Source organism: Chryseobacterium foetidum (assembly GCF_025457425.1).
Taxonomy (GTDB): Bacteria; Bacteroidota; Bacteroidia; order Flavobacteriales; family Weeksellaceae; genus Chryseobacterium; species Chryseobacterium foetidum.
In genome coordinates, this window is record NZ_JAMXIA010000001.1 from 3,225,936 (window position 1) to 3,283,606 (window position 57,671).

The window sequence follows — 57,671 nt, forward strand, 5'->3', positions numbered from 1 at the left end:
ATGAAGAAATCAATACTCAGTTTGAAGATCTTCAGGTTTTAGTAGAATTTGCCAAAGAAGATTCAGATTCTGAAAAAGAACTTGATGAGACTTTCCCTCTTTTAATTGAAAAAATTGAAGATTTAGAGTTTAAAAATATGCTTTCTAACGAAGGCGATGAGCTTTCGGCTGTTCTTCAAATCACAGCAGGAGCTGGTGGTACCGAAAGTTGCGACTGGGCTGCGATGTTAATGAGAATGTACACGATGTGGGCTGAGAAACAGGGTTACAAAATCCGCGAACTGAATTATCAGGAAGGTGATGTAGCAGGTGTAAAAACGGTCACGCTTGAGATTGAGGGTGAATTTGCCTTTGGTTATCTTCGTGGCGAAAACGGTGTTCACAGACTTGTAAGAATTTCGCCATTTGATTCTAATGCAAAACGTCATACAAGTTTCGTTTCGGTTTATGTTTATCCTTTGGTGGATGATACAATTGAAATCAACATTAACCCTGCCGATATTTCATTTGAGACAATGAGATCATCTGGTGCGGGTGGTCAGAATGTTAACAAAGTAGAAACTGCAGTCCGCCTTCGTCACGCTCCTACAGGAATTATTATCGAAAACTCAGAATCCCGTTCGCAGCTACAGAATAAAGAAAAAGCGATGCAGCTTTTAAAGTCCAGACTATATGAAATGGAACTTGAAGAAAGACTGAAAGCCCGAAATGAAATTGAAGCCAATAAAATGAAAATCGAGTGGGGAAGCCAAATAAGAAATTACGTGATGCATCCTTACAAACTGGTAAAAGACGTACGTTCGGGTCACGAAACTTCTGATGTAGATGCTGTGATGAATGGAAATCTTACGCCTTTCCTCAAGGCCTTTCTGATGGCAGACGGAACCGCAGTTTCAGACGACGATTTCGACCTATAAAATATCATGTTTACATTTACGTTAAAATATGCTAATATATTTTCAGCATAATTTTATTAAGCTTATTTTTGTTCATCATCATTATATATGGAATACAATAGCTGGAGAGATTTATTAAATCCCGAATTTTACATCAACATGGGTGGATTTTGGGTAATTCTATTCATAATTTTTGCCGAAACAGGCTTGTTTGTAGGGTTTTTCCTGCCTGGAGATTCATTACTTTTCGTTTCAGGAATTTACGCCGTAGACATTATTTCAAAAACATTCGGTTCTACAGGAAGTGACTTTTTAGATACTACTTTGCTGGCCTCCGCTGTTGCATTTGCTGCAATCGTCGGAAATCAGGTTGGATATTGGTTTGGGAGCAAAACAGGACCGGCTTTGTATAAAAAACAGGATACTTTTCTGTTTAAAAAGAAATATCTTTATCAGGCACATGATTTCTTCGAAAAAAACGGAGCTTTAGCTGTAATTATGGCGAGATTTTTACCGGTGGTGAGAACCTTTATGCCGATTGTTGCGGGTATTGTGAGCATGGATAAAAAAGCTTTTCTGAGAGATAACATTATTGGTGGTATTCTCTGGTCATTCAGTTTGATTTTTGCAGGACATTATTTGGATAAACTGTTCATGGATCAGTTCGGAATTAATCTGAAAGAAAAACTGGAATTCATCATCATCATTATCGTTTTGGTGACAACAGTTCCGGTAATTCTGAAATTTGTTTTCGGTGCACCAAAAGAAAATCCAATTGTGGAAGATAAAGTGCTTGACGAGTTGATTGATAAAGAACAAGATAAAGAAAAATAATATTGAACCTGCTCCGGCAGGTTTTTTTGTTTTGAGGATAAGGCTGAGGTTAAGGTTAAGGTTAAGGTTAAGGTTGCGAATTTCAGGTTTTTCTTGAAGAAGGCTCCAGAGATTTATTAATTTTCACCCCGTCATCCAGCGTCAATCATCCATCAATCATCATTCATCACCCATCATACATCAATCATCAATCATCAATCATCACATATCCTTAATCCACTCCAAAATATTCGGATAAATAATGCTGTCTCTTTTGGTTTTATTAAAAAATCTGGGAGCATGACCCGTGTTTTCCATAAAAACCAGTTTGTGCGGAATGTTCTTTTCCGTTAAAACTGAATCCAGTGCTAAACCCTGTTTTTGATTCACCAGAAAATCTGTATTCCCCTGAAATAAAAGAGTAGGAACCGACGAAACATTGGCAATCGGACTTGCTGTTTTAAATTCCTCAGAGAGATTTTTTCTTTTAAATTTGGTTCCAACCATTTTCTGAATACTTCCGGAAGTATATTTCGAATAAAATGATTTTAAATATTCATCAGAAAAAAAATCAGTCGGTCCGCTTAAAGAAATTATTTTTTTAATTCTCTCTGGGTTTTTATAACCGTAGAGTAGAGCCAGATGCCCACCCGCACTTTCGCCCAAAAGAATATAATTATCGGGCAGCAATTCTGATTTTTCTGCAAGGGAATTAAATTTTTCAATCGCCAAATCAATATCCTCAAGCTGTTCGCGATAAGTAATTCCTTTTTTTACCAAACGGTAATTCATATTAACACTCGGAATATTATTGGCAAAAAGCATTTTCTGGATTTGAATCATGTGCTCTTTTCTGCCGTATTTCCAGGCACCACCGTGAACAATCAAAACTACAGGAGTGTCTTGCGGATAATCGGCTGGTAAGAAAACATCCATTTTCTGGCGTTTGTCTTCGCCGTATTTCAGATTGTAAACCTTTTGAGAATTGTTCCCCACCCAAACCCGAAACTTCGAGTTGCATGAATTTAAAACAAAACCTGCCAATCCTAAAACAAAATAGTGGTAATTGAGAATCAGCTTTTTCATAGAGTAAAGGTAGGGAGAAAATTTTACTGACATATCTTATCTATAAACTATAAAATTGAAAAATATCGCCATATCCATTCTTACATTCTCTTAAAAACTCTTTTGGAATGCCATTTTTAAAGTTAATTTTTGAAGAAACTTTTGGGTTACAATCGTTATTTTTATTTTCAAATATTAATACCCCATTTTTAAATTTTTTTGGAAGATCGGCCATTATTGTTACATTATATTCTCCAATATATTGATTAAGGTCATTGAAAATTAAAATTCTGTTAGTTGCTCTTTTAGACAATCCCCAAAGCCAAGTAGAATTCATAATTTTATAAATTCCTTTTTTGGTGACAGCTTTACCTAGATAGGTTAAATGAGTTTCCATACCTCCTTTATCATTCCATTTTCCATACACGAAAGTTTTTCCAACTTTATTTCTATGTAAAGTGATCAAACGCATTTCGTCATCATTAACTTGTGAATATGATACATTTGAGAATGCTATTGCTATAAAAATCAAGAAAGTTTTTAACATTGTGCTATTATTGAGAGTGAAATTAGTATGAATTATTAATATTCAATATTGATAATTATTCAGATAATTGAGATTTAAAAATAAATAATATCCCAAATTAAAACATTATTTTTGCCTTGGTTTAATTTTAACAAACCTTAAAAATAAATTAAAATAAATATGGCTTCAGGCTTTTTTGCGCTTCTTGATGATGTTGCAGCTTTAATGGACGATGTGGCGGTAACCACTAAAATAGCAACAAAAAAAACAGCCGGAATTTTAGGCGATGATCTTGCCGTAAATGCCGAGAAAGCTACAGGATTTATGTCCTCAAGAGAAATTCCTGTTCTTTGGGCAATTACCAAAGGTTCTTTTTTAAATAAAATAATTATTCTTCCGATTGTATTTTTGCTGAATTGGCTTTATCAGCCTGCAATCAACTATATTTTAATTGTCGGAGCAATGTATCTGGCTTTTGAGGGTGTTGAGAAAATTATTGAGTTTCTTTTTCACAGGAAAAAGGAAGGGCATGAAGTCATAGAAGAGAGAGAAGCTGATACGCAATCTGCCGAAGAAATTGAAAAAGCAAAGGTGAAATCTGCGGTTACCACGGATTTTATTCTTTCACTGGAAATTGTAATCATCGCTTTGGGAACTGTGTTGGAAGAAAGCCATCCTTTCATCACTCAAATCCTGGTAACAAGCCTTGTGGCAATAGTTGCAACCGTTGGTGTCTACGGAATTGTAGCGTTAATTGTAAGAATGGATGACGCAGGCTTTAAATTAATCAAAAAAAGTAACGGAAAAGGTTTTGCGTCAAAATTAGGACAGTTTTTGGTAGATGCGTTGCCATGGGTAATCAAATCGTTAGGAGTAATCGGAACAATAGCTTTAATCATGGTTGCAGGAGAAATTTTTGCACACAGAATTGAGTATCTTCATCACATTTTACCTGACTGGAATGCGACTTTGAAACAGGTTGTTTTCGGCTTGGCTGGTGGATTGATTGGTGTAGCTTTATTCACTGTAGGGAAAAAAGTCTACAGTCTGGTTGCAAACAAATAAGACAAATAATTAAAAATAATATAAAGTTTACGGAAAAGTCTTTGGGCAGATTCGTAAACTTTTTTGTTAGTTCTATTATGAATAAAGACCGGAAAGAATACAGTTTTAAATACTCAAAAAACATTTTCACACTTGACTCTTTGAGTGTATTGATACCACTTTTACTTGCATCATATTTATATTTTGCGATGGAAAATAAAATCATTGCAATTATTTTATTGATTGTTGGAGTTGCTAATTCTGTTTATTTTATCTCAAGGTTTGCAAATAATAAGATTCAGCTGAGAATCAACAGCGCAGGAATACTGATTGAAGGAAAACTGGTAAAATGGCAGCAAATTGAAGAGATTGAAATTGAAAATGTCAGTACGGGAAGTTCCCCAAGTGAATTTTTAACAGTCTTAACCAAATCTATGAATGATTATTCTGTAGAGATCACAGAACTAAATATTGATGCGAAAAAACTCAAGACCATTATTAACCAATTTGGTTCTTTTATAAAATAATGATGAAGATAAAATTTATCATTCATTTAAATTAATAAAAATGAGAAGTTTAGCGATAGACCTGTTGAAAATTATACTTGCTCTGTTTGTGGTCGGGCTGCACATTTATTTTCTCAGAGATTCTTATCCAACGCTCAGCTATCTGCTTGTGAATGGACTCTTCCGATTGGGAGTTCCGGTTTTTCTGATTATTACAGGCTATTATTTTTCCTTTGTTAATGATTTTTCTAAACTGAAAAAATGGCTTTTCAGAATTTTCATTTTGTACGCAATCTGGACGGTCATCTACATTCCGCTTTGGAAGGAAGGTGACGCAGTCTCCAATATTGTTTTTGGTTATCACCATTTATGGTATCTCAACGGAACTTTGTTTGCCGGAATTTTTCTGTTTTTTCTCAGGCATAGAAGCCCAAAACTCCTGATCTCGTTGGTTTTTCTATTCTTCCTTTGTGGTTACACGATTCAATATTTAGGAAACTCTCATTTTTTTGAAGGCGAAACGAATCAGCTCTTCAACCGTTACCCGATGTACCGAAACTTTCTTTTCGACTGCTTCCCGTTTTTAACCATTGGTTTTCTGATTAAAAAATATGAATGGGATGTGAAAAGAAATCCGTCGCTCTGGCTGGTTTTAGTTTCAGTTTCAGCTGTCGTTGCGGAAGCGTTCGTCAATATTCAAATCTTAAAACTTCCGAAAAAAGAAAGTGTTGATCTCTTATTTTCTCTGTTGATAGCTTGTCCGTTGGTTTTTATTTACTTTAAAAACTTAAAATTTAAAACAGATTCAAAAATTCTGGCGAGCATCTCTACTGCGATCTATTTTATCCACCCTATGTTGATGTATTACGTTTACAAATCGGAAAATCTTTTGATCCTTCAGTACGACGATTTCATTTTCATAAGTTCGCTTATTTTATCGGGTTTAGTTTTGGTAATTTTAAATCAAAAACTGAAGTATCTTCTTTAGAGTAGTACTGTAAAATAGTACGTCTTTACCACAATGGACATTACGGATTTCACAAGGAACACTATCTTTAGTGCACTTTTTGTAAAAATCTTCGTGAACTTCGTGGTAAAATTGAGATGCATAAAATCAAAACTTAAATAATGCAAAACGAAAATCTGAAAAGTCAAAATCTTTAGATTTACACGTCTCAAATGAAAAACTTAGACGTCTGACTTTCTTAATTTAGACGTGTGAATTTTCTAAATCAGACGTCTCATTTTTGAGGCTCTCGTGAAAGCCCATCAGCAGTGCATTTGCAAGAAGTGAAATTTAGATTAAAATATTTCCAAAAAACCATTAATCCTGCCCGTTCATCGGAATGATTTTTCCGTTTTCATCGTATTTCAGTTCCCTCACTTTCAAGCTTCGTAAATAACTTTTTCCACCAGACAATTTACTGTCGTGATAGAAAAGATACCATTTTTTATCAATTTCAACAATACTGTGGTGCGTTGTCCAGCCCACAACCGGACTTAAAATTTCTCCCTGAAAAGTAAACGGTCCGTAAGGATTGTCGCCAGTTGCATACACCAGTTTATGCGTTTCTCCTGTGGAATAGGAGAGGTAATATTTGTTTTGATATTTATGAACCCAGACACCTTCAAAAAACCTTCGGTGCTGATCTCCGGCCTTCAGAAGTTTGCCGTTTTCATCCAGAATCATAATGTCTTTCGGTGCTTCAGCCAATCCTTTCATATTGTTTTTCAGCAAAGCCATTTTGGGAAGAAGCGCGTTTTCGTCTTTGCCAAGGTTCGGATACTTTTCAGAATGAACGTTGTCTCTGTACTGCTGAAGCTGTCCGCCTTTCAAACCTCCAAAATAGATATAATATTTTCCGTTGTCTTCCAAAACCTTCGGATCAATGCTGTAAGTTCCTTTTATAGGTTCTTTTTCTGCTTTAAAAGGTCCTGCAGGATTCTTTGAGGTAGCCAAACCGATTCTGAAAATTCCGTTTTTGTCTTTTGCAGGGAAATAGAAATAATAGTTTTTGCCTTTTTTGGCAATGTCCGGAGCCCAAAGCTGTTTTTCCGCCCACGGAACGTCTTCCAGTTTTAAAATTAAACCTTCATCTTTTGCTTTTTGAGAAGGGGATTCAAGACTTAAAACATGGTAATCTTTCATATTGAAATGACCACCATTTGCCGCGTCGGTCACTTCAGTCTGAATATCATGAGAAGGGTAGATATAAATTTTTTTATTGAAAACGTGCACAGAAGGATCGGCAAAATATAATTCTTCAAAAAGATACTGTGGTTTTTCCTGTGCAAACAGAAACTGACCGAATAATACCAAAGCCAAAGCTTTTCTCATCATAATTTCATTATTTCTGAAACGAATGTAAACAAAAAAATCAATGAATTTAAACTTTTCACAAATGAAATTGCCGTTAGAACTTCGATGAATATTGATTTTTAATGATAAGTCTAATTAAGTTTTATAAATTGATTTGGTTTTAAATTAAACTGAAAATAAAAGTTTAATGAGAAGTAGCGACAAAAAAAAGAGGCCTCAAAAAAGCCTCTTAAATATTTTAGTTGAATAAATCTTTCACTTTATCAAAGAAAGATTTTTCTTTTCCTGATGGTTCGGCTTCCATTTCGCCAGTGCTCATCATCTTTTCGAAGAAATCTCTCTGTTCTTTATTCAGTTTTTGTGGAGTCCATACGTTGATGTGTATAAACATATCGCCTTTTCCGTAGCTGTCGATGCTTGGTAAACCTTTTCCGGCTAATCTCAGGATTTTTCCGGACTGCGTTCCTGCATCGATTGTAATTTTTACTTTTCCGCCAACGGTCGGTACTTCTTTTTTCGTTCCCAAAGCCGCTTCAGCGTAAGAAACGTAAAGCTCCTGATGAAGATTATCACCTTCTCTTTTGATCGTCTGATCTACTTCTTCTTCCACAATCACCAAAAGATCTCCTGGAATTCCGCCAAACGGTGCATCATTACCTTTTCCTCTTACATTCAGCTGGATACCGTCTCTTGCTCCTGCCGGAATATTGATTGAGATTTCTTCCTCGTCTTTAATCAAACCCTGTGCATTGGCTCCTGCAGGAATTTTATCGGCAACTTTCCCGATTCCCTGACAGGTTCCACACGTAGTTTGCGTCTGCATCTGCCCGAACATTGTGTTCATCACTTTCATCTGAACTCCTTGTCCACCGCACGTAGGGCAGGTTTTTGAAGTAGCACCTTCCGCCATCTTCATTTTCTTAACTTTGATGGTTTTCTGGGTTCCGTTCACCATTTCTTCAAGATTCAGTTTGATTCTGATTCTTAAATTGGAACCTTTCACCTGCTGACGGCCACCGCCGCCACCGCCAAATCCTCCGAAACCGCCGCCACCAAAGATATCTCCAAACTGACTGAAGATATCTTCCATGTTCATTCCGCCACCAAAGCCGCCGCCGCCAAAACCGCCAGCACCGCCCATTCCGGCGTGTCCGTACTGGTCGTAACGTGCTTTTTTGTTGTCGTCGCTCAGAACTTCGTAAGCTTCTGCCGCTTCTTTAAATTTTTCCTCAGCCTCTTTGTCACCCGGATTTTTATCTGGGTGAAATTTGATAGCCATTTTACGGTATGCTTTCTTTATCTCGTCGGCCGATGCAGATTTGCTGATCTCAAGAACCTCGTAATAATCTCTTTTTGACATCTCTTTTTATAATTGATTATTGATAAATGATAAAAGATATTTATTAAAGATGAGTATGTTATCAATTATCACTCATCATTTATCATTCATTAAATTAGTTACCTGTTACTACTTTTGCGAATCTGATTACTTTTTCTCCCAAAGTATAACCTGTTTCGATTACGTCAACAATTTTACCTTTCAAATCATCAGACGGTGCCGGAATTTGAGTAATTGCCTCGTGATAATCTACGTTGAAAGCATCTCCGGCTCTTACTTCCATCGTTTTTAGGCCTTTTTCAGTAAGTTTATTTTTAAATTTATTATAAATCAACTCAACACCTTGTAAATCAGCTTCGTTTCCATTCTTTGCAATTTCTTTGATCGCTCTTTCAAAATCATCCAAAACACCAAGCATAGACACCATCATTTCCTGATTGGCGTACTGGAAATAATCCATTTTTTCCTTGGATGTTCTCTTTTTATAATTTTCAAACTCAGCATAGAGACGAATATAACGATCTTTTTCCTGTGCCAAAACTTCCTCTGCCGTTGGTTCTGCTGTCACATTTTCCTCAGTAACTGTTTCGTTCTGAACCTTCGCTTCTTCCTGTTGATTGATGTTTTCTTCGTTGATATCCTGATTTTCCATATTTCAATAACTTTTAAGGGTGTTTTCACAAAGATTCTGCCAAAGAAAAAAAACGGACAATTAGGCAGAGTGTGGAAAGAGCCAAGGCAAAAGTAAAAAGAGTCAAGGCAAAAGTAAAAAGAGCCAAAGTGGAAGAGTTAGAGTGGAAGAGCAGGTCAAAAGTAAAAAGAGACAAGTTTTAAAAAATACTGTTTAAATCATGATTGTTTTTCTTCGTATCGACCTTAGCTTTAGTCTCAAGCTCGTCTCCGAATCCCGTACCTCGTATCCCGAATCCGAACCCCTAATCCCGCACCTCGAATCTCAAATCTCAAACATCAAATCATTAGGAGCTATTTCCGGCTATCCGCTGTATCTTTTTTGTAGCGGTCTCCTCTTCGTTCCGTCCGCTACAAAAAAGGATGCCGCTTCTATCCGGGCTAGTTTTCGAAGAACTACGTAAAAAGTAAAAAGAACCAGGCGAAAAGAATTAAACAAAAAGTAAGATGATAATTTTATGAAAGTTTATATAAATCAATCATCAATCATCAATCATCATTTTTTATTAATTATCGATTGCTTATTACCCATTACCCATTACCTATTATCCCGTAAACGTCTGATACAACAGGTAAGAATTCAAAATAATGATGATCACCGCAATAATCCAGACACATGATTTAAGAAAGGGTTTGTTGGCAAATTCTCCCATTTTAGCCTTGTCATTGGTAAACATGACCAAAGGAACTACTGCAAAACTCAACTGCATCGACAGAATGACCTGACTTAGAACCAAAAGATCCGTCGTGCCCTGTTCGCCATAAATGATTGTGACAATCAACGCGGGAATTACGGCGATAAGTCTTGTTATCAATCTTCTCAGCCATGGTTTTAATCGAATATTCAGAAAGCCTTCCATTACAATCTGTCCGGCTAGTGTTCCTGTTAAAGTAGAATTTTGTCCCGATGCCAAAAGTGCTACTGCAAAAGCAATACTCGCCATAGAAGCTCCCAAAATTGGAGTCAGCATCTTGTATGCATCGTGAATATCGGCTACATCTTTATTTCCGCTTGTATGAAAAGTGGCAGCAGCCAAAATAAGAATCGCGGCATTGATGAAAAAGGCTAAAATCAATGATACTGAGGAATCTAACGTAGCAAATTTTATAGCTTCCTTTTTTCCTTCTTTGGTTCGGTCATAATCACGGGTCTGCACAATACTGCTGTGAAGATAAAGGTTGTGAGGCATCACCGTTGCACCGAGAATTCCGATGGCGATATACAACATCGCCGGATTGGAAATAATTTCCTTTTTTGGAATCAATCCTCCAAAAATTTCATTTAAAGCAGGTTTTGAAATCACCAGCTCGTATACAAAACACCCTAAAATAATAAAGATTAACCCGCCAACAATACTTTCAATCCATCGGAAACCCTTTGCCTGAAGTAAAAGTATGATCAATACATCAATCGTCGTAATCACAATTCCCCATGTGAGCGGAATACCGAAAAGTAAATTTATAGCAATCGCTGAACCTATGACTTCTGCGAGATCACAGGCGGCAATTGCAATTTCACATAAAATCCAAAGTATAAAGTTGGTTGTAGGACTGTAATGATCCCGGCAGGCCTGTGCAAGATCTCGTTCTGCGACAACGCCTAATTTTACAGATAAATGCTGCAAAACCATCGCAAATATGTTGGATATTAAAATTACTGAGAGTAGAGTATAGCCAAACTGTGCTCCCCCGGCAATATCGGTAGCCCAGTTTCCGGGATCCATGTAGCCAACAGCAACCATCAGACCGGGGCCGGCGAATGCAAGATATTTCCGCCAGAAACTCCCATTCCTGGGTATCTTAACGGAGGAATAGACTTCTGGCAGGGAATGCATGGTTTTTTCCTTTCGCCAGGCACCTTTCAATTTTAAATTCATATTTGTTAGAAATGACTAACAAATATACTTAAATCTGTATAAACTGGAGACATTTTAAATACAAAAAAATCCCGAAGATATGCTTCGGGATTAATTTTTATTGATTCTAAAGAATTTATTTAGCGAATCTTACAGACATTTTTCTGTCCACCGCTCTTTCGGCGTCTGAAGCTGCTGCGTCTACTTCTGCATACTTACTTCCATAACCTTCTGCACCTAAAACCTGCGAGCCAATGCCGTTTTTGCCAAGCCAGTCTTTTATGAAATTAGCTCTTGCCGTAGAAATTCTTACATTGGTAGCTTCGTCACCGGTTTTGTCGGTATAACCTCCGATTTTAATTTTAGCATCAGGATAAGCTTTTAAAATAACTACCAAATTTTGAAGCTGGCCTTCTGAACCAGCCTCTAAATCTGAAGAACTGCCCATTTTAAAGTTCACATGGTCAAAGTCATACCACTGATCTTTCAATGCAGCATCATCAGACGCATTTTTATAGCCGTCGGTTTTCAGGAAAGCAATCATCATGTCTTCCATTCCTCCTTTGTAACCTATTAACGATTTCCCGTTGAGGTCGATGCTTTCGTCCGTACGCGCTTCAGCCGGGGAGTTTGCAGTATCTGAAGTATAGGCATTAATTGTGTCAGATCTGTTGATTTTAGTAGAATCCTCTCCTGTCATTGTAACTGTTGTTTCTTTTTTCTCACACTGCTTCCAGACAAAATATCCGGCTGCTAATAAGAGTAAAAGGGGCAGAAGCCATTTCCAGATTGAGCCGCCTTCACTGTTATTTCTGTCCGGGAAAGTTCCTTCATCTGCTACACTTCTGGTCACTTCTATGTGAGGTTTTTCATCTGTTGCTTTTGTTGCAGGATTTTCGTTTCCTTCAAAACCATATCCTTTTGCCCAGTTTCCAAGATTTAAAGATGCCAAAGAAAGTCCGGCAGGAAGTAAACCTGAAATAAGACCTTTTTGATCATTCAATAAATTTGAAATTCCGGATCTGTCCAGATTTTGATCCTGAGCATATTTCGCGACTGAACCTGCCGTAGCTCCTGTGACAAGGTTTAAGAGAGAGCCAGCTGAATTTGAACTTATTCCGGCATACGTAGCTACAGAATTGATGAGTGTGGAAAGTTTATCACCAAAAATACTCTGCAGAAGCGTGGTAATCCAACTGTTTCCCTGAACATTTGCATTGAGATTAGAAACAGAATCTCCCGAACCAACTCCTGTAATGGCATCCAACACGCTTGGGTTATCAGAATTATTCGCAAGTCCCCCCATAACGGCGGGCAGAAGTCCGCTGATGGCTTTTGAAATTCCTGATTCGCTTTCTCCCAATTGCTGGGCAGTTTGTGATGTAAAAGCCGGTCCAAGCTGGCCTTTAATGAGATCAATAAGGTTTAATGACATAATATTTTAGTTTATGATTAATGTATTTTAAAATTAATAAAAAACTTTTCAACTATTTGTTTATTAATGAAAAATTTTTCATTTTAAATAAAAAATTAATAAAGATCAAGGGGTAATTTAAATTAGTTTCTATTTTGAATTCACAGTGTAATTCTTTAGAATAACGATGATTAAATGATAGATTGCAACTTTGCATTGAAAAGTTTAAGTAAAATTCAACTATTCAGATGAAATCTAATTAAATCAAAACTATTTTTTACCCGAAAATAATGCCCAGGCAATTAAAACCGGCTGCATAAAAAGTCTGGCCAAACGTCTGGAATCTGTATCTAAAACAAAAGCATCTTTTCTGTTAAGATATTGTGAAATGTTTCCCGGAAAAACTGCTGCGAAAAACGTTCCTGCAATTATTCCTGCGGGCTTTTGATATTTTTTCGGAGCTAAAATTAAACCTGTGCCCAACGCGATTTCTGCAATCCCCGAATACACAACGGTGTCGTCTTTTTTAAGTGGAACCCAATCCGGAACCTGTGCCTGAAATTCTTTTCTTGCGAATGTGAGGTGGCTAATTCCTGCGGCAATCAACATTCCGCCAAGAGCGATCTGTGCTATTTTTTGATTTTCCATAATATATTTTGTTGTGGTGCAAGAGAAAAATCAACTTCGATACCAAATCATTAAACTGCGTAAACAAAAAAAGACCGCAAATGCGATCTTTCATATGTTTTAAAGTAAAATTTAGTAAGCTTTAGCAAACATTACTCTCCTTACCGAAGGTTTTCCTGAAACTAATGAAACACCTTCCTCCACATCATCATCCATAGGAATACAACGGATGGTAGCCTTTGTTTCTTCCTTAATCTGCTCTTCTTCCTCAGCAGTTCCGTCCCAGTGCGCATAGATAAAACCTCCTTTTTCTTCTAAAACTTTTTTAAACTCCTGATATGAATCTACTTTTGTGATATTTTCTTTTCTAAAGTTTAAAGCCTTTTCATACATATCTTTTTGAATGGTCTTCAGAAGATTGTCGATGTGAGAATCCAAACCTTCGATAGAAACTGTTTCTTTCGTAAGATTATCTCTTCTCGCAATCTCAACAGAATTATTTTCAAGATCGCGTGGGCCCATTGCAATTCTGATTGGAACACCTTTCAGTTCGTATTCTGCAAATTTCCAGCCCGGTTTGTTTTGAGTATCATTATCAAACTTTACAGAAATTCCTTTTAATCTAAGTTTTGCCTGAATATCAAGGGCTACCTCGCTAATCTGAGCTAACTGTTCTTCACCTTTAAAAATAGGAACAATCACAACCTGAATCGGAGCGAGCGTTGGAGGTAAAACCAATCCGAAATCATCTGAATGCGTCATAATTAAGGCACCCATCAGTCTTGTGGAAGTTCCCCACGAAGTTGCCCAGGCATGTTCAATTTTTCCTTCTTTGTTGGTGAATTTTACATCAAAAGCTTTGGCAAAATTCTGACCCAAGAAGTGTGAAGTCCCTGCCTGAAGAGCCTTTCCATCCTGCATCAAAGCTTCAATACAGTAGGTTTCATCTGCGCCGGCAAACCTCTCCGAAGGTGTTTTTAAACCCTGTACTACAGGCATTGCCATAAAGTTTTCGGCAAAATCAGCATAAACTTTATTCATTTTTTCAGCTTCCTCTACCGCCTCATCTTTTGTTGCGTGAGCAGTGTGACCTTCCTGCCAAAGGAATTCTGAAGTTCGCAGGAATAATCTGGTTCTCATTTCCCAACGTACAACATTAGCCCATTGATTAATCAAGATAGGAAGATCCCGGTAAGACTGAACCCATCCTCTGTAGGTGTTCCAGATAATTGCTTCCGAAGTTGGACGAACAATAAGCTCTTCCTCTAATTTAGCGTCGGGATCTACCATGAGTTTACCGGGATTATCAGGATCATTTTTTAGGCGGTAGTGGGTTACTACCGCACATTCTTTAGCAAAACCTTCAGCATTTTTTTCTTCAGCTTCGAAAAGGCTTTTGGGTACAAAAAGGGGGAAGTATGCATTTACGTGACCTGTTTCTTTAAACTTTCTGTCCATTTCATCACGCATTTTTTCCCAGATTGCGTAGCCGTATGGTTTGATGACCATAGATCCTCTCACACCAGAGTTTTCTGCTAAATCTGCTTTTACTACCAGCTCGTTATACCATTTGCTATAATCTTCGCTTCTTGAAGTTAGTTTTGCCATTAATATTTTTTTAATATTTTAACTTTTTGAATATTATGTAATCTAAAAATAAAAATCTATTTTTGATTGATTTTTGTAACCAACAGGGTTGGTATATTTTTGGTACAAAATGCAAATATAATTTAAATAAAAAATTTTTACGTCATCATGAAAAGAAATATACATAAAAATTTGTTTGGGATTCTAAGGTCAAAAGGCATCTTGGCTATTTCCAGCGGATTACTTTTGGTTTCCTGCGGTGCTCAGATGGGTGGCTACAACGAGACAGACGGGGTTTACTATGACCCCAGCAAAGATACTTTACCTGAGGGCGTTATCGTAAATGATAACGGAAACAGAGTCGGAGAATATTACGACTACTATCAGGCGGATAATACTACAATCCAAAATGCTCAGGCAAACAACTACGAGCAGAACAATCTTTACAATACCTGGAATACCAATCAGATCGGAACCGATTCAGACTGGGGAATGTATGCCGGCAGTGAAACCAACTACTACGATAACTCGTGGGGCTGGGGAGGCTGGGGCGCTCCCTGGGGAATTTACGGTGGCTACGGCGGTTGGGGCTGGGGCGGCGGCTGGGGCATGGGTATGTCTTTCGGCTGGGGCTGGGGCAACAACTGGGGTTGGGGATACAGCCCATGGGGTTGGAACAACGGCTGGGGCTGGGGTTCTGGCTGGGGAATGGGAATGTATAATCCATACTGGGGCTGGGGTGGCTATCCTTACGGAGGCTGGGGCGCCGGTTACTGGGGTGGAAATTACTACCAACCTTATAACAGAAGAAGTGCAGCCAGCGGATACGGATTTACCAACAGAAATTCAGGTATAGTTGCGAGAAATACTGCGCCGGGATATGGTTTCAGAAATTCAAGCGCGAGCGGATTCAGAAATTCCAATAATTCAGGTTTTAGAAATTCCAATAATTCAGGATTTAGAAATCAGGGCAATTCAGGTTTCAGAAATCAGGGACAGGGTGGATTCAGAAATAATACAGGAGTAAGACCGCAATCTGGTTACAACAGACCTCAGGGACAAGGTGGTTTTAGAAACAATAGTGGAACAAGACCTAATTACAACCAATCTCAACCGCGATATAACAACCAAAACAATAACGGAGGATTCAGAAATGAGTCTGCGCCAAGATCTAACGGCGGATGGACTTCACCAAGCAATGGCGGAGGCTTCAGAGGCGGCGGTTCTACCGGTGGAGGTGGAGGCTTCCGAGGAGGCGGCGGCGGAGGCGGCGGTTTCCGTGGTGGCAGATAAAATAAATCTCAACATATTCTAAAATAATAATGTTAAAAAAATCTTTAGTAATAATGAGCATTTCTGCTGCTTTCTTTGCGCAGGCGCAGGATGTTTCATTGATCAGAAACACGCTGGATGTGTATTCGAATTCTCAAATTGGAGGTTCGGCAAAGTTTAATGCAATGGGAGGATCAAATGGTGCTTTGGGAGGTGATGCAAACGCTTTGCTGACCAACCCTGCAGGTTTGGGGGTTGCGATTTCAGGGGAAGTATCAGGAACACTTTCTATTATGTCCAACAAAAATACTTCAAATTCGGCAGGTTCATCGTTTGGCTATAAAGTGAACAATGCAGATCTGGGTAACGTTGGTGGTGTAATGACTTTCCAATTGATGACTGAAAGTGCATGGAAATTTGTAAACATCGGTGTAAATTTTTCGAACCAATCTCTTGATAACTATATCGAGACACCCGGAAACAGCAATGTAATCTACGATTTTGATGCTACGAACAGTTCATCTTTGGCAAGACATGCTTACGATAGATACGGAACTTTATCTAAAACAAGTTTTGGGGTTGGTGCAAACTACAATCACAGTCTTTACATTGGTATGGGCTTGAATTTTTCTAATGTTTCTCTTGATCAGTCTGATACAGCAGCTTTTCAGTCATTACAGAATGGAAGTCTAGATTATTTCAGCAAACAAAATACGCCATACTTTGAGAGATCATCTGGTTTCTCTGCTAGTTTAGGGGTTATCGGAAAGCTTGGACGTAATTTCAGATTGGGTGGTGCCATAGAAACACCTACGTTTTGGGATATCGACAGAAGTTATAATTTCTACAATGATCCACAGTTAGGTGACGATTACGCTGTAGAAAACAGGAGACTTACTTCGCCAATGAAAGCAACTGTGAGTGCAGCCTTCGTAGCCAACAAGAATTTCTCGATGAACCTTGATTATACAGTAGGTTTGACTAAACCGTCTTATAAAGAATATGGTGGAGCGGAAATGCAGCTTAATGATTTCTTTGATGAAAATGTAAAGACATTATCTGAAGTGAAATTGGGAGCTGAATACAGAGTTAAACAATTCAGATTAAGAGGTGGTTATGCATATACTTCAAGTCCTTTTGATGCACTTACGGTTAGCCGTTTTGCAAATAATGGTGATGTGGCAGATCAATCTTACAACAATATGATTTTGAGCGACAGAAATGCATTGTCATTTGGTTTAGGTTATGATTTCAAATCATTCTACATCGATGCAACTTATCAGAACATCAGTTCAAAATTCAATAACCCTTTTCTATACGGAGAAGCAGGAGGAGGTTTTGAGGATGGTTATTACTCACCATCACGCTTAATCAGCAGCTCATCGTTCGTAGTTTCTGACGTTAAAAATGTGATTAACAATTTTTATTTAACATTCGGCTGGAAGTTTTAAAACTAACTCAGTTTAGATATAAAAAAGCTCTGCAAACTGATTTTTGCAGAGCTTTTTGGTATATTAAATTTGATTTAAAGATTAATGATGATGCTCGTGGCTGTGAAATAAATGCATCACCAAAGCCAGTGAAACACCTATGATAACCAAACCAATTTTAGACCAGTCAATATTGTGATTTTTGTTGCTTTCAAAAATAATTACTGATGAAATGTGAAGGAAAATTCCACCAACTATTGCTAAAAAGTAAGGCTGCCAATTGGGATTAAAATAATTTCCTAAAAACATTCCAAAAGGTGATGCCAAAGCAAATAATGCGACGATCAGCATGGATGGATAAGACATTTTTGAACCTTTTCTGTTAAAAAGAAATGCTCCCAGAATAAAAGAAATCGGGAGGTTGTGAAAAACAATTCCCATTAGATAAGGAGAAAACGGATTGGTTTCATTAGCTAAAGGAATACCTTCGATAAAAGCGTGAATGAAAAGGCCTACCATTAAAGCCATCGGAAGAACTGTGCTGTCATTGTGATGATGGAAGTGACCATGCTCAAAACCTTTGGTTAAAGCCTCCAAAATCATTTGCAATAGAACTCCGCCGATGACAAAAATGCCAAGATTAATTCCGGATTCATTGTGATGATGATACACTTCGGGGAAAACTTCGTTGAGGCAGATTGTAATTAAAAATCCTGCGCTCAAAATCAAAAGGTTTTTGGAAAACTTTTCTGTCTGTCCAAAATATTTACCCAGAAAAACTCCGGCGAGAACACTTAATATGAGTAGAAATACGATCATTTTAAATTTGATTCTTAAATAATTTTTTACAAAGTTGTCGCTCCTCCGGAGCTTCTTTTTTTTTTACAGCCGGCTATCTGCTACAAAGGTTTGACCTCGATGAGGTCTTTAAAATTCAAATTTTAATTTTTACTTCTTACGAAATAAATTTATACATCTCGGTGAAACTTCATCATCAAAATCATTCAACTGATAATCGCCCCAGATTTTCACCCGCTCAAAACCATTGTCTTCAGCGTATTTCTGTATAGATTCCGGCGTGTGGAGTTTTACTTTTTCGAAAAAATTAAAATCCTGTCCGTCAGCTGAGAATTTAATTTCTTTTACAATATGTTGATCTTCAATTTTCTTGGAAATTTTAAAATCAATTCCGCCGCGTTGCATTTCAGCTTCGGAAACCATTTTATTTCGGACGTAATTTTCATTTAAATAATCTAAAACGAAATATCCATCAGTTTTCAAAACATCAGAAACGGATTTAAAAACTTTTCTGTCATCATCTTCAGAATCAAAATATCCGAAACTCGTAAACAGATTAAAAACAGCATCTACAGACGGATGATTTACCTTGTCACGCATATCATGAACAGCAAACTGAAGGTTTTCATTTTCAAACTGTCTGTTGTGCTCAATACTTTTTTTTGAAAGATCCAATCCTAAAACTTTGTAACCCAATTTATTTAAAAAAACGGAATGCCTTCCCTTGCCACAGGCAAGATCAATAATCTCTGAATTTTTTGGGAGTTGAAGCTCTGCAGTGAGCTGAGTGATAAAATTTTCTGCTTCGGTATAATCTCTGTTGCTGTAGAGAATATGATAATAAGGTGTGTCAAACCAAGATTCAAACCATTCCATCGTGCAAAAATACGGATTTTGTAGGATGCTGGATGCCGGATGTAGGATGATTTTTAACTATATCTTTTAACATCGTTCATCAATCACCCAACACCAAGCCAAAAATTCCCTATTTTTGCAAAATGAATACAGAAAATTTAAAAATACAGATAAAAACTTTTTTCGGACTCGAGCAGGTTCTTTTTGAGGAGATTAAAAAACTCGGTGGCTCAAATGTAGAGCTTAAAAACCGTGCCGTTAACTGCGAAGGAGATCTTGGATTTTTGTATAAGATAAATTATTCTGCACGTACAGCACTCAAAATTCTGGTGCCGATTTATGAGTTTAAAGCATTCAATCAGCATCAGTTCTATAATAAACTTTCGCAGTTTCCGTGGGAAGATTTTCTGGATGTAGACCAGACTTTCGCCATCGATTCTACTGTTAATTCTGAAACATTCAAGCATTCTCAGTTTGTAACTCTTAAAATGAAAGATGCGATTGTAGATTATTTTCAGGAGAAATTCAAGAAAAGACCCAATATCGAAACCAGAAGTCCGGAAATTAAATTTCATTTGCATATCGACAGAGAGTTGGTGACAATTTCTATGGATTCTTCCGGTGATGCTTTATTTAAAAGAGGTTACAGAAGAGAACAGGGCGAAGCGTCCATCAATGAAGTTTTGGCAAGCGGAATGCTGCAGTTGGCTGGCTGGGACGGAAAAGGGAATTTCCTTGATCCGATGTGCGGTTCAGGAACGATTCTGATTGAAGCAGCAATGATTGCACTTGATCTTCCGGCTCAGATTTTCAGAAAAAGATTTGCCTTCCAGAACTGGAATAATTATGATGCCGATTTGTTCGCAAAAATAAAAGAAGTCAGAATTAACCGTGTAAGAGAATTTACCGGAAAAATTGTTGGCTACGATGTTGACGGGAAAATGTTGAATGCCGCCAGAACTAACATAGAATCTGCCGAAATGGAAGACATTATCGACGTGAGAAGACAGGATTTCTTTGAGTCTAAAAAAGATTTATTTCCTCTATTAATGGTTTTCAATCCACCATATGACGAGAGAATTTCGATTAATGATGACGATTTCTATAAAAAAATTGGAGATACATTTAAAAGCAGTTACCCAAATACTCTGGCGTGGCTGATCTCTTCAGATCTGGATGCTCCGAAAAAAATAGGATTACGACCTTCAAGAAAAATCAAGCTGTTCAACGGGAAACTGGAGACGAGATTTTTGCAGTATGAAATGTATGAAGGGACGAAAAAGGTGCACAAATTAGAGGAAAACAAAAAATAAAATATGCCTTTTGATTTTCTTGACGGTTTAGGTTTTCTTGCAGATTTACTGAATATAGATTTGTCTTTTAAATCATCCCCAAATAGAGAAAAGGAGAGCAAGTATTCCAAAAAATCAAAATATACTACAGAATTGTGGAGTGGAGGCTTTCTTGTGATTGCCTCCATTTTGTATTTTATGTTTTTTTCAAATCCATTACCCGAAGAAGACTTTACTCAAACTTTACTGATGTGTGTTCTGATTGGTTTCGTTATTTCGTTTATTGTTTTTTACATACTTTTTCATCTCAGGCTTTTTTATTTTAAAAGCATTTTCAAACTATTGCTGTTCAGCATATCTCTGATTCTATTTGTCATCTCAATCGTTTTAATTGTTTATTTTAAATTCATAGTTTAAAGCTAAATTAAAATCATAAATTGTTTTAAAATACATTGAGATTTCTTTTCAAATCTTTAATTTTGAAAAATGTTCAGTCAAAAACCAACCCTTTCTATTATTGTCGCAATTTTCAACCGAAAAGATGAACTTTTCGAGCTTCTTAATTCTTTAAATGCCCAAACTGATAAAGATTTTGAGATCATTATTGTAGACGACGGTTCTTTGATGGATTTAAAACCGACAGTTCATCAGTTTGAAGATATTTTGAATATTAAATATTTCAAAAAAGAAAATTCCGGACCGGGTCTGTCGAGAAATTACGGTTCTAAAAGAGCTGCAAATGACTGGTTGATTTTTGTAGACAGTGACGTGATTGTGGAGAAAGATTATATTGAAAATATTAAAAAGGATATTCTCGAAATTCCTTGCGATGCCTTTGGTGGTGCAGATAAAGCACATAAAGGTTTTAATCTGATGCAGAAAGCGATTTCCTATTCTATGACTTCTGTTTTTACTACAGGAGGAATCAGAGGGAATAAAAAAGCGGTTTCAAAATTTCAACCCAGAAGTTTTAATATGGGTGTAAAAAAAGAGGTTTTTGAAAAGGTCGGAGGTTTTTCAGAGATGAGAATCGGCGAAGATCCTGATTTATCGATGACGCTTTGGGAAAACGGTTTTTCTACAGCATTTTTCGATAATATTGCTGTTTATCACAAACGCAGGGTTGATTTTGGTAAATTCTCAAAACAAGTATATCAGTTCGGTTGTGCAAGGCCCATCCTGAATCAAAGACATCCAAATTATGTGAAAATTTCTTTTGCATTTCCCAGTTTATTTCTGTTAGGATATATTTTAGGATTTATTGAATATTTCTTTTTAAAAGGTGGAATTATCCTCTCTTTTTACGGGCTATACACCTTTATGGTTTTAATTCATGCCTTAATTGTTACTAAAAATATAGCAATCGCTGGAATGGCCGTCATCTCTACCTATATTCAGATGTTTTCTTACGGATACGGGTTTTTAAAATCCTGGATTTTGCTTAATGTTTTGAAAAAGAAACCTGAGGAAGCTTTTCCGAAACATTTTCATAAAAGTTAAACTATAATTCCGTTTTTAGATGTAATTGGATCCGGCAGTTCTGTCTCGCCGGTCATTTGAAGAAGGTCTATTTCAATTGTTCTGCAAATAGACAGCATCGGTATATCAAACATTAAACCTTCAAAAGGGTTTTCTGAGTAGTCTCCAACGAGTTCCATAATGATGTAAATCCATCCAATCGTGATACAAAATGGGATGGAAGCCCAGATTCCCCAGTCACCAAGCTTTGAAAATTCACTTACTAGACCCAAAGGAAGAAGCATGATAAAAATAATGTTAAAAATAAATGCAGTACTTGCAAACTGTCTTGGCAACGGGAATTTTTTGATTCTTTCTGCCTGTCCCTGCAACGTATAAAACTCAGTGAGACAATCCTGCAGCTGCATCTGATTGAAGTCTGAGATGGCGTTCATATTTTTAAGGTCATTGATATCTTTTCCCTGCTGGGCAACAAGGTAAGTTGCAAAATTTTTGTAGTGAGACTGCAGTTCACATTCTTCTTCAGATAAATATTTGTTCAGAAAAATAGGTGTTCTGCCGTAATCAGAAAATCCGGCTCTTATCAGTCTGTTCCGTTTCAGATCTGTATTTTTGATTTTGTCTTCCTCATCTTTAATGTGTTCCCATTCTGCAGGGATCAGACTTTGCTCACGGAAGGCATAAAGCCACGCAATATGGCGGTGTACGATTTTTTTTCTGCGTTCTTCCAGATCAAACTTCCCAACGTTTTCATCATTGGTATCGAAAGCATACACCATCGCAGCAAATGAGCGGCTGGTATTTACGATTCCACCCCAGACTTTTCTCGCTTCCCAGAGTCTGTCATACGCCTGATTGTTTTTAAAACCTACCAGAAAAGCCTCTGCAGTACCTATTAATGCCACAGGAACCCACGGAATAATCATCCAGTCCCAGTGATAAACATGAAAAAGTACGGCAATTAATGTACACCAACACGAAATGATGATTAGATGAAATCCTGATAAGTTGAATACCTTTTTATAGTTGACGTATTTTGTGGTGATCATTTGTATATAATAGTTTGTACAGCCAAGTTAACAAAAACCGTACAAAAAAACCTCTAAAAATAATTCAGAGGTTTTAATTTTTAATATTTCAACATTTCGTCGATTTTCTTAGTGAGTTTTTCAGCATTCGGAAGCATTTCCTTTTCTAAAATTAAATTAATCGGAACTGCGGGAGTATCCAGCGATCCCATGGTTTCGACAGGAGCATCAAGATGTTTAAAACAGTTTTTAGAAATCCTGTGTGCGAAAGCTTCAGCGAAGGAATTATTCAGTTGTTCCTCTGTTAAAACAATACATTTTCCGTGTGCTTTTACTCTTTCAAAAACCAATTCTTCATCCAGAGGAATGATGGTTCTTAAATCAATGACTTCCACTTTACCACCGAAGTTTTTTACAGCTTCTTTTGCCCAGTAAACCCCCATTCCGTAAGTGATTACGACAACAGTGTTTCCTTTTTTAACTTCATTTTCATCAGCTTCAATGACGATTTTTCCTTTTCCGAAAGGTAAAATATAATCTTCTGCCGGCTCGATGGCTTTGGCATCTTCAGTTCCCGGAACTTTGCTCCAGTACAAACCTTTGTGCTCCAGCATCACAACCGGATTCGGGTCGTAATAAGCAGCTTTCAGTAAACCTTTAAAATCAGCTGCGTTGCTTGGATAAGCAATTTTAATTCCTTTAATATTGGCTAAAATACTTTCAACACTTCCACTGTGGTACGGTCCGCCACCGCCGTAAGCTCCAATCGGAACCCTGATGATATTGCTGACAGGAAATTTCCCGTTGCTTAAATAATTTGATTTTGAAATCTCGGTAATCAACTGATTGATTCCGGGATAAATATAATCCGCAAACTGAACTTCAACAATTGGTTTCAAACCAACCGCACTCATTCCCGTTGTAGAACCGATGATGTAAGCTTCCTGGATTGCCGTATTGAAAACCCTTTTGCTTCCGAATTTCTTTCCTAATGTTACCGTCTCACGGAAAACACCGCCAATTCTTTCCCCAACATCCTGTCCGTACAATAAAGCTTCAGGATGCTTCCACATAATCTCCTGAATGGCATGAATTGCTGCATCCACCATCACGATTTTCTCGCCTCCTTCAGGTTCGCGGGTTCCCACCTCTTCTGTAATCGTAGTCGGTGCGAAAATATGCTGCATCACAGTTTCGGGCTTTGGATCTTCGGCTTTTTGAGCTCTTTCGAAGGCTTCTTCAGCTTCCAGTCTTGCCTTTTTTGTGATTTGTTTTAATAATTCTTCGTCTGTACCAGATTCCAGCAAATGATTTCTAAGGATATTTCCCGGATCTTTTGCTCTGTGTTTGGTTAAATCTTCCTCGTCTCTGTAGAATTCTCTTCGAACGCCTGAAGTATGATGACCAATTAAAACTGTTTTTGCGCAAACAACCAAAGGTTTTCTCTCGCTTCTTACAAAATCAACAGCTTTTTTCATCACTTCAAAACTTTGAACGAAGTCGGTACCGTCTACTCGCATTCTTCCTAAACCTTCAAAGCCTGCCACAAAATCGTAGGCATCTACAGTTCTCGCTTCTTCTTTGGTTACGGAAATTCCCCAATCGTTATCCTGAACTAAGAAAATGATGGGCAATTGGTGCAATGCTGCAAACTGAAGTGCTTCACTCACTTCGCCTTCCGTTACGGAATTGTCTCCTAAACTACAAACGACTACGGGATTGTTTTCAAACTCTTGCAGTTCAAAATCCTCAATATATTTGATTCCCTGTGCAACTCCCGTTGTAGGAATGGTTTGCATTCCGGTCGCCGAACTTTGGTGAATCATTTTCGGCATGTTTTCGTTTCTGCTCGAAGGGTGAGAATAATACGATCTTCCTCCCGAAAAAGGATCATCAGCTTTCGCCAACAATTGAAGCATCAACTGATAAGGCTCATAACCAATTCCCAGCAAAATACTTTCATCTCTGTAATACGGAGACACCCAGTCTTCTTTTTTCAACTGATAAGCCGTCGCCAACTGAATGGCTTCGTGCCCTCTCGAAGTACTGTGTACGTATTTACAAACATTTCTGTTTTCCTCATAGATATCTGCCATTGCTTTGGCAAGCATCATGTGGTTGTAAGCTTTAAGTAAAATATCCTGTGAAACTTTTTCGTGAAGTGTATTTTCCATAGAAGACAAATATACATAAAAAACAAAACACTAACAACCGTTAGTGTTTTGCATCGTATTCCAAGAAAGTTTAATTATTCTTTGATGACTTTTTTTGTAATGACATCTTTTCCTGTTTTTACTTCAATAATGTAAACGCCATTGCTGTACGATGAAAGATCAACAGAAACTTCACTACCGTTGATTTTACCGCTTTGAAGTATTTTACCGGTAAAATCATAAAGATTAAAAGTTGACCTTGAAGGTGCTTTAAATATCTTAACGAAATCCTTCGTTAAAGTGGGAGAAATAATGATTTCATTAGCTGTTTTTTTGACATCCTGTACGCCCAGGACTTCAGTATATCCTGAAACCATTATTGAATAATTAGATGGTGCATTTCCGCCATTATCATCTACTAATATTCCTTTGTTTGTAATTTCAATTCTGTAACTTCTGCCGGCAACAGGAGCGTCAATCACAACCTGTTCCACGTTATCAACCAAGTTGTCTCCCTTAGTTGCAGGCGTCATTGGAGCATTGGAATTCAATTTCCAGGGATAATAGATTGTATTATCTGTAGTGTCAATCAGTCTTAAATCTATATCATTAATTAATTTTGAAGATCTGTTGTTGAAGACATCATTAACAACCTGATAATTTGGAACATATCTTGGATCGAGCCAGCTGATTGTCACCTTCAATGGTTCTGAACCTGATGCTTTAACAGTCTTTGTGTTTGCAGTTCCACTTATTAAAGTTTCATCATTGAAAATTACAGTTCCGTTAGATTTGCCAACCAATAGCTCGGCTCCCTTTTTAGCATTTATAAAACCCCATCCAAAATGAGGATCAGGACCGATATTTCCTGCTTCTGATGCTGAATGTACCATTAAAACTTTAGCTGATGCAGCGTTCAATAAAGCATTATTGAATAGTTGCTTGTTTATCTGTGTCCACAAACCGATAATTCCAGTAACAATGGGAGCTGAAAATGAAGTTCCGCTTCCGCCAGCCCACGTCACACTTCCTGCAGCAGATGTGGCAGCATAATAAACATTGGTGCCTACTGTGGAAATGTCAGGTTTTATACCACCGTCATCACGAGGTCCTGCACTACTATAACTTGAATGAACAACATCACTCGCTGTTGTATAACGATTGTTATTCGTTGTTATGATATCTGTGGCACCAACAACAATAATATTTTTAGCCAAAGAACCCTGGCCAATACAGTCAAATCCCAAAGCGCAATTGTTTTGAGGGATTACGTCCGTCGCGGTAAATGCAACCGGACCGCTTCCAGTATTATAATATTTTGGAGCTGTGGAATTTTTTCCGGTGGGTCCCAGATTGTAATAGTTGCCGGAAGATTTTACGATAATATAAGCAGGATTATTGTATGCAATATAATCATAGTTGTGATCATTCGTATTGTAAGTTCCCTGATAATCATAAAAACTATTCCCTGATTTAAATCCGTTATATGTAAAAGAAGCATAGGTATTATTTGCATAAGTTTCTGTCCAGCCTGAATTTACACCGTAAGAGTGGTTTGAAATTAGGGGTTCTGCAATCAATATCTTTTGGAAAACAGAACTTGGAGATGTGGTTCCGGGAAGAGTTGTCGTACTGAACATGTAACTGTCCATCGTAGAGCTGATGGCGACACCTTTCGCATTTCCCACCAAAACCTGATTAGGTGGAGTTCCAGTAGAGAGATTTACTGATTTTCCACCGACAAAACTTCCTACACCCGTTGCGTGATCAGAATATGCTTGTGTGGTTGCTTCTTTATTTGTGATTCTATTTGGAATATTATCAAATGCTGTATGAGCTTCGTATATTCTACCACCATCAAAAATAGTGTATTTGATATTTTCACCGTTGAAAGCACCGGTTAAACCTGTAACATTGCCCGCTGTATTGAGTAAATCAGAATTGGAATTCTGAAGCTGCCTAAGATCTCCTTGTTCAAGAAAATAAGGTCCGGAAAAGTCAAAACCGGCTAAAGTACTTCTTTGAATTTCGATCTCTTTTAAAACTTCAGGAGATCTGTCATTTCCGTAGCGCTTTAAAATATAAGCATCAAATTTTTTATTATTATCAATATTCTGTCTTTCAAACTCAGTATTCAAACGCTTATTCTTTTGTGCACTTAATAAAGATAATCCTAATATGCTGACCAAAAGTAGGTGTTTTTTCATAATATTTAAAATTCTATTATTTTTAATATACAAATATATTATAATTAAAAAATCTTCACAAAAAAGGAGCTCAATAATTCGGAAAAATCTTGTAAATGAATAAATAACAGGTATAGAAAGCATGTAATAAAATAAACTTGTTACATTTTTTGTCAACAATTTTTGAAAAAAAATACACTAACTTTACATTCTTTTTTAAATAAAAGTCAGACAAGATTTATGTATTTAGTTTTTGACACCGAAACCACAGGTTTACCGAAGAATTTCAACGCGCCGCTTTCAGATTCAGACAACTGGCCAAGAATGGTTCAGATTGCGTGGCAGCTGCATGATGATAATGGGCAGTTGATTGAAAATCAGGATTATATTATTAAACCGGAAGATTACGATATTCCCTTTAACGCCGCAAGAATTCACGGAATTACCACAAAGATTGCCAATGAAGAAGGTCGTGATCTTGAAGAAATTTTAAACGAATTTGCCAAAGTTTTAGAACGAGTAAGGGTTGTTTCCGGACACAATGTGGAGTTTGATTACAATATCGTCGGAGCTGAATTTTTCAGGAAAAATATAAAGGACAATCTTCAGGAAAAGCCGAAAGCCGATACAATGATTCTCGGAACAGATTACTGTCAGCTTGGAGGTGGAAGAGGAGGAAAATACAAGTCTCCGAAACTGGAAGAATTGTATGAGAAACTGTACGGTCATAAATTTGATGAAGCGCACAATGCAGCAGCCGACGTTAATGCAACGGCTCAGGTTTTCTTTGAAATGATGCGTATCGGGATTATTCCGGCTGAGGTTTTAAAAACTTCGGAAGATCAGTTAGCGTATTTTAAAACCTTGCATCCCAATCCGATCAAACCTTTTGGAATTATTATCAGAAGGCAGGTTGCAGATTTTAACAATAAGAAAAAACAATCCGATGTCGGAAGTATTGATGACATCGATTTAGGAAGATATTTCAATTTTGATAACAAAAGTGTTTTCTCAACGCTGACGGCGACTTCCAGCATTAATGATTTAATTAAAAAAGCAACAGACGAAAATTTTCCTGCAGTCGGCATGGTCGATTTGGGAAATATGATGGGAGCTTTTAAATTTGTTTCGGCAGTTGAAAGTGCAAATGGCGACCGTTCAAAAAAACATAAGGAATTTTTAGCCAAAAAACAGGAAGCAGAAGAAAACGGAACAGAATTTAATGAAACTGAACCCGTTTCAGAACCTTTGATTCCTGTTGTAGGCTGTGAATTTTATATTTCAGACCGCTACGAGCAAAAACAGTTTACCAAAGACGATCCGGACAGAAGAACGCAGGTTGTTTTGCTGGCAAAAGATTTTAACGGATATAAAAATTTAGCCAAACTTTCAAGTATTGGTTTTCTGAAAGGATTTTATTTCGGAGTTCCAAGAATCAGCCGTGAAGTGATCGCTGAATATAAAGAAGGATTAATCGCTTTAACTTCCGGTATCAACGGAGATATTCCTGATGCTATTTTAAACACAGGTGAACAGAAAGGTGAGGAGCTTTTCAGATGGTGGAAAGATACTTTTGAGGATGATTTTTATGTTCAGATTCAAAACCATAAACTGCCTGAAGAAGAGCATTTGAATGATGTTCTGTTGCATTTTGCAGATAAATATGATGTTAAAATTTTAGCTCAGAATCAGACTTATTATACCAATAAAGACGACTCGAATATTCAGGATATTGTAAGCTGTATTAAAGATGGTGAAAAACTGTCAACGCCCGTCGGTAAAGGCTTCGGAAAGAGAAGAGGTTTGGCTGCGGGAGAGTATTACATTAAAAATGCACATGAAATTAAAGAAGCTTTTCTAAATTATCCCGATGCTTTTGACGCTTACGAAGAATTTACGGCAAAATTCAGTCCTTATACTTTAAAAAGAGATGTTCTACTACCTAAATTTGATATTCCAGAACAGTTTATTCATGCTGAGGACGAAATTGATGGCGGAAAACGCGGTGAAATGGCATATCTCACGCATTTAACTTATGAAGGAGCCAAAAAAAGATATGTTGAAACCGGAATTACGCCTGAAATAAAGGAACGTCTGGATTTCGAACTTGAAGTCGTTGCCAACACCGGTTATCCCGGCTACTTTTTGATTGTGCAGGATTTCTGCAACGAAGCCCGTAAAATGGGCGTTTGGGTTGGTCCGGGACGTGGTTCTGCGGCAGGTTCGGCAGTTGCATACTGTACGGGAATTACCAATGTGGATCCCATTAAATATGATTTGCTTTTCGAGAGATTTCTGAATCCTGAAAGGATTTCCATGCCCGATATTGATATCGATTTTGACGATGAAGGTCGTGATAAAATCATCAAATGGGTTGTAGAAAAATATGGTAAAAATCAGGTGGCTCAAATTATTACTTATTCGGTTTTAGGTGGAAAATCCGCTATTAAAGATGCAGGGAGGGTTTTGGATTTACCAATTCCGGATACGAATAATATTGCGAAACTCATTCCGCCAAGTCCGGGGATGAATATTGCCAAAGCTCTATCTAAATATGATAAACTGAAGCCTGAAGATCAGCAGCTCGTCGACGAGATGAAGTATGTTCTGAACACACCGGATGATGCCCGCCACGACGTTTTGGCAAGTGCCAAAAAAATGGAAGGCTGCATCAGGAATACCGGAATTCATGCCTGCGGTGTAATTATTACGCCTGAAGATGTGAGTAATCTTGTTCCGGTGACGATTGCTGCGAAAGACGCAGATATTTTGGTGTCGCAATTTGATAACTCAGTGGCAGAAAGTGCCGGACTTTTGAAGATGGACTTTTTGGGTCTGAGAACTTTAACTATTATTAAAGATGCTTTAAAATTAGTCAAAGCCAGACACGGAATTGATATCGATCCGGATTTAATTCCACTCGAAGATGCTAAAACGTATCAGTTATTTAAAGAAGGAAGAACAGTCGGGATTTTTCAGTATGAAAGTCCGGGAATGCAGAAGTACATGCGCGAGCTGAAGCCTACGGTTTTTGCTGATTTAATTGCCATGAACGCCCTGTACAGACCGGGACCGATTAAATATATTCCAAATTTTATCAATAGAAAACATGGTATCGAAGAAATTGTTTACGATTTACCCGAAACCGAAGAGTATTTAAAGGAAACCTACGGAATCACCGTGTATCAGGAGCAGGTAATGCTTTTATCTCAAAAATTAGCCAATTTCACAAAAGGTGAAGCCGATACTTTGAGAAAAGCAATGGGTAAGAAGCAGATTGAAGTTCTGAACAAAATGTACCCAAAATTCATTGAAGGCGGAAGAAAAAATAACCTCGATGAAGGCCCTCTCGAAAAAATCTGGAACGACTGGAAAGCCTTTGCTGAATATGCTTTCAACAAATCTCACTCTACCTGTTATGCGTTTATTGCTTATCAGACAGCCTATTTAAAAGCCAATTATCCGGCAGAATATATGGCAAGTGTGATGAGCAACAATATCAACAATACCGAATCGATTACCATGTTTATGGAAGACTGTAAAAGTATGGGCGTCGACGTTTTGGGTCCTGATGTAAATGAATCTCATTACAAATTTTCGGTGAACGAAAAAGGTCAGATCCGTTTTGGATTGGGGGCAATCAAAGGAATAGGTGAAGGGCCAAGCGAGGGGATTACTAAAGAAAGAGCCAACGGAAGATTTAAAAATATTTATGATTTCTTCGAAAGAATTCTGCCTTCTCAAATGAACAAAAGAGTGGCGGAAAGTTTAGTGGTTGCGGGAGCGTTTGATGAGTTGGATTCCTTTCACAGAGGTCAGTATTTTGATATTGATATGGCGGGAAGAACCAATCTGGAAAGATTAATTAGATACGGACAAAGCTTTCAGGAAAGTAAAAATGAGATGGAAAATTCTCTTTTTGCAGATTTTGCAGAGGAAGTTCAGATTGAGCAGCCAAAACTCGCGCCTTGTCCGGAGTGGCCGAATATGCACAAACTGAATAAGGAAAAAGAGACCATTGGCTTCTATCTTTCTGCGCATCCGCTGGATGAATTTAAGTTTCAATATCAGTTTATGCAGGGAAGTTTGTCTAAAAAAGCAGTTTTGGAAAAAGACGAAGAAGCAAAAGTAGTTACCGATGAAGTTCCGATTCTTGAAAAAGATTCGGTAGACGAAGTGGCAGATTTAATTGAAATTGTTTCTGATGATATTGTTGCAGGTGAAGAAGAGGAAATCATTGAAGAAGTGACCAAAAAAGCTGAGCCCAAAGGTGTTTTCGGATTTTTAAATCTTGATGAAGTTGATGCTTATAAAGAGATTGCGTTCGCCAATAAGCAGGAGGAACTGTTTGAAGAAAAGAAAAAAGACTGGAAAACCATTCAGAAAGAAAGAGAAAACGGCGGTGGCGGCAAAGAATATACCGTTGCCGGTTTAATTACAGAATATGTTGTGAAAGACGGTTTCAGAAGCGGTGAGAAAGTGGCATTTCTAACTTTGGAAGATTATTCAGGATCCTATTCTTTCAGGTTAGGGGATAGGGATTATATGAAATTAAAAGAAAAGCTTGAAGTTCAGCGTTTTGTTATTTTAAAGATAAAATTTGCACAAGTAAAAGATGGGCGGGTTTTTGTGAATGTAAATGATGTGATTGAATTGCAGGAAGCTTTTGAAAAATTTGCCAAAAGTATTTCTCTGGTGATGGATGTGATGGATTTCCGCCCTGAAGATTTGAGTTTCTTTAAAAATTTATTAGAAAGAAATCCGGGAAATCAAAAGTTGAAATTTTATATAAAAGATGTGGATGATGATTTAAATGTTCAGCAAATTGAAGTTCAGTCGGCAAGACATCAGGTCAATTTAAACGGGGATTTAATAAAAAATATTCAGTTGATGAATAAATATGAGTTTTATCTCAATTAATTACATTATAATAATGGTATAAAAGTGGTTTTTTTTGACCACTTTTTTTATGAAAAAAAATTAAAAAAACAGACAATATATAAGATGATCATGAATATTTAAGTTTGTTTAATAATAAAAATACGTTTGGGAACTGATTGAAAATCCTCAGTATCACGATTAAAACCTTAATAATAATTAAATGTTTGTTTAAAAAATATTCAAAATTTTAATATTTTTAAGATTTTTTAATAAAAAATTTTGAAGTTATACAGAATGTGAAATAAATATTTATTAAATTCACCCCCTTAATTTAAATTTTGTAAAGTATGAAAAAACTTTTATTGATGTGTATGATGGCTCTCGGAGTAGGTACATCTGCACAGATTCTTCTTTCGGAAGGATTTGAGGGTACAACACTCCCTCCGGGATGGACATCCTCGGCAACCCCGGCAAGTGCCGCACAAGGGGTCACATTGAGTATGTGGACCGGCGGTACTGCCTGTTCCGGGACTAAGATGGCATATCGAAATCTGTACGGCTCTGTAACTTCACATAGTATTGTCTATTCTTCTGTGAATTCCAATGCTACCGATCTTGCCTATTCTTTTAAATATGCTGCTAAGGGCTTTAGTACAAGTGGTTCTATTAAGGGTACTGTAATTTGGGAATATTCTGTGGATGGTGGAACTACATGGGCTTCTTTGGGTACTCCAGTTGCCCTAGATAGTCCAAATGCATCGCCTGTACCATGTACTACGATCTCGGGCGTTATTCCCGGTGCATCGATTCCAGTAGGTGCAGACTTTAAATTCAGACTTACAGGTACTTATACTTCACCAGCAGACTTCTATCTCGGATTTGATGATGTGCAGCTTACTCAGGTTGTTACTGCTCCTCCGGGATGCACTACTCTTTCTGCTCCGGCAGCGGGAGCGACAGGTGTTTCTGTGACCCCTTCTTTAAGTTGGGTTTCTGCCGTAGGAGCTACACAATACCTTTTGAATATAGGTACGTCGCCTGGCGCTACAGATGTTATCAATGGTCAGAATGTGGGTAACGGAAATTCCTATACTTTGCCTGCTGCAAACACACTTAATTATTCTACAACCTATTATGTACGGATAATCCCGACCAATAATCTGGGGAGTAATGCAAACTGTCCGGAAGTCTCTTTCACAACGTTAGCAGTTCCGTGTCCGTCAGTAAGTGCTCCGTCAAACAATTCCATTAATGTGAGTGTAACACCTACAATTACGTGGACAGCAGTAGCGGGTGCAACCGGATATAGGCTTTCTGTGGGAACAACGTCGGGAGGAACTGATGTTGTTAATAATGCAGACTTAGGAAATGTTTCAACTTATCTGTTTACATCAAATCTGAATTACAGTACAGATTATTATTACACTGTAAATTCTTATCAAGGCACTGCGAGTAATTCTGCATCATGTACAGTAAGAAAATTTACAACAAAAGCAATTGATCCTGTAAATGACAATTGTGCAAATGCTACAACTGTAACTGTAAATCCTAATTTGTCCTGTACAGCAGTAGTTTCTGGAACTACGCTAGGTGGAACAGCTTCAGGTGTGGCTTTAGGAACATGTACAGGAAGTGCCGATGATGATGTCTGGTATAAGTTCGTAGCAACTTCCACAGCACACTCAATTCAATTGAAAAACGTTGTATCTGTAGGAAATACTTCATCTACTAGTTTGTATGCACAAGTTTTAAGTGGAAGCTGTGGCTCTTTAACAAGTGTCAGATGTATTACTTCAAACACGAATTACAGTTATCTTGGGAGCTTGACGGTTGGCCAAACTTACTATGTAAGAGTATATAATTCCGAAGCTAATACTTCCAGTTCAGTTTATGCTAATACTTTTGATCTGTGTATTGGGACACTCCCTGCAGCTCCTGCAAATGATGAGTGCTCGGCTGCAGCAAATTTGGTAGTGAATTCTACTTTAAACTGCTCTTCTCCGGTTGCAGGAACGACTTTACAGGCAACAAGTTCGGGTGTAGCGGTAGGAACATGTACAGGAAATCCTGACGATGATGTTTGGTACAGCTTCACTGCGGTTGGTACTGATCACACGGTGCTTTTGTCTAATGTGACGTCTGTAGGTTCATCATCGTCTACAAGTTTAAATACTCAAATATTTAGTGGTGTTTGCGGAACATTAACTAGTATTAAGTGTGGAACTACAAATACAACAGTAGTAAATGGTCTTACGCCAGGAGCTTTGTATTATGTAAGAGTTTATAATTCTAATGCAAATACAGCTACTGCTTTGTATGCAAATACATTTAATATCTGTATAGGAACGCCGCCGCCGCCGCCAGCTAACGATAATATTGCTGGAGCTTTCACTTTAACGGTTAACCCAGATTATGCCTGTGGTACTGTAACGCCGGCAACAACAGAATCTGCAACAGCATCTACACCTGCTCCATCATGTACAGCAGCAGGAGCTAATGATGATGTTTGGTTCAAGTTTATTGCTACTAATGCTGTTCATAGAGTTAGTTTAGCTAATACTTCAGGTTCGGCAGATATGAATATGGTTGTATATGGAGCAGATGGAACAACTGAGCTTACATCTGCTGTGGGAGGTGCATGTGCTAATGTAAGTACTAAGAATTTAACAGGTTTAACAGTAGGTAATACCTATTTTGTAAGAGTTTATACTAATAGTTCTTCATCAACAACTATTTCAAGTTTTACTGTTTGCGTAGGAACGCCACCTCCGGCACCTGTTAATGACAATATTGGTAGTGCAATAAACCTTGTACCAAGTGCTACAGGAATTTGTTCTTCATCGGTAACTGGAACGACGGTCTCTGCTACACAGAGTGCTGGAGAAACAGCTCCTACCTGTGCAGCAACTGCTATAGATGATGATGTGTGGTATAGTTTTGTGGCATCTTCCACGACGCATTTTGTGAATGTAGAATATGCAGACAATGCTACGGTAACGCAAGTGTATTCTGGCGCACCTGGGTCATTAACAGCAGTCGCCTGCTATTCGGGAAATTATGGTAATTCTAACCTTCTTCTTAATTCTTTAACCGTTGGAAGTATTTATTATGTAAGGATTTATTCTGCATCAACCACATCTTCTACAAATTCAAACTTTAATATTTGTGTTACAACTCCTGTGGTACCAGCAAACGATTTAATAGCAGGTGCATTACTGTTAAATTCTTGTACCGGAAATGTAATAAGTGGTAACAATGCTGTAGCAACTAATGATACCCTTCCTGCTTCTTCTTGTGGATCAACAACAAATTACAATTATAAGGGAGTATGGTTCAAAGTAACTCCTGCGTTATCTGGCGCAGTAACAATTGATGCTTGTGGTAGCAAATTTGATACTTATCTGAGAGTGTATTCTGATAATGCAGGAACATTAACTTGTGTAAATAATACTTCCGGTGTAGGATATGCTGATTCTGGTTGTGCAGTTACCGTAAATAACGCATCTAAACTTACTTTTAATGCGGTAGCAGGAACTACATATTATGCTCTATTATCGTCGTATAGCGACACTAATTTTGGAAATTACTCAATTACAGCGACTCAAGACTGTTCATCACTGGCAACCACCGATGTAGCAACTACCAAATTAGATGATATCAAAGCTTATCCAAATCCATTTGCGGATGTATTGACAATCTCTGACGTAAAAGATGTAAAATCAATCATGATTTCAGATATCTCTGGTAAGATTGTAAGAACAATTACAAAACCTGAATCTACACTTCGTTTAGCTGATCTTAATTCAGGAATGTATTTAGTGATTCTAAATATGAATGATGGATCAAGACAGACTATCAAAGCAATTAAAAAATAGACCTTAATAATCTATTTATATTTGGGCGGCAACTGATTATTCAGTTGCCGCTCTTTTTTTTACCTAATTAAAAAGATTAAAAATATCATAGTTGTTAAAAAACACTTTCATGTTTAGATATTTTTGAAGCCTAGAGGGTGGTTCTTTCCATAACAGATAAATTGCAGAAAGCGCCATGAATAAAGGCTCTTGATTTTAAATGATGTGAAATTTATTCCTGTATGATGAATTATTTGTTAAATTAATTGATGTTTTATTAATTATTAGTTAATATTTTATTATATTTAAGTTCAAATTTTTTAATTTAATAAGTATGAAGAAAATTCTATTAGCATGCCATTTACTGCTAGGTGCAGTACTTTTGGCTCAAGTCTCTTACACGCAGGATTGGACAGCCACAGGACTTAACAGCTGGACTGGTGTTTCCGGTGGTGGATCTTTCTCAAGAATTACCAATGCTGCTCAGATATGTGGAACAACCGCAGGAACTATCCGTAGTGAGCAATATTACGGCACTACTGGACAATTCACTTCGCCTGCTTTGACAGGTAACAATGAAGGAATGATTACGATGGCTTTTGACTATAAAATTACAGACTATTACGCTCCCACTACCGGGGCAACAAGCGGTACTGTTGGTATGATAAAAGTTGAATACGCATCGTCAGCTACCGGACCGTGGGTTACTGCACATACTATTGATAGCTCAAACCATGTAGTAGCGGGAACATGTGCAACGAAGACTGTTACATTTAACCCGTCTGCAGGAGACTTGTTTGTTCGGTTTAATATTACTTCAGCATCGAGTGCCGATGTTTATTATTACTTCGATAATGTAGCTATTTCTCAAGGTGCTGCTCCTACTTGTTCTGCACCATCTAATGTTGTTGCTTCCGGTGTAACTCTGAATTCTGCAAATATTGCATGGACTGCTCCTGCGTCTGTTCCTGCATCGGGTTACGAATATTATCTTTCAACTTCATCCACAAGCCCTGTGGCTACAACTCCTGCCACAAATACAAGCGCTACGAATTCTCTCCCTTTATCAGGATTACCTGCTAATACTACTCATTATCTGTGGGTGCGTTCAGTATGCAGTACAACTGATAAAAGTGCGTGGACAACCGCTGCCACATTTACAACACCTTGTGTTTCGGTTGGAATTCCTTATAACTTGGATTTTAGCACTGTTACAGTTCCGGCACTACCTGACTGTACGATGACTGTAAATGATGGATCAGGAAACGTATGGACTACTTACAATCTTAACTCGGGAGGTTTTGATGGCAATGTGTTAAATTACATTTATAATGGAGCAAATGCTGCAAATACATGGTTTTACACTGACGGAATAAATTTGACGGCCGGTACAAACTACAGAATTAAATATAAATATGGAAATGCAAGTGGAGCAACCTATCCTGAAAAACTGAAAGTAGCATACGGTACCGATCGGGCAAGTTCTGCTATGAACACAGTCTTGGCAAATTATCCAAATGTAGTTAATACAACAGCTAATAGTGTGTTTGTTGATTTTACACCACCTTCAACAGGCGTGTATTACTTTGGGTTTCAAGCTTATTCTAATGCGGATATGAACAGGTTGTATGTAGATGATATTAATGTGGATCTTGCTCCCACATGTGGCGAGCCTTCTGCAGTAACAGCATCAGCTGTTACGACTAATTCTGCTACTGTTGGATGGGCGGCGCCTCCTACGGTGCCTGCAAACGGATACGAAATATATTACAGTAATTCAAATACACCTCCAACGTCAAGTACTACAGCTACTTTAACAGGGATTACTGGTAATTCTCAAACTCTAACTCCATTGGCAGAAGGTACTCAGTATTTTGTATGGTTGCGTTCTGTATGTTCTACGACTGAGAACAGCGCTTGGACCACAATGACCACTTTTACAACTCTCTTTACGCCACCGACAAATGATAATTGTTCTGCTCCAACACTACTTACGGCTGGATCATCATTTGATCAAAATCCGTTTACCGGAACTACAGTTGGTGCTACCACAACTACAGATGCAACAGCAACACATACTTGTCAGCCAACCGCATACAAAGAAACATGGTATACTGTAACTGTTCCTGCAGGCGGAAATCTTACTATTGAGACAAAATCTGCAACTGGCTCTCTTGTTACAGATACTGTGTTAGGAGTGTACACAGGTTCTTGTGGAAATCTTGTACAGGTAGGATGTGATGACGATACATCTGATGATGGTAATTTCTCTAAAGTTGTTCTTACTGGGCAGACGCCTGGAACGGTCCTGTTGATAAGTGTTTGGAACTACTCAAATAGCACTAATGGTACTTACAGAGTCTCGGCGTACGACGCTTTAGATCCTACTTTGGCAACTTCTGAAGTAAAATCTAATCAGGATTTAATTAAAGCATATCCAAATCCTTTCACCGACGTGCTTACAATCTCAGATGTGAAAAATGTGAAATCTATTGTAATTACAGATATGGCTGGAAAAACAGTCAGAACATTTAACAAAGCAGAATCTACACTTTATTTAAATGACCTCAATGCAGGAATGTATTTTGTGATTTTAAATATGAATGATGGTTCTAAACAGACGATCAAAGCTATAAAACGCTAATTAGCTTTTTTATGGATTATGTAAGCCGGCAGTTTTATTACTGTCGGCTTTTTTTTAAATTTAGTTAACATAATTGTTTTTATGTTTGAACTTTTTATAAATTTGTACACATATTTGTAAATATTCAACATGTATAAACATTTATTATTGATTTTATTGTTTTTAAGCTTTCGTTTTGTTGCTCAAACATACTGTGTACCACAGTTTTCTGATGGGTGCGATAATGGTGATCAAATCGTCAGCTTCTCAATTCCTGCCGTTTCATTTTCTCATGCGGATACGGGATGCTCGCAAAACAGTTTTGGTAATTTTACTTCACAGATTATCAGTTTGAATGCCGGAGTAAACTATAATTTCAGCATTACCCATGGTTTCAGTGATCAGAATATAAAAATCTGGATTGATTTTAATAATGACGGAGTTTTTACAGATGCTGCGCCAGAGTTGGTGGCTTCAGGAGTGAGTACCGCAGTCGCTAATGAAGAAATTACTTCGGGTACAATTAATATTCCGGTAAACATACCTTCAGGAAATTACAGGATGCGTGTAGCAGACAGGTTTGACGCTCCTCCGATTCCGTGTAATATCGATGGTTATGGGGAAGCTCATGATTATACTGTTGCAGTTTCGGCGGCTCCTCTTTGTCTTGCACCATCTAATCTCACGCTGTCAAATATTACTGCAACTTCTGCACTTCTATCCTGGAGCATTTCATTAAGCACACCATTGTTAGGTTACGAATATTATCTTTCTACAAATCCTGCATTGCCGGCACCGTCAGTACAGGCAGCAGGAAGCTCTTTGACGCTCAGTACTTCAATAATATTGGTGCCATCCACAACCTATTACGTGTGGGTAAGATCAGTTTGTACACCAACGAACAAAAGTGCATGGTCGGCTTCTGCGTCATTTACAAGTTTGTGTGCTGCAATCACGCCCACCTATAGCAATACTTTCACTGTTTTTCCGGGGAATTGCTGGCAACAGGTGTCGGGTGGAACTTTATCTTCCGGCTCAACAGGTAACAACATCTATTGGCTTGAGGATGGATTTCTAAATGTAAATTATACAGGTGCAGCAAGAATAAATTTATTTGATCAGAACAGAGCCGGTTGGTTGAAATCTCCCTTTTTTAACTTGTCTTCAGGTAACTATAGAGTAAAATTTGATTATGGTCTTACGGCTTTTAATCAGACCACACCTTCAGCAATGGGTTCAGATGATATCATCCATTTTGCAATATCAAATGATGGCGGAGTTACATGGATACCGTTGCAGACGTGGACGGCGGGTAACAGTCCATCTAATACCGGAAGTCAGTTTTCGCTCAATCTTAATTCATACAATTCTGCCAATACGGTTTTTGCATTTTATGCGTCGGATGGAGCGGTAACAGATTCTGAGGATTATGATTTTTTTGTTGATAACTTTACTGTTGAATCTATTGGAAGCTTGGCAACAGCCGAAAATCTGAATATCATTAATGAAATTCAGATTTATCCAAACCCTTTTACAGAAGTTTTAAATATTAAAAACTTTGATGAGGTTAAGTCGGTTTTTGTAACAGATTTTAATGCTAAAACAGTTAAAAGATTTGAAAATTTCAGTTCAAATTTAAATCTCAGCGAGCTTTCCTCCGGCGCCTATCTTTTAGTATTAAAATTAAAAGACGGAACGCAACAGACGAAGAAAATAATTAAAAAGTAATTTTATTAAAAAAAACAGGTGACTGTAAAAAAGTCACTTGTTTTCTATTTGAGATTTTAGTTTAGAAATTATTAAGGTTTCACTGGCTGAAGTTCTCCTGTATTCATACCGTCAAAAACTGTCGGGAAAAACATGACGAAAATAAAATAAAGAATAATCATTAGAACAACGAGTCCTATCAGGCTTATTACAAGTGCGTTGGGTTTGTTTTTTTGTTTTGGTTCCATGATGTTAAGCGTTAAAGGGTGATTTAATAGTTTATAATAAATCCTATGCTAATTTCTTGCCACACTGCTTGCAGTATCGGGCATCATCATCAATATCTTCATTTCCGCATCTTTCACATACCAGTTCCAGATTTTGTCTTTTGTTTCTCATTTCCGCAGTCACAATTCCCGTTGGAACTGCGATAATTGAATAACCTGCAAGCATTAGAATTACTGCGAAAAATTTTCCCGTCGGCGTAATAGGGGAGACATCGCCGTAACCCACTGTTGTCACGGTTACTACTGCCCAGTAGATAGACTGCGGGATCGTTTCAAAGCCAGGTCTTCCGCCTTCCACCATAAACATCATCGAACCCACGATGACCGAGAAAATAATCAGAAATAAAAGGAAAATGTAAATCTTTCTTGAACTGTTTCGTAGAGCCCTTACAATCACAGAGCCGTCATTCATGAAATCCAGAAGGTTGAAAACCCTGAAAACACGGAGCATTCTCAGCATCCTGAAAATGAGAAAATATTTTGTAACCGGAAAGAAAAAGCTCAGAAAGAAAGGTACCAGCGACAGAAAATCAATTATTCCGAAGAAACTGAAAATGTAGCACTTTTTGTTTTTTATTACCGCAATACGCAAAATATACTCAATTGTAAAAAAAATTGAAATGATCCACTCAGCGATGATGAATGTAGTGTGAAACTTTTTATCAAGCTTCGGAACACTTTCCATCATAATGATAAATGTACTCCCAAGAATAAGAGCGAGGAGAATGATGTCAAAAAGTTTTCCGAGCCTTGTATCTGCACGGTTAATGATTCGAAACAAAAATCTCTTCCAAAGTGAATCTCCAGGAACGAGATTGTGCTCTTTTTCCATTGTCATGTTTTTTACAAAGTTATAAATATTCGTTATTTTCGTAGTCAAACTTACAGAATAAAATGACAATAAAAGATGTAATATCAAAAATAGAAAGAAGAATACAGATTTCTCAGGCAGAAGATTTTGACAACGTCGGACTCCTCTGCGGTCTTCCGGAACGAAATGTTAGCGGAATTCTCGTTTGTCACGATGCGTTGGAGAATGTGGTGGAGGAAGCTCTTGCAAAAAACTGTAATCTTATTGTCTGTTTTCACCCCATTATTTTTTCAGGTTTAAAATCACTGACAGGTAAAAACTATGTGGAAAGAGCGGTTTTGAAGGCCATAGAAAATAGAATCGCGATCTACGCCATTCATACAGCGTGGGACAACGATTTCTTTGGCGTAAATGCAGGGATTTGCAATCATTTAGGTTTAAAAAATTTAAATATCCTTCAGCCTAAAAAAAATAATTTAAAACAGTTGAATGTCTACGTTCCAAAAGATCATTCTGAAAATCTGAAAGAAGCTTTGTTTGATGCTAAAGCCGGAAATATCGGGTTTTATGATGAATGCAGTTTTACAACTGAGGGTTCGGGAACTTTCCGACCGATTGAAGGATCGAAACCTTTTTCGGGACAACAAAACGTCCGTGAAAATGCCGATGAGGTGATGATTTCCGTGATTTTTGAAAGTTTTAAACAGAACCAAATTGTTTCAGCGATGAAAAATGCCCATCCTTACGAAGAAGTTGCGCATCAGATCATCAGTCTTGATAATGAAAATCAATATTCTGGTTTAGGAATGTTCGGTGAATTTGAAACAGAAATGGATGAAGCAGAATTTTTGAAATTTGTGAAGGATAAATTTAATTTAGAAATCATTAAACATTCAGATTTTACAGGGAAAAAGATAAAAAGAGTAGGGGTATTGGGCGGTTCCGGAGCCAGCGGAATAAAATCTGCTTTGGCTAAAAAATGTGATGCTTACCTCACGGGTGATTTGAAATACCACGACTATTTTTCTGCAGAATCAAAGATGCTTTTGTGTGACATAGGGCATTATGAATCTGAGCAATTTGTGAGTGAACAATTATTTGAAATTTTATCGCAAAATTTTAGTACATTTGCAGTCTTGAAATCTAGCGAAAAAACAAACCCCGTAAATTATTTCATTTAGATATGGCAAAAACAGTAGAAATTTCAGTTGAAGAAAAATTGAGAGCTTTATACGATCTACAGATCATTGATTCCAGATTGGATGAAATCCGAAATACAAGAGGAGAATTGCCAATCGAAGTGGAAGATCTTGATATTGAGATTGAAGGCCTTGAGAAAAGAGCTGAAAAATTTCATTCAGAAATTAAAGAACAGAACGATCAGATCAATACCAAAAATGAGGTGATTAACCACGCAAAATCTTTAATTGAAAAATACAAATCTCAGCAGGACAACGTAAGAAACAATAAGGAATTTGAAGCTTTAGGAAAGGAAATCGAATATCAGGAGCTTGAAATTCAGCTTTCTGAAAAGAGAATCAAGGAATTCGGAGCTAAAATCGGTCACAAAAACGAAACTTTGGATGAGTTGAATGCTAAGATTGAAGATCTTAAAAACCACCTTAAATTCAAAAAAGAAGAATTGGAAGATTTGGTTTCTGAAACTCAGAAAGAAGAAGATTACCTTCTTGAGCAGTCTAAGGAGTATGCTTCTAAAATCGACGACAGATTGCTGGCTTCTTACAACAGAATCAGAAACAATTCTGCAAACGGTCTTGCCGTTGTAGGTTTGGAAAGAGGTGCTCCGAAAGGATCTTTCTTCACTATTCCTCCTCAGAAGCAGATGGAAATCGCTCAGAGAAAGAAAATCATCATCGATGAGCATTCAGGTAAAATTCTTGTTGACGACGAGTTGGTAAACGAAGAAATTGAAAGAATGAAATCTGTGATTAAGTTTTAATTCAGGTTTTTATAAAATAGAAAACGGCTTCAAATTTTTGAAGCCGTTTTTTTTTGTTAGGTTATGTAAGTGGTGAAAAATTCCCCTCCTCTGGAGGGGTGGTTAACATTCCGCTTTAAATATTTCCTTAAAAAAAAGCCGCCTCAAAAGAAGCGGTTTAATTTTTTAAGCTTGATGCTCATACATTTTATTGTACAGATCCATAAACTTCTCTTTAATCGCTTTTCTTTTCAGCTTTAAAGTTGGCGTTAAAAGTCCTGCTTCAATGCTCCAAACTTCTGGTGTGAGTTCAATTTTTTTGATCTGTTCCCAACTTCCGAGATGCTCATTGATGTCGTCCATTTCTTTTTTAATTCTTTCTTTAAGCTCTTTGCTGGCCGCAATTTCTTTTGGTGTAGTTCCGATGCTGAGGTTGTTTCTCATCGCCCAGCTTTTGGCAAATTCAAAATCAGGCTGTACCAAAGCGGTCGGCATTTTTTCACCATCGCCGACAACCATAATCTGCTCGATGAATTTTGAAGCTTTGGCTAAATTTTCAATCGTCTGTGGAGCAATGTATTTTCCTCCTGAAGTTTTAAACATCTCCTTTTTACGGTCGGTAATCTGCAGATACCCTTCACCATCAATATGACCGATGTCGCCGGTTTTGAAATAGCCGTCATCTGTAAAAGTTTCTTTCGTTTGCTCTTCATTTTTAAAATAACCTTTAAAAACTGAAGGACCTTTTACCGTAATTTCGCCGTCTTCCTGAATTTTTACTTTTAAATTATCTAAAGGATGCCCCACAGTTCCTACTTTCATTTTACCGAAAGAGTTTACTGAAATAACAGGTGAAGTTTCCGTTAAACCATAGCCTTCCAAAATAGGAATTCCCGCATTCTGAAACATCAAATTTAATCTTGAAGACAAGGCTGCCGAACCTGAAACCAAAGTGATGATTTCGCCTCCCAAACCTTCTCTCCATTTTTTGAAAACCAGTTTATCAGCAATAATTTCAGATAAACCGGAAGGTTTTGAAACCGTTTTCTTTTTTTGAATTAAATCTAAGGCCCAAAAGAAAATTTTCTGCTTGAAACCTCCCGCAGAAGATCCTGTAGCATAAATTTTATCATAAACTTTCTCTATTAATCTTGGTACAACGCTCATGTAGTGAGGTTTTACTTCTTTTACATTTTCGCCCATTTTTTCAATGCTTTCAGCAAAATGAATGGAGAAACCATTGTATTGGAAGAGATAAAACAACATTCTCTCAAAAATATGACAGATCGGAAGAAAACTTAAAACTCTCGTGTCTTTGTAATCCAAACTTTTCTTTCTCGGAATTCTTGGGATCGAACCTAAAACATTGGAGACAATATTTTCATGCGAAAGTATAACACCTTTCGGTTTTCCGGTGGTTCCTGAAGTGTAAATGATCGTCGCTACATCATCCGGGTTTATTGCCTTTGCCAGATCTTCCACTTCAATTTGAGTGGAATCGTCTTCGCCAAGGTCTAAAATTTCTCTCCAGTTGGCAGCTCCCGAAATCGCGTCAAAAGTAAAAACGCCCTGTAAACTTGGAATATTGTGTTTCACTTTCATCACTTTATCAAGCAAAGCTTTGTCTGAAAGGAAGCAGTATTTTATTTCAGCATTGGTAAAGATAAACTCATAGTCTTCGGGAGAAATACTCGGATAAACTGGCACTGAAATTACGCCGATCTGTGACAGACCCAAATCCATTATTGCCCATTCTGTGCGGGAATTGGTGGTAATCAAAGCGATTTTGTCGCCTGGTTTTATACCTAATTTTAAAAGTCCGCGTGAGATTTTATTGGCTTCATTTACAAATTCCTGAGTTGAAGTTTTTTTCCATTCGCCGTTATATTTTGTCACAAACATATCAGCTTTCGGATAATTTTCCAAAGCATGTTGAGGGATGTCAAATAATCTTTTAATGGTCATAATCCGTGGGTTTGATTTTAATAATTTTAAATATAAGAATTTTTTTTCACTGGCAAACCTTCTTTTTCATAAAAGGAAATTTCATCAAAAATAAGATTCGTTATTTATCCTTTAATAATTGATCTTTAATATTTAATTACAGTCATTATTCAAGGCTGAATATGAATAAATTTTTAAATTTTCATATTTGCCCAAAAAGTGTAAATTAGCGACCATATAATTCAAATTTTTATGGACTTTAATTTATCAGAAGAACAGCTGATGATTCAGCAGGCAGCGAGAGATTTTGCACAGAACGAACTGTTACCAGGCGTAATTGAAAGAGACCGTGACCAGAAGTTTCCTGCCGAACAAGTAAAGAAAATGGGGGAAATGGGGCTTCTTGGGATGATGGTAGACCCACAGTACGGTGGAGCTGGGATGGATAGCGTTTCCTATGTTTTGGCAATGGAAGAAATTGCTAAAGTAGATGCCTCTGCAGCCGTGGTAATGTCTGTAAACAACTCTTTGGTGTGTGCGGGTCTTGAAAAATTTGCTTCTGAAGAACAAAAAGTAAAATATCTTACTCCTTTAGCAAGCGGAGAAGTAATCGGAGCCTTTGCACTTTCTGAGCCAGAAGCCGGATCTGATGCCACTTCACAGCAAACAACCGCTGAAGATAAAGGTGATTATTATCTTTTAAACGGTATCAAAAACTGGATTACAAACGGTGGTACTGCAACTTATTACATCGTAATTGCCCAGACTGATCCTGAGAAAAAGCACAAGGGAATCAACGCGTTTATCGTAGAAAAAGGTTGGGAAGGTTTTGAAATTGGTCTTAAAGAAGATAAACTGGGAATCAGAGGAAGCGACACGCATTCTTTGCTTTTCAACAACGTAAAAGTGCCTAAAGAAAACAGAATCGGTGAAGACGGTTTCGGATTCAACTTTGCGATGGCTGTTTTGAATGGCGGTAGAATCGGTATTGCTTCTCAGGCTTTAGGGATTGCTTCCGGAGCGTACGAATTGGCATTAAAATATGCTAAAACAAGAAAAGCTTTCAAAACTGAAATCATCAATCATCAGGCAATTGCTTTCAAATTAGCTGATATGGCAACCAGTATTACTGCAGCAAGAATGCTTTGTTACAAGGCTGCTGTAGAAAAAGATGCCGGAAAAGACATATCTGAAAGTGGTGCAATGGCAAAACTGTATTCTTCACAAGTGGCGATGGATACTACGATTGAAGCTGTTCAGATTCACGGTGGATACGGTTATGTGAAAGAATACCATGTAGAAAGAATGATGCGTGATGCAAAAATCACTCAGATTTACGAAGGAACATCAGAAATTCAGAAGATTGTAATTTCGAGAAGCATCTCAAAATAATCTTTTCTTAGATAAAAATAGCAAGGGCTTTCAGAAATTCTGAAAGCCCTTGCTGTAACTAAACACAAACTTTTATATAAAATTATGGTCAATTGCTTAACCGTAATGCATTGCAAAAGTACAAATCAAATTTCAATTATTCTCATCGAAACATTAAAATTTGATTAAAATTATTCTGCCTGATTGCTGATATTTTTGTTTCTGTTCTTTTTAAAGAAATAATATGCAATTCCTGCAATTAAAAACAACGGCCAGAATGGAACAAAGAAAAGAAGAATTCCAGTCAAAACTTCCCATCCGGAGCCGATTCCCGAAGCAAATTTTCCTCCGAAACTGTCAGGTTTTGATGCAACTGTAGCAGCATTTTTCTCGTTTCCGTACAAAGTAATCTCGATATCGCATTTTGTTTTCGGATAAAATTCTTCTCCGGAACTGTCGATTGTTTTATCAATTACATTTCCTAAATTGCCACTCACGTCTTCCACAAAATATTCAAATTTATCTAATGGAATCTGTATTTTCAGATAAGCAGTTTTGGTGTCGTCGTTGTTTCTGCTGATATTTTCGCTTTTCAGACTCCCGTCATATTTTCTGAGTTGATCTTCTATGTAATTTTTTGCGCCATACGTATCATCAACACCAATTTCAAGATTGGCAGTTTTCTTTAAAGCATATTTAGGTTCAGATTTCGGCTTTTCAGGATTGTTTTTGTAAATGATTTTGGTTTCCTTAATCACTTTTGGTGCGGGAACATTCACTACAATTTTCTCTTGTTTTTTTCTTGCGGAATCTTTATCATAAGTTCTGGATTCAAATTTTACATTAGAAATTTTTTCGCCTAAAGAATCTACAGAAGAGGCCGTTTTTTCAAACTTATCTTTCAAATTCTGTGAAGTCTTATCAAAATCTTTAATTTTCACCTGCGCAGAATCCAAAGCCGCTGCCGTTTCATTTTGAATTTTCTCAGCCTTGTCGGAGATTTCTGTAAAGCTGCTGTCAGCAGATTTTATGGTTTCACTTAGAGATTCTGTAGTTCCATCTCCCTTTTTACACATAATAAATGTACTTGATATTGCAAGTAATAAGATAGCTTTTTTCATAACGATTAATTTTGTTGATGTAAAGCTACCTTGTAATTTTTTGTAATGTTTGTAAAGAAGATGTTTTGTGAGTGTAAAATTTTAGCTAATTGATTTTTAGAGTTTTGTAAAATAGTTAATAAGGTTTTACAAATATTTTTCTTTTGGAAAATTTAAAAAAATAATGACAAATCATATTATTGTGTACAAAATGCGATATAATCGGCAATGATTTTCGAATTATATTTTTGCTTGAAATAATAGAAATCTTTAATATGTGGCAATTTTTTTTCGTTGTATTGATTTATCAAACAAATATATTCAACAATTCCAATGTTTGAATTGCTTTTATCCAAGGCGATTTTGTCAAATTTTAAAATCAATTCTTGAGCATCTTTCATATTCCAGTTAGAATAGCTGTTTGCTAGATCTGAAAGTTCACTAATCAAGTATGGATCTTGATATGCTTCTTTTTGTAATAATTTTTTACATTCTTCTCTAGTTTTAATTGCGTGCGGCAAATTGTAGATCTCTTGATAAAGGTTGTTGGCTAAAGTAGTTTCAAAACCAGTACAGCCTGTTTTAATATGGATCGTGTCATCTTTTTTAATGAACTCAGAAAATAATGCTTCAAGTTTTTTATGCTTAGCTCTCACAAAACTCCCTGAAAAATAGGACTTGATTACTGTAGAACCATTAAACACTAAATACTCAATTTCATCATTTGTAGAAATTTTTTGTATACTGTCGAAAAGTTTATAGACTGAACTTTCATGACCATCAACATCAATATTCTTGTATTCCACCTTTTCAGATCTTGAAAGTTGATTAACAAGTTTATTTACTTCCGGACTAAGCTGAGAATAAATTATGCAAAAGCTAAAAAGAAAAAGGATTGTTAGGTTTTTTTTCATGTAATCTATGTTAAATCACAAAGATACTTAGTTTTAAAGACATATATTCAGATAAATATTAAGGCGTCTAGTGAAAAATTCCTACACTATTGACATGGACATTTAGCAAAAAAAAATCCGCAGAAAAACTTCCGCGGACTGTATTTATAAATCTAAACTTTTAAATTAAGCATTCTGAAATTCACTGATAAAATGCAGTTTCACATTCGGGAATTTCTCCTGCGTCATGTGAATCGTGAAAGAAGAATCTGCTAAGAAAACCAATTGGTTGTATTTGTCTCTTGCCAAAAATCGCTGCTTCAGTCTTGCAAATTCCTTGAATTCTTCAGATTTTTCATCGGCTTCAACCCAACAGGCTTTGTGCATAGAAAGTGGCTCATAAGTACATTTTGCACCGTATTCATGTTCCAGACGATACTGAATCACTTCATACTGAAGCGCACCCACGGTTCCGATGATTTTTCTGTTGTTCATTTCGAGCGTAAACAATTGTGCAACACCTTCATCCATCAACTGATCGATTCCTTTTGCCAACTGTTTAGCTTTCAGCGGATCGTTATTATTAATGTATCTGAAATGTTCCGGTGAGAAACTTGGAATTCCTTTGAAACTCAGTTTTTCGCCTCCCGTCAATGTATCGCCAATTCTGAAACTTCCCGTATCGTGAAGTCCGACAATGTCTCCAGGGAAACTTTCGTCAACCACTTCTTTTTTATCGGCGAAGAATGCATTCGGAGATGAGAATTTCATCTTTTTGCCTTCTCTTACCAAAAGGTAATTTTCATTTCTTTTAAAGGTTCCGGAAACAATTTTTACGAAAGCCAGACGGTCTCTGTGTTTCGGATCCATATTCGCGTGGATTTTGAAAACAAATCCTGTGAAAGTACTTTCCTCAGGCTTTACCAAACGGGTATCACTTTCCTTTGGCTGTGGCATCGGTGCGATGTCGATAAATGCATTCAGCAATTCACGTACACCAAAATTATTCAAAGCAGATCCGAAGAAAACCGGTTGCAAATCACCTTTCATATAATCTTCACGGCTGAATTCAGGGTAAACAGATTGTATTAGATCCAATTCTTCTCTTAGATTTTTTGCTGCTTTTTCACCAATTACTTCGTCGATCGAAGGATCATTGATGTCATCAAACTTAATCGCTTCACCAACTTTCTGTTTTTTCTCCTCCAAAAATAACTGGATATTGTCTTCCCAGATATTGTAAATTCCCTGAAAATCAGCTCCCATACCAATCGGCAAAGAAAGCGGACAAACAGTTAATCCTAATTTCTGCTCAACTTCATCTAAAAGATCAAAAGCATCTTTACCTTCACGGTCAAGCTTATTGATGAACACCAACATTGGGATATTTCTCATACGGCAAACTTTTACCAATTTCTCAGTCTGTTCCTCAACCCCTTTTGCAACGTCGATGACAACGATTACAGAATCTACGGCAGTTAAAGTTCGGTATGTATCTTCAGCAAAATCTTTGTGACCAGGAGTGTCCAAAATATTGATTTTGTGATCTCTGTATTCAAAAGCCAACACAGAAGTCGCTACGGAGATCCCTCTCTGTCTCTCAATTTCCATGAAATCGGAGGTTGCTCCCTTTTTTATTTTGTTGGATTTTACCGCACCCGCTTCCTGAATTGCCCCTCCAAAAAGCAGAAGCTTCTCTGTAAGCGTGGTTTTTCCGGCATCGGGGTGAGATATAATTCCGAAGGTTTTTCTTTTTTCTATTTCTTTGATTAAGTCTGACATATCGTAATTTGAATTTGCAAAAATCGTGAATTTAATCGGATTTTGAAAATTGGATTTTTCATTTCGTTTGAACCACAAAAGTCACAAAAGATTTAGATAGTTTTTAAAAAGCTGATCACTTTGAAAATACAGGTTCAAAAAAGATTTGAGAATATATCTATGAAAGTTTTAATGTAGATGCATTTGACCCATAAGTCACATAGAGTTGTCATTATTTCTTATAAAAAGAGCACATAAGATTAAAAATCAAAGGTTTTTGTATGGGAGTGGAAATTAAATTTTGACAGGCTGGAGTGATTTGTTTTTTTACAAACCACGAAGTGGTTCAATGTCAGTAGGCGTGGGTAAAACCCATGGTAAACAATACGTAGCCGATAAACAGAACCACGAAGTGGTTCAATATCAGTAGCCGTGGGTGAAAACCATGGATCAAGATCACACCACACGATCAGAACCACGAAGTGGTTCAATGTGAGTAGCCGTGGGTGAAACCCATGGACGAAGATCACAGCACACAATCAAAACCACAAAGTTGTTAAATATGAGTGGCCTTGGGTGAAACCCGTGGAAAAAATGTACAGTTATTATTAGAACCACGAAGTGGTTCAATGTTAATAGCCGTGGGTGAAACCCATGGAAAAGAGTTACAGCCATAAAATCAGAACCACGAAGTGGTTCAATGTGAATAGCCGATGGTGAAACTCATGGACGAAGATAAAACCATACGATCAGAATCATGAAGTGGTTCAATGTCAGTAGCCGTGGGTGAAACCCATGGATCAAAATTACACCACACAATCAGAACCGCAAAGTGGTTCAATAATAATTCACAAAAATACATTCTGATTGAATACATAATTTCCGTAAATGAAAATTATATTTATTTTTAAATGATTTTAAAACTCAAACCTCGCTCAACTTTTTTAAATTTGATTTTTTCTTCAGAAAATATGCCAGTCCCAAGCCTATAAAAACCATGGCGGCACTGAATGGGAAAATAAACTGCATTCCGAAAAAATCTGCAACACTACCGATGATTGGGCCTGCAACGCCGAGAGAAATATCGATGAAAAGTCCGTAACCAGCCAAAGCAGAGCCCTGGTTCGATGGAGCAACACTTTTGATCGCCATCACTCCCAATGCCGGAAATATTAATGAAAATCCTAATCCTGTAACACCGGCACCAATCAAAGCCATTTGGGCATTCGTGGCAAATGCGATGATGAGAAGTCCGATGGTTTCTACAAAAAGACAGGCAATCGACACCTTTATTCCGCCATAATTATTGATGACGTTGCTGAAAACCAATCTTCCGGCAACGAATAATCCTCCGAAGATACTCAGACACAAAGCACCATTATTCCAGTGAAAATGATTGTAATATAAAGTAATGAACGTAGAAATACTTGCGAAACCGATTCCTCCCAAGGCCAGACAAACGCCAAACGGAGCGACTTTTCCCAATACTTTCCAGAAAGATTGCGTTTCTTTTTGATTGTCGTTGGTTTTATTCTCTTTCGTTTTAGCAAAAAAATATCCAATAATTCCTAAGATAATGGAAAGAATCCCGATGCCGTAGAGACTGAATTTCTGTTCGATAACAATTCCTAATGAAGCACCAATCGCCAAAGCTCCGTAGCAAGCAACGCCGTTGTAGGAAATAATTTTTGCGGTATGTTTCTCTCCCAGTGCCATGATCGCCCAGTTGATCGGGCTTGCACCCACCAAACCTTCTGCGCAACCTGTGAACAGTCGTGTGATAATTAAAAATGCGAGACTTAAAACCGGAGAAAATTTAAAATAATAAGCGAAAATCAAAAAGATTCCGGTTAAGGAAAATCCGAGCATACTCAGCAGGACTGCGGGTTTCGGGCCTTTTCCGTCAATCATTTTACCTGAATAGGCTCTCAGGAAAAACGTGGAAATATATTGTAAACTAATGACCATTCCTGCCACCAAAAGACTGAATCCTAAACTTTTACTGATAAAAATGGGAAGAACTGAAAGCGATAAGCCGATAATAAAGTATCCTACAAAAGTGAAAGAAACATAACTGATCAGTTGTAAATTAAGGTTTTTAGGCTGATTTAATGCGGAATCCATGCGAATAAAAATAAGCTGCAAAGATAGTTTGATTAAACTTCACAATGAAGCAATTGCAATAGAAAAAAGAAAACGGTTTGATTTGAGATTTGAAGTTTGAGATTTGATCTTTTGGCAGGCTCATGATGACATTTGAGATGTAAAATTATTTTTTTTCATTAAATCAATTATCTTTGTTTCGTTAAAAAAAATCAGACTTTATGGAGCAATCACGTTATCCGAAATATATTTTCGATTGGATGGGAGGTTTAATTCTTTTCTTAGGATATATTTTGGGAGGTGTGTTTACCAAATTTATGCAACTTGCAGGAAAATTTATTTTCAGATTAGATTTTTTGCAGAAACCTTGGTTTTTGATGATTTCAAATGCTTTGGTATTTTGTCTGATGATTGCCGCCTTCGATTTTATTATCGTCCGTCAAAAAACGGGTAAAAAACTGAATTTCAACTTTTCACCGACCAATTTTTATACTTATCTTTTAATCTTTCCGATGATGTTGGGAATGATGTTCATCGGTGAGTTTATCACATCTCAAATCCCCACAACCGGACCGTTTTTTGGAGATTTCTATGAATTTTTTGAAAGAATAATGGAAGGATTTATCAATGATCCAATTATTATGTTAATTATGGCAGTCATCATGGCACCGATTTTTGAAGAAATTATTTTCCGTGGAATTATCCAGAAAGGTTTAATTAATAATGGTGTTGAACCCTGGAAAGCCATTGTGGTGGCAAGTCTTTTATTCGGTTTGATCCACGGGAATCCATGGCAGTTTGTAGGGGCGACTTTATTAGGTTGTGTTTTGGGATTAGTTTATTATAAAACAAAATCTCTGCTTTTGCCGATGCTGTTGCATGGTTTTAATAATCTCTGTTCGGCAATTTTGATTTTTTACACGCAAAAAGAAAGTTTTGCAGAAGCTTTTGAAATGCAGGAATGGACGATTTTGGTAATTGGAATTGTACTTTTCTCTGTCTTTTTCTATCTTTTTGCATTTAAAAATAAAGTCAGGTACTCTGAAGCTTAAAATTTTTTAACACATTAGTCACATAAGTTTAGTTTTAAATTATTGCACATATTTTAGAGCACATTAGTTAAAAATCAAAGATTTTTTAACTGCGAAACTTTTAGATTTCCACTAATTTAAACCTTACAAAAATCTTTGATTTTTTTTCTCTTATGGAATCTAAAATATTTTCAAACATCAAAATATATCTAATGTGACTTATGTGTCAAAAACATTATAATTCATAAAAATTCGAATAAAAAAATAAAAATGGAAATATTAGTAGCTACTCACAATCTTCACAAAAAAGAAGAGATTCAACAGATTTTAGGAAATGATTTCACCGTTAAAAGTCTTGCAGATTACGATCTTCACGACGAAATTGTTGAGGACGGAGATTCTTTCAACGCCAATGCCTTAATAAAAGCCAAATACTGTTTTGAGAAAACCGGAATTCCAAGTCTTGGAGACGACAGCGGTTTGGTTGTGGAATCTTTAGACGGAAGACCTGGTATTTTTTCTGCACGATATGCAGGAGATCACGATTTTGTGAAAAATATTGAGAAAGTTTTAAGCGAAATGGAAAATGTTGAAAACAGGAAAGCCTATTTCATCACCGTTTTATGTTATTATGACGAAAATGGTGCTCAGTATTTCGACGGCAGAGTTCACGGAAATCTGCTGACAGAAAATAAAGGACATCAGGGTTTTGGCTACGACCCAATTTTTGTCCCCGAAGGCCATGAAATCACTTTCGCTGAGATGAATCCCGAAGATAAAAACAAAATCAGCCACAGAAAACAGGCATTGGATTTATTTCTCGATTTTTTACAGGCGAAGTAGCGATAGAGAGGAGTATGGACACATAAGGCACATTAGTTTTCAGTTTTAATTCTCTTGAAAATTGAGAACACAGAAGATTAAAAAATCAAAGATTTTTTTGAGGGCTTTGTGAGCATAATTGTAAATTCTACGATGCATTTGCACTTGAAAATCTCTGATTTTCTCTCATGTGATCTAAAATATTTTCAATGCAGATCTAAAATCTCATATGACTCATGTGTTCAGGTTCATAATTATTTTAAAACCTTAACCTAAGCCTCAACCTTAACCTCAATTATTGTACATTTGCTTTAATAAACTATTGATTTGAGTACTTATTTAACGATATTAGGCTTTAATTCTGCGATACCAACGGTTAATACTTCTCCCACGGCACAGCTTCTCGAAATGGAAGAACGCTGTTTTCTGATAGATTGTGGCGAAGGAACGCAGGTACAGCTGAGAAAAGCGAAAGCGAGATTTTCAAAAATCAATCATATTTTTATCTCCCATCTTCATGGCGACCATTGTTTTGGTTTGCCTGGACTGATTGCGTCGTTCAGGCTTTTGGGAAGGGAAGTTCCGCTGCATGTGTACGGCCCGAAAGGAATTAAAAAAATGCTCGACACTATTTTTACCATTACTGAGACGCACAGGGGTTTTGAGGTAGTTTATCGTGAGCTGGACAAGGATTATTCCGAAAAAATCTATGAAGACAACAGGGTGGAAGTGTACACGATTCCACTTGACCACAGGATTTACTGTAACGGTTATCTTTTTAGGGAGAAACCGAGAGAACGACATATCAATATGGAAGAAGTTTCAAAATATCCTGAAATTGAAACCTGCGACTACCATAATTTGAAAGCCGGTAAAGATTTTGTTTTAAGTGACGGATATGTTTTAAAAAATGAAATTTTGACAACCAGTCCGGCTCCGTCGGTTTCCTATGCGTTTTGCAGCGACACGAGATATCTGGAATCTGTGATTCCGATTATTAAAAATGTGACGGTTCTGTATCACGAAGCTACTTTTTTACATGATTTAAAAGAAATGGCAGATTACACCGGTCATACAACAGCTTTGGAAGCAGCGACGATTGCCAAGAAAGCAGAAGTTGAAAAATTGATTTTAGGACATTTCTCCAACCGTTACGGAGATTTGACGGTCTTTACAGATGAAGCGAGGACGGTTTTCCCAAACTCTTATCTTCCGAAAGCGTTGGAATGTGTGAAAATTTAAAAAGATTTAAGCATTAAAACAGCTTTGAGAGTAAGTTTTTTTAAAATTCAGATTAAGCTGAATTTAGCATTTTGCTTAATGATATTTTTAAATATTTCCTTAAATCAAACTTAAAGACTTCAAAATCTTAATGGTTTAAATTAAAAAATGTTTATTTAAATAAATGAAGTTGAATTTTTCAGAATTAAAAGATTTTCTCAACGAAAAGGCTGATATTTACAATAATCCAGATTTTATAAATGATGATCCGGTTCAGATTCCGCATCGTTTTTCTTTGAAACAGGACATTGAAATCGCAGGGTTTCTTGCTGCGACCATTTCTTGGGGAAACAGAAAGTCTATCATTAGGTCAGCAGAGAAAATGCTGGATATTATGGGCAATTCGCCTTATGATTTTGTGATGAATTATTCTGAAAAAGATTTAGAACTTATTAAGGATAAAAGCATTCACAGAACATTTAATGGTGAAGATTTTGCTTATTTTATCAGTCAGTTTCATAAAATTTATACTGAAAATGAAAGCCTTGAAGATCTGTTTTTAATCAATGAAAATGAAAGTAATTTTCAGCATTCAATTGAGAGATTCAGGCAAAAATTTTTAGGAATTGAAAAACACAGAACGCACAAACATGTGAGTTCGCCCTACAAAAATTCATCTGCAAAACGGATCATCATGTTTCTGAGGTGGATGACCAGAAAAGACAACCGTGGTGTGGATTTTGGAATATGGGGAAATATTGATCAGAAATTTTTATCCATTCCTCTCGACGTTCATACCGGAAATGTTTCAAGAAAACTGGGATTGATTTCAAGAACTCAAAACGACTGGAAAACCGTGGAAGAACTGGATTTAATTATCAGAAAACTGGACGAAAAAGATCCCGCCAAATATGATTTTGCTCTGTTTGGTCTTGGCGTCACTAAAGAATTTTAACAGACAATTTCAAATATCAAATCTCAAAATGTCATCCTGAGCCTGTCGAAGGATCAAATTTCAAATCTTTAAAAATGAAAACGTCACACGAAAATATAGAATTTCTGGAGAAAATGGCAAACGGAATCACCTCATGGATTGGTTCTATACCGTCTCTTATTATCCATACTTTGCTTTTTCTAACCTCGTTTTTGCTACCGGTTTTCGGGGTGGTAGATTTTGATAAAATGCTTTTGGTACTCACGACGGTTCTGTCTCTGGAAGCGATTTATTTATCCATTCTTATTCAGATGTCTGTCAATAAAAGCAATGAAAAAATTGAAGACATTCAGGAAGATATTGAAGATATTCAGGAGGATATTGAAGAGATCAGCGAAGATATTGAAGAAATCAGTGAGGATCTGGAAGAGATTAGCGAAGATATTGAGGATATCCAGGAAGATATTGAGGAGATCAACGAAGATGAGGACGAAGAAGATCATAATGAGAGAGCCAAAAAAGCAATTCTGAAAAGCAATGTGAATTCAAATAAGAATGAAATCAAGTTTTTGAAAGATAAAATCGCGGAACTTCAGAATAAAATTGATGAACTGAAAAAAGATTAGAAATAGTACACTCAAGCATATTAAAAACGGATTGATCGGTAGTTTAATCTATTTTAGTTAAACATTAGAATCGTATTAAAATTTAATTAAAAAATATCTTTTTTGAAATATTGTTATTAATAATTTGGATTTCAATATGTTTTAAGTCAATAAATTTTGGTATTTTTGGGCAAACAATCTGAAAATGTTAAATTATAGATCAAAAAATTACTTTAAAATTAGTTTTGTTCTTTTTGCTTTTCTAAGTACATTTAGTTTTGCTCAAGTACGAACGCAAAAGCCTACAAAGTTTCCTGTTGAGGCAAAAGCAGGATCATTTATAGATGTAAATATTCCGTCTTATCCGCCGAGCAGTTTCACGCCTACACAACTCGTTACAGATATTCTCGTGGGTAATGGTGGAGGATGTGTGGTTCCAAACATTTCTAACGTCACTGTCAGCCCGAATACCGCTGCAACTGTTGAAAACAGAGCGTGGGGATACTTTCATAAGGGTACCGCCAACTTTCCTTTTACCGATGGTATCGTTTTATCAACAGGTTTTGCAAGAAAAGCAGGAAACGTTGCTGAAGTAAGTATGGGAGATA

General features: G+C 37.0%; 44 protein-coding genes (2 of these 44 cut by a window edge). 23 read left to right on the forward strand and 21 right to left on the reverse strand.

Annotated elements, in window-relative coordinates; genetic code table 11:
• Together prfB and NG809_RS15055 are read left to right on the forward strand one after the other, a co-directional pair.
• Positions 1-917 carry the 3' portion of a peptide chain release factor 2 gene (gene prfB / locus NG809_RS15050; RefSeq protein WP_262152002.1) on the forward strand. The gene continues 196 nt to the left of window position 1, outside the view, so only the last 917 of its 1,113 coding nucleotides appear in the window; its start codon lies beyond the left edge, outside the window; it ends in the stop codon at positions 915-917.
• Between the two features lie 87 nt (positions 918-1,004).
• Positions 1,005-1,730, forward strand: a complete 726-nt coding sequence (locus NG809_RS15055; RefSeq protein WP_262152004.1) for a DedA family protein — start codon at positions 1,005-1,007, stop codon at positions 1,728-1,730.
• A 201-nt stretch (positions 1,731-1,931) separates the two neighbouring features.
• Here NG809_RS15055 and NG809_RS15060 read toward each other — a convergent pair whose 3' ends face one another.
• Together NG809_RS15060 and NG809_RS15065 are read right to left on the reverse strand one after the other, a co-directional pair.
• The gene (locus tag NG809_RS15060) at positions 1,932-2,828 is read right to left on the reverse strand and encodes an alpha/beta hydrolase (protein WP_262152006.1); all 897 of its coding nucleotides are present in this window, start codon (positions 2,826-2,828) and stop codon (positions 1,932-1,934) included.
• Positions 2,829-2,835: 7 nt separating this feature from the next.
• Complete coding sequence (locus NG809_RS15065; protein WP_262152009.1) at positions 2,836-3,321, reverse strand: hypothetical protein; 486 nt, start codon at positions 3,319-3,321, stop codon at positions 2,836-2,838.
• A gap of 159 nt (positions 3,322-3,480) precedes the next feature.
• On the opposite strand from NG809_RS15065, the gene NG809_RS15070 reads away from it, so the two are divergent.
• From NG809_RS15070 to NG809_RS15080, 3 genes are all read left to right on the forward strand, one after another.
• Positions 3,481-4,365, forward strand: coding sequence for a DUF808 domain-containing protein (locus NG809_RS15070; RefSeq protein ID WP_262152011.1), 885 nt, complete (start codon positions 3,481-3,483; stop codon positions 4,363-4,365).
• A 188-nt stretch (positions 4,366-4,553) separates the two neighbouring features.
• Positions 4,554-4,871: a hypothetical protein gene (locus NG809_RS15075; RefSeq protein WP_262152013.1), complete on the forward strand. Its 318-nt coding sequence runs from the start codon at positions 4,554-4,556 to the stop codon at positions 4,869-4,871.
• A gap of 40 nt (positions 4,872-4,911) precedes the next feature.
• Complete coding sequence (locus NG809_RS15080; RefSeq protein ID WP_262152016.1) at positions 4,912-5,838, forward strand: acyltransferase family protein; 927 nt, start codon at positions 4,912-4,914, stop codon at positions 5,836-5,838.
• 336 nt (positions 5,839-6,174) lie between these two features.
• Here the strand turns inward: NG809_RS15080 and NG809_RS15085 are convergent, their stop codons facing one another.
• The 7 genes from NG809_RS15085 to proS form a co-directional block, all read right to left on the reverse strand.
• A complete protein-coding gene (locus tag NG809_RS15085; RefSeq protein ID WP_262152018.1) occupies positions 6,175-7,191 on the reverse strand; it encodes a glycoside hydrolase family 43 protein in 1,017 nt (338 codons plus the stop codon).
• A 217-nt stretch (positions 7,192-7,408) separates the two neighbouring features.
• Entirely contained in the window at positions 7,409-8,530 is a 1,122-nt protein-coding gene (dnaJ, locus tag NG809_RS15090) for a molecular chaperone DnaJ (RefSeq protein ID WP_262152020.1), read from the reverse strand.
• 94 nt (positions 8,531-8,624) lie between these two features.
• Positions 8,625-9,161 carry a nucleotide exchange factor GrpE gene (locus tag NG809_RS15095; RefSeq protein WP_262152022.1) on the reverse strand — a complete coding sequence of 179 codons (537 nt, stop codon included), beginning with the start codon at positions 9,159-9,161 and terminating at the stop codon, positions 8,625-8,627.
• A gap of 583 nt (positions 9,162-9,744) precedes the next feature.
• Positions 9,745-11,076, reverse strand: coding sequence for an Nramp family divalent metal transporter (locus NG809_RS15100; RefSeq protein WP_262152024.1), 1,332 nt, complete (start codon positions 11,074-11,076; stop codon positions 9,745-9,747).
• A gap of 115 nt (positions 11,077-11,191) precedes the next feature.
• Positions 11,192-12,490: an OmpA family protein gene (locus tag NG809_RS15105; protein ID WP_262152026.1), complete on the reverse strand. Its 1,299-nt coding sequence runs from the start codon at positions 12,488-12,490 to the stop codon at positions 11,192-11,194.
• A gap of 249 nt (positions 12,491-12,739) precedes the next feature.
• Positions 12,740-13,117 (reverse strand): DoxX family protein, encoded by a 378-nt coding sequence (locus NG809_RS15110; protein WP_262152028.1) that lies wholly within the window; start codon positions 13,115-13,117, stop codon positions 12,740-12,742.
• A 111-nt stretch (positions 13,118-13,228) separates the two neighbouring features.
• On the reverse strand, positions 13,229-14,704 hold the full coding sequence (gene proS / locus NG809_RS15115; protein WP_262152029.1) for a proline--tRNA ligase: 1,476 nt from the start codon (positions 14,702-14,704) through the stop codon (positions 13,229-13,231).
• A gap of 147 nt (positions 14,705-14,851) precedes the next feature.
• On the opposite strand from proS, the gene NG809_RS15120 reads away from it, so the two are divergent.
• Positions 14,852-15,976: a prolyl-tRNA synthetase gene (locus tag NG809_RS15120; protein ID WP_262152031.1), complete on the forward strand. Its 1,125-nt coding sequence runs from the start codon at positions 14,852-14,854 to the stop codon at positions 15,974-15,976.
• A 53-nt stretch (positions 15,977-16,029) separates the two neighbouring features.
• On the forward strand, positions 16,030-17,406 hold the full coding sequence (locus NG809_RS15125; RefSeq protein ID WP_262152033.1) for an OmpP1/FadL family transporter: 1,377 nt from the start codon (positions 16,030-16,032) through the stop codon (positions 17,404-17,406).
• Positions 17,407-17,487: 81 nt separating this feature from the next.
• Here the strand turns inward: NG809_RS15125 and NG809_RS15130 are convergent, their stop codons facing one another.
• Positions 17,488-18,204, reverse strand: a complete 717-nt coding sequence (locus NG809_RS15130) for a ZIP family metal transporter (protein WP_262152035.1) — start codon at positions 18,202-18,204, stop codon at positions 17,488-17,490.
• 129 nt (positions 18,205-18,333) lie between these two features.
• Entirely contained in the window at positions 18,334-19,059 is a 726-nt protein-coding gene (locus NG809_RS15135) for a class I SAM-dependent methyltransferase (protein ID WP_262152037.1), read from the reverse strand.
• A gap of 122 nt (positions 19,060-19,181) precedes the next feature.
• Here NG809_RS15135 and NG809_RS15140 point away from each other — a divergent pair, with 122 nt between their 5' ends.
• The 3 genes from NG809_RS15140 (at position 19,182) to NG809_RS15150 (ending at position 21,830) form a co-directional block, all read left to right on the forward strand.
• The gene (locus tag NG809_RS15140) at positions 19,182-20,351 is read left to right on the forward strand and encodes a THUMP domain-containing class I SAM-dependent RNA methyltransferase (protein ID WP_262152040.1); all 1,170 of its coding nucleotides are present in this window, start codon (positions 19,182-19,184) and stop codon (positions 20,349-20,351) included.
• Positions 20,352-20,354: 3 nt separating this feature from the next.
• On the forward strand, positions 20,355-20,747 hold the full coding sequence (locus tag NG809_RS15145; protein WP_262152041.1) for a hypothetical protein: 393 nt from the start codon (positions 20,355-20,357) through the stop codon (positions 20,745-20,747).
• A gap of 69 nt (positions 20,748-20,816) precedes the next feature.
• Positions 20,817-21,830, forward strand: a complete 1,014-nt coding sequence (locus NG809_RS15150) for a glycosyltransferase (RefSeq protein WP_262152043.1) — start codon at positions 20,817-20,819, stop codon at positions 21,828-21,830.
• On the opposite strand, the gene NG809_RS15155 is transcribed toward NG809_RS15150, so the two are convergent.
• The 3 genes from NG809_RS15155 to NG809_RS15165 form a co-directional block, all read right to left on the reverse strand.
• A complete protein-coding gene (locus NG809_RS15155) occupies positions 21,827-22,858 on the reverse strand; it encodes a bestrophin family protein (protein WP_262152045.1) in 1,032 nt (343 codons plus the stop codon). The genes NG809_RS15150 and NG809_RS15155 overlap by 4 nt on opposite strands.
• Positions 22,859-22,938: 80 nt before the next feature.
• The gene (locus tag NG809_RS15160) at positions 22,939-25,011 is read right to left on the reverse strand and encodes an alpha-ketoacid dehydrogenase subunit alpha/beta (protein WP_262152047.1); all 2,073 of its coding nucleotides are present in this window, start codon (positions 25,009-25,011) and stop codon (positions 22,939-22,941) included.
• 74 nt (positions 25,012-25,085) lie between these two features.
• Positions 25,086-27,197, reverse strand: a complete 2,112-nt coding sequence (locus tag NG809_RS15165; protein WP_262152048.1) for a S8 family peptidase — start codon at positions 27,195-27,197, stop codon at positions 25,086-25,088.
• A gap of 219 nt (positions 27,198-27,416) precedes the next feature.
• Between NG809_RS15165 and dnaE the strand changes: the two genes are divergently transcribed.
• The 4 genes from dnaE to NG809_RS15185 all read left to right on the forward strand — a co-directional run bounded on the left by dnaE (position 27,417) and on the right by NG809_RS15185 (position 40,262).
• Positions 27,417-32,096 carry a DNA polymerase III subunit alpha gene (gene dnaE / locus NG809_RS15170; RefSeq protein WP_262152050.1) on the forward strand — a complete coding sequence of 1,560 codons (4,680 nt, stop codon included), beginning with the start codon at positions 27,417-27,419 and terminating at the stop codon, positions 32,094-32,096.
• Between the two features lie 308 nt (positions 32,097-32,404).
• Entirely contained in the window at positions 32,405-35,932 is a 3,528-nt protein-coding gene (locus NG809_RS15175) for a T9SS type A sorting domain-containing protein (protein WP_262152051.1), read from the forward strand.
• Positions 35,933-36,245: 313 nt separating this feature from the next.
• Positions 36,246-38,555: a fibronectin type III domain-containing protein gene (locus NG809_RS15180; protein ID WP_262152053.1), complete on the forward strand. Its 2,310-nt coding sequence runs from the start codon at positions 36,246-36,248 to the stop codon at positions 38,553-38,555.
• Positions 38,556-38,684: 129 nt separating this feature from the next.
• The gene (locus tag NG809_RS15185) at positions 38,685-40,262 is read left to right on the forward strand and encodes a GEVED domain-containing protein (RefSeq protein ID WP_262152055.1); all 1,578 of its coding nucleotides are present in this window, start codon (positions 38,685-38,687) and stop codon (positions 40,260-40,262) included.
• A 71-nt stretch (positions 40,263-40,333) separates the two neighbouring features.
• On the opposite strand, the gene NG809_RS15190 is transcribed toward NG809_RS15185, so the two are convergent.
• Positions 40,334-40,489, reverse strand: a complete 156-nt coding sequence (locus tag NG809_RS15190; protein ID WP_262152057.1) for a hypothetical protein — start codon at positions 40,487-40,489, stop codon at positions 40,334-40,336.
• A 43-nt stretch (positions 40,490-40,532) separates the two neighbouring features.
• Positions 40,533-41,360 (reverse strand): ion transporter, encoded by an 828-nt coding sequence (locus NG809_RS15195; RefSeq protein WP_262152058.1) that lies wholly within the window; start codon positions 41,358-41,360, stop codon positions 40,533-40,535.
• A gap of 62 nt (positions 41,361-41,422) precedes the next feature.
• Between NG809_RS15195 and NG809_RS15200 the strand changes: the two genes are divergently transcribed.
• Together NG809_RS15200 and NG809_RS15205 are read left to right on the forward strand one after the other, a co-directional pair.
• The gene (locus NG809_RS15200) at positions 41,423-42,520 is read left to right on the forward strand and encodes a Nif3-like dinuclear metal center hexameric protein (RefSeq protein WP_262152059.1); all 1,098 of its coding nucleotides are present in this window, start codon (positions 41,423-41,425) and stop codon (positions 42,518-42,520) included.
• A 2-nt stretch (positions 42,521-42,522) separates the two neighbouring features.
• A complete protein-coding gene (locus NG809_RS15205) occupies positions 42,523-43,299 on the forward strand; it encodes a zinc ribbon domain-containing protein (protein ID WP_262152060.1) in 777 nt (258 codons plus the stop codon).
• Between the two features lie 165 nt (positions 43,300-43,464).
• Here NG809_RS15205 and NG809_RS15210 read toward each other — a convergent pair whose 3' ends face one another.
• Complete coding sequence (locus NG809_RS15210; RefSeq protein ID WP_262152062.1) at positions 43,465-45,243, reverse strand: AMP-dependent synthetase/ligase; 1,779 nt, start codon at positions 45,241-45,243, stop codon at positions 43,465-43,467.
• Positions 45,244-45,474: 231 nt separating this feature from the next.
• Between NG809_RS15210 and NG809_RS15215 the strand changes: the two genes are divergently transcribed.
• Complete coding sequence (locus tag NG809_RS15215) at positions 45,475-46,614, forward strand: acyl-CoA dehydrogenase family protein (protein WP_262152064.1); 1,140 nt, start codon at positions 45,475-45,477, stop codon at positions 46,612-46,614.
• 170 nt (positions 46,615-46,784) lie between these two features.
• Here the strand turns inward: NG809_RS15215 and NG809_RS15220 are convergent, their stop codons facing one another.
• The 4 genes from NG809_RS15220 to NG809_RS15235 form a co-directional block, all read right to left on the reverse strand.
• On the reverse strand, positions 46,785-47,714 hold the full coding sequence (locus NG809_RS15220; RefSeq protein WP_262152067.1) for a DUF4349 domain-containing protein: 930 nt from the start codon (positions 47,712-47,714) through the stop codon (positions 46,785-46,787).
• A gap of 176 nt (positions 47,715-47,890) precedes the next feature.
• Positions 47,891-48,607 (reverse strand): hypothetical protein, encoded by a 717-nt coding sequence (locus NG809_RS15225; protein WP_262152069.1) that lies wholly within the window; start codon positions 48,605-48,607, stop codon positions 47,891-47,893.
• A gap of 165 nt (positions 48,608-48,772) precedes the next feature.
• Complete coding sequence (locus tag NG809_RS15230) at positions 48,773-50,368, reverse strand: peptide chain release factor 3 (protein ID WP_056082199.1); 1,596 nt, start codon at positions 50,366-50,368, stop codon at positions 48,773-48,775.
• Between the two features lie 903 nt (positions 50,369-51,271).
• Positions 51,272-52,471, reverse strand: coding sequence for an MFS transporter (locus NG809_RS15235; RefSeq protein WP_262152072.1), 1,200 nt, complete (start codon positions 52,469-52,471; stop codon positions 51,272-51,274).
• A gap of 200 nt (positions 52,472-52,671) precedes the next feature.
• Between NG809_RS15235 and NG809_RS15240 the strand changes: the two genes are divergently transcribed.
• The 6 genes from NG809_RS15240 to NG809_RS15265 form a co-directional block, all read left to right on the forward strand.
• A complete protein-coding gene (locus tag NG809_RS15240; protein ID WP_262152074.1) occupies positions 52,672-53,502 on the forward strand; it encodes a CPBP family intramembrane glutamic endopeptidase in 831 nt (276 codons plus the stop codon).
• Positions 53,503-53,745: 243 nt separating this feature from the next.
• Positions 53,746-54,324 carry an RdgB/HAM1 family non-canonical purine NTP pyrophosphatase gene (gene rdgB, locus NG809_RS15245; RefSeq protein ID WP_262152586.1) on the forward strand — a complete coding sequence of 193 codons (579 nt, stop codon included), beginning with the start codon at positions 53,746-53,748 and terminating at the stop codon, positions 54,322-54,324.
• 306 nt (positions 54,325-54,630) lie between these two features.
• Positions 54,631-55,545, forward strand: a complete 915-nt coding sequence (locus NG809_RS15250; protein WP_262152076.1) for a ribonuclease Z — start codon at positions 54,631-54,633, stop codon at positions 55,543-55,545.
• Between the two features lie 169 nt (positions 55,546-55,714).
• Complete coding sequence (locus NG809_RS15255; protein ID WP_262152587.1) at positions 55,715-56,479, forward strand: TIGR02757 family protein; 765 nt, start codon at positions 55,715-55,717, stop codon at positions 56,477-56,479.
• Between the two features lie 74 nt (positions 56,480-56,553).
• Entirely contained in the window at positions 56,554-57,084 is a 531-nt protein-coding gene (locus NG809_RS15260; protein WP_262152078.1) for a DUF1003 domain-containing protein, read from the forward strand.
• 184 nt (positions 57,085-57,268) lie between these two features.
• Positions 57,269-57,671: the 5' portion of a gliding motility-associated C-terminal domain-containing protein gene (locus tag NG809_RS15265; protein WP_262152080.1), read on the forward strand. 1,940 nt of this gene lie beyond the right edge of the window; the window shows 403 of its 2,343 coding nt (coding positions 1-403); its start codon is at positions 57,269-57,271; the stop codon falls past the right edge of the window.

Coding starts and splice junctions, on each gene's coding strand:
- NG809_RS15125 (WP_262152033.1), top strand. CDS start 16,030: ATGAGCATTTCTGCTGCTTTCTTTGCGCAGGCGCAGGATGTTTCATTG.
- NG809_RS15185 (WP_262152055.1), top strand. CDS start 38,685: ATGTATAAACATTTATTATTGATTTTATTGTTTTTAAGCTTTCGTTTT.
- NG809_RS15240 (WP_262152074.1), top strand. CDS start 52,672: ATGGAGCAATCACGTTATCCGAAATATATTTTCGATTGGATGGGAGGT.
- NG809_RS15230 (WP_056082199.1), bottom strand. CDS start 50,368: ATGTCAGACTTAATCAAAGAAATAGAAAAAAGAAAAACCTTCGGAATT.
- NG809_RS15260 (WP_262152078.1), top strand. CDS start 56,554: ATGAAAACGTCACACGAAAATATAGAATTTCTGGAGAAAATGGCAAAC.
- NG809_RS15160 (WP_262152047.1), bottom strand. CDS start 25,011: ATGGAAAATACACTTCACGAAAAAGTTTCACAGGATATTTTACTTAAA.
- NG809_RS15105 (WP_262152026.1), bottom strand. CDS start 12,490: ATGTCATTAAACCTTATTGATCTCATTAAAGGCCAGCTTGGACCGGCT.
- NG809_RS15165 (WP_262152048.1), bottom strand. CDS start 27,197: ATGAAAAAACACCTACTTTTGGTCAGCATATTAGGATTATCTTTATTA.
- NG809_RS15205 (WP_262152060.1), top strand. CDS start 42,523: ATGGCAAAAACAGTAGAAATTTCAGTTGAAGAAAAATTGAGAGCTTTA.
- NG809_RS15220 (WP_262152067.1), bottom strand. CDS start 47,714: ATGAAAAAAGCTATCTTATTACTTGCAATATCAAGTACATTTATTATG.
- NG809_RS15180 (WP_262152053.1), top strand. CDS start 36,246: ATGAAGAAAATTCTATTAGCATGCCATTTACTGCTAGGTGCAGTACTT.
- NG809_RS15210 (WP_262152062.1), bottom strand. CDS start 45,243: ATGACCATTAAAAGATTATTTGACATCCCTCAACATGCTTTGGAAAAT.
- NG809_RS15080 (WP_262152016.1), top strand. CDS start 4,912: ATGAGAAGTTTAGCGATAGACCTGTTGAAAATTATACTTGCTCTGTTT.
- NG809_RS15195 (WP_262152058.1), bottom strand. CDS start 41,360: ATGGAAAAAGAGCACAATCTCGTTCCTGGAGATTCACTTTGGAAGAGA.
- NG809_RS15100 (WP_262152024.1), bottom strand. CDS start 11,076: ATGAATTTAAAATTGAAAGGTGCCTGGCGAAAGGAAAAAACCATGCAT.
- NG809_RS15075 (WP_262152013.1), top strand. CDS start 4,554: ATGGAAAATAAAATCATTGCAATTATTTTATTGATTGTTGGAGTTGCT.
- NG809_RS15175 (WP_262152051.1), top strand. CDS start 32,405: ATGAAAAAACTTTTATTGATGTGTATGATGGCTCTCGGAGTAGGTACA.
- NG809_RS15190 (WP_262152057.1), bottom strand. CDS start 40,489: ATGGAACCAAAACAAAAAAACAAACCCAACGCACTTGTAATAAGCCTG.
- NG809_RS15070 (WP_262152011.1), top strand. CDS start 3,481: ATGGCTTCAGGCTTTTTTGCGCTTCTTGATGATGTTGCAGCTTTAATG.
- NG809_RS15130 (WP_262152035.1), bottom strand. CDS start 18,204: ATGATCGTATTTCTACTCATATTAAGTGTTCTCGCCGGAGTTTTTCTG.
- proS (WP_262152029.1), bottom strand. CDS start 14,704: ATGGCAAAACTAACTTCAAGAAGCGAAGATTATAGCAAATGGTATAAC.
- NG809_RS15140 (WP_262152040.1), top strand. CDS start 19,182: ATGAATACAGAAAATTTAAAAATACAGATAAAAACTTTTTTCGGACTC.
- NG809_RS15150 (WP_262152043.1), top strand. CDS start 20,817: ATGTTCAGTCAAAAACCAACCCTTTCTATTATTGTCGCAATTTTCAAC.
- NG809_RS15095 (WP_262152022.1), bottom strand. CDS start 9,161: ATGGAAAATCAGGATATCAACGAAGAAAACATCAATCAACAGGAAGAA.
- NG809_RS15135 (WP_262152037.1), bottom strand. CDS start 19,059: ATGGAATGGTTTGAATCTTGGTTTGACACACCTTATTATCATATTCTC.
- NG809_RS15120 (WP_262152031.1), top strand. CDS start 14,852: ATGAAAAGAAATATACATAAAAATTTGTTTGGGATTCTAAGGTCAAAA.
- NG809_RS15110 (WP_262152028.1), bottom strand. CDS start 13,117: ATGGAAAATCAAAAAATAGCACAGATCGCTCTTGGCGGAATGTTGATT.
- NG809_RS15060 (WP_262152006.1), bottom strand. CDS start 2,828: ATGTCAGTAAAATTTTCTCCCTACCTTTACTCTATGAAAAAGCTGATT.
- dnaJ (WP_262152020.1), bottom strand. CDS start 8,530: ATGTCAAAAAGAGATTATTACGAGGTTCTTGAGATCAGCAAATCTGCA.
- NG809_RS15085 (WP_262152018.1), bottom strand. CDS start 7,191: ATGATGAGAAAAGCTTTGGCTTTGGTATTATTCGGTCAGTTTCTGTTT.
- dnaE (WP_262152050.1), top strand. CDS start 27,417: ATGTATTTAGTTTTTGACACCGAAACCACAGGTTTACCGAAGAATTTC.
- NG809_RS15225 (WP_262152069.1), bottom strand. CDS start 48,607: ATGAAAAAAAACCTAACAATCCTTTTTCTTTTTAGCTTTTGCATAATT.
- NG809_RS15215 (WP_262152064.1), top strand. CDS start 45,475: ATGGACTTTAATTTATCAGAAGAACAGCTGATGATTCAGCAGGCAGCG.
- NG809_RS15155 (WP_262152045.1), bottom strand. CDS start 22,858: ATGATCACCACAAAATACGTCAACTATAAAAAGGTATTCAACTTATCA.
- NG809_RS15055 (WP_262152004.1), top strand. CDS start 1,005: ATGGAATACAATAGCTGGAGAGATTTATTAAATCCCGAATTTTACATC.
- NG809_RS15200 (WP_262152059.1), top strand. CDS start 41,423: ATGACAATAAAAGATGTAATATCAAAAATAGAAAGAAGAATACAGATT.
- NG809_RS15065 (WP_262152009.1), bottom strand. CDS start 3,321: ATGTTAAAAACTTTCTTGATTTTTATAGCAATAGCATTCTCAAATGTA.
- NG809_RS15145 (WP_262152041.1), top strand. CDS start 20,355: ATGCCTTTTGATTTTCTTGACGGTTTAGGTTTTCTTGCAGATTTACTG.
- NG809_RS15235 (WP_262152072.1), bottom strand. CDS start 52,471: ATGGATTCCGCATTAAATCAGCCTAAAAACCTTAATTTACAACTGATC.